The organism is Myroides sp. DW712 (assembly GCF_046557355.1).
Taxonomy (GTDB): Bacteria; Bacteroidota; Bacteroidia; order Flavobacteriales; family Flavobacteriaceae; genus Flavobacterium.
This window is the reverse complement of sequence record NZ_JBKFDO010000007.1, coordinates 115343-173013: the sequence shown is the minus strand read 5'-3', so window position 1 is coordinate 173013 and position 57671 is coordinate 115343. Positions and strand designations below refer to the sequence as shown.

Here is a 57671-nt window from a genome sequence, read left to right as displayed (position 1 = left end):
GGTAAACAAAGATTTAATTAACGATCCAGGTTTAGATCGTTCGATGTTAGGAGATGGTGTGGCTACGATGTTAGCTTCCTTGATTGGTGGTCCACCGAATACAACCTATGGAGAAAATATTGGCGTTTTAGCCATTACCCGTGCCTTTAGTATTTATGTGTTCATTGGGGCAGCTTGTTTTGCTATTTTATTTGGATTTTGTGGTAAAATTACCGCTTTGCTGGCCACAATTCCTTCGCCAGTTATGGGCGGAGTTTCCATTTTGTTATTTGGAATTATCGCGTCGAGTGGCTTGCGTATGTTGGTTGAAAATAAAGTTGATTTTAAAGTAAAACGCAACCTCATTATCTCTTCGGTTATTTTAATCATTGGAATTGGAGGAGCGGCTATCCATATCGGTGATTTAATGTCCATTGAGGGAATGGCTTTAGCTTCCATTATTGGTATTATTTTAAATATTGTATTGCCAGGAAGGAAAGAAATTACCTTTGATGATATGTTTAAAGAATAATATTATCAATTTATTAAATAAAAAAGGTTAAAAGATATTAAAAATAAAATTAATTATTTTTATTTGGCAATATGGGTATAAAGTTTATATATTTATGCTAAATAAATTTAGGTATGTTTAATAAAGGAGAAAGAAAGAAAAAAGGATGGATTGGCAATCTGATTTTTGTCCTTATTCTTTTTGTGCTGTTATTCACTCCATTGGGGACAACGTTTAAGGTTTGGGTGAATCGACTAGTAGCCATGAGTCCCAGTTTAGAGAAGCAAGAAGATGTAGAGCAGGTAAGCTTGAAGGGGTGGACTTTATTAGATGAAGAAGGACGTGTATTTGACATGGCCCAAACCAAGGGAAAAGTGGTGGTACTTAATTTCTGGGCGACCTGGTGTCCCCCTTGTATTGCAGAAAAACCGAGTTTTCAAGCACTGTATGACGATTATAAAAACAGTGTTGTCTTTTTGTTTGTCACTACCGATTCAGCGGATAAGGTAAAAGCTTTTAAAGAAAAACACGGCTATACGTTGCCTACCTATTTTCAACAGGACGGTCCGCCTGCTGCGTTATATTCAACTTCCTTACCCGCTTCTTATGTAATCGACAAAAAAGGAAATATCGTCGTTAAGAAGTTTAGAGCCGCGGATTGGAATAGTGCTAAGTTTAGAGTCACTTTGGATGAGCTCATTCAAGCAAAATAAAAAAAAGTCTTTGGGAAACCAAAGACTTTTTTTATATGTGGATTGCTGTTGTCTTAGAGATGAAAGTAGAAAAATAAAATTGTTCTTTCTGTTATAGTAGTTCGTTAAGAGAAAGAGTTTAGAGCATGCATAGTGTTGAGTATAAATGCGTTATTTGCTTATCTGGTTAATTTTTAGTATATTGGTAGTTATATCATATAAAAAAACAAAAATATGACCTCAAATGAGATTTTGGAGCTAGATACTGCTAGTATTGGCGCATTAGTAGGAAAAAGGTTTACGGTTTCGTACCGAGAAGAGCGCAACGGAAAAATGCAAGCCATTAGGCGAGATGAAAAATTGATTGCGCTGGATTATTCAGACAACCAAAAAGTCAACCACTATATTTTTAGCGATGGGGTACAGCATTTTAAAGTACCACATACACATGTAGTAACCCTGACACAACTGTAAAGTAAATAAAAAAAGGCTCGAATTTTCGAGCCTTTCTTGTTACTTATAGTCCAATACATTTACCTGGTTTTTACTGGTTTTATAGGACTACTTGAGTCGATTACTTCAATAGGTCCAAAAGGATCTCCTGTTCCAATATAGGTTGAATATTCGATATCCAAGATTCTTACATTGGGATAAAAATACTGAAGGCTTCCATATTTACAGATTTGATCGGAAACTTGCTGAACAACAGTATATAAGATTCCTGTAGGTGGTGTGCCATAAATTGTCACAAGTATTTCTACTGTGAATTTTTTGTACTTGGGATTTCTACGATCTGTAATACGATGTCCATTACTGTCACAGGTATAAAATTCATAGGTCCTCCATCCTTCCATATCCGGTCTGGGTTCCCATCTATCTTCTGTTGGTTGTGCAAACGCTCCCCATGACAAGAGAAATGTCAGGGTTAAAATTAAGTTTTTCATAAGTTATAAATTAAAAATTGGTTCCTTTAAGATAAGTGTTATTTGTTGATTTTTATAAAAACCAGCTCATTATTAACTATTTAGGTATTTATACTGTAGGTCTTGTTAAGGTGTTTTATTAAATGGTATCTTTGTGTGAAATCAAGTGAACCTATGATACTTGATCACAAGGGAAGATGACTGAATCTAATAGACACAGAAAGACCAAGCAAACAGTTGTTCGCGTGCAACAAGTCGATAAGGAGATTCCCATCGAATTTTATCGCATTGAAGCTATTGGAGATCTTTTTGAAGTGGAAGGGCATTACCAATACGATTTTTATCAAATCTATTGGTTTACGGAGGTCGTAACGCCCCATCATCAAGAAATTGACTTTATTTCTTATCCTGTAAATCCCCATGAAATTTGGATTATTTACCCTGGGCAAGTCCATCAGTTAGATACGCGTTATAGTAGAGGGTATTGCCTGGCTATTGATAAGCATTACTTTCACAGCGTGTTGTTTAAAGAAGCGAAGCAGCGCTCGTTTACGGGACATCATCAATTGAAATTTGCGGTTACAACGGATCAAATACAACGGTTAGAGTATTTACATTTGCTAATAGAAATCGAATTTAATTCTTTCAAGCGACCTACTGTTTTAGAGCAGTATTTACAACTGTGCATCGTCCATTTACAGGATCTCCCGTTGATCTCCCAGCAGCATGTAGTATTGGATGAGCGCGTGCATAAAATACTACAGCTTATTGAAGAGTACTATAGTACCCAACGAAACAATGAGTTTTATGCGGATCAAGTTTCCCTTTCAGTCAAGCGCATGAATGAAATCGTATTTCAAGCGATTGGCAAGACAGTAAAACAGCAACTACAAGAACGATTGTTGTTAGAAGCTAAGCGATTGGTTGGTTATAGTGAGGATACGATTCAACGAATTGCACATGCGTTAAATTTCTCTGATGTGACCTATTTCAATCGTTTTTTCAAAAAATGCACAGGACAAACCCCAAAAGATTTTCGAACACAGGTGAAAAAAGTCCAAGAATAAGTCTCATTTAGATAAGGTTTGCTTTTTGTAGGCGGAGTATTTTTGTCGCTTCAAGAAAATAAGATGAGCAAGTTAAAGAAACAGCAGTTTATTGTGGTGCTTATATTAGCCCTTTTATCTGCGTTAGAGCCTTTTAGTATTGATTTGTATTTGCCAGGATTTCTGAAAATGGCACAGTACTATCAAACCGATTTGAAAGCTGTTCAGTTTTCCATTTCTACCTTTTTAGCAGGGTTTGCGGTAGGTCAATTGTTTTGGGGAATTATATCCGACAAATATGGTCGAAAATGGCCTACAATTGCCTCGTTATTGCTTTTTATAGCCGCAACAATAGCCTGTATTTATGCTGTTAGTATTGAACAGTTTTGGGTGGCACGCTTCTTTCAAGCCTTTGCGGGTTGTGCGGGTGTGGTGATTGCTAGAGCTATTGTCAATGAATACTTTGAGCAGGAGGACACCATGCGCGTATTCTCCCTCTTAGCTATTATTGCAGGTGTGGCTCCAATTATAGGACCAGTGGCTGGAAATTTCTTAGTCTCTCATTTCAGTTGGCAATCTACCTTTGTGACGCTCTTTGTTCTCGGGGTTCTTTCTTTACTCCTCGTTGTGTTCTTTTTACCCGAAACCAAAGTAAAGACAGCAACTATTCAAAAGCGAAACCTTGTGCAGGATTTTACAAGTGTTTTGCAGGTGAAAACCTTTTTAAAATACACCTTGATTGGGAGTGTAACCTATAGTGTTTTAATGATTTACTTAGCCAATGCGCCCTATTTGATTATGGAGTATGGTCAGTTATCCTCTGCAACCTTTAGCTATATTTTTGCTTTTAATGCGGTAGGATTAATGCTGGGGGCTTGGGTATCGAGTGCCTTTACCCGTTGGTGGTCTATTCGTCAGATTATTTTGTATACTACGATCTTCGGATTGGTAGGAAGCCTTGTTTTCTTAGGGTTTTGTATCACAGAACGGTCCATTGAATGGCTATTAGTGCCCTTGTTTTTTATTGTTTTTACGTTGGGAATTTTATTCCCTGCTACGACAAAATTAGCCCTCGAACCCTTTGTTGAAACGAGTGGTTCGGCTTCCGCTTTACTCGGATCTTTGCAGTTGATGTTAACGTTTATTATCTCGGCTGTTACGAACCTGATTCCTGTTGACCTATTGCTTTTAACAGGATTGGCTTTGTTTGTATGCCACGTCTTGTATTTGGTTTGTTATGGGATAAAAGAAGAGGGGCAATAGCTAGATTTGACCTTACATGAAAGCGCTAAAGTAATTGTTTTTTTCAGGGTTGGTAATATTCGTAGTAGCGTCTACCCATATAGTCATCAGATTGTGTAGGGTAACTATATTTATTATAGATATAGTGATAGTCAATATCATTGACTTTTCTTATATTCTTGTTTCCTCCTACAAATATTTTTAAATAATTATCGGGAAGTGTATATTTACTAGGATTGTTTTTATCGTCTAACCAATTCGTTCCTGTTTCACTGTAACCGTCTTTAAATGTGCTAGTTATTGTGATGATGTTTTTCGCACTATTATAATGATAAGTAACTGTTTGGTTCGGGATGGATTCATTGCCTATATAATGCTCGGTACCAATTAAATCTTTGTCTTTATTATAGGTATAAAGCACTGTATTTATAGTTCCAATTTTTGGATAAATGCTAATTGATTTACTAATTAAATCATTTTCATAAAAAAAATCCTCTTTGAAATACAAAAAAGCGGTCATGTAAAAAGATCTCGATACGACATTTTTACCTTCATAGCTGTAATAGCCATATTCGATATCGGGCATATAGTCGTGTATTTTTGTTAGTTTTTCCAAATATCCATTTGAAGCATAAGCAAAGGTAGTAGTGCTAGTCTGGAGCTTTTCTCCTTGCCCTGTAGTATTGGGTATTAGTTGTTCGTGTATGATTTTCTTTAATTTAAGTTCTGTTTTGTGTAAATCATTCTCTACCTGTTTATTTAGATAATCGTTATCATCGTTAGCGCAAGATAGTAGGAAAAAAAGGATAAAAGCGAACAGAATATACCTTTTGCTTATTGAGAGAATAGGCTTCATTGTAATTGCTAATTTAAGTTAATTTTGTTTTTATAATAATTGCAAAGGTAGATATAATTGATTAATATAAGATTTGTATTATTCAGTGTTATTTTTTTACTGTTTTTTTTGGTAATAATGGGGTATATGTGAATTTATTCCGTTTGTTTTTAATAGTGAATGATGAATATTCTAATTCACGAATTAAATAAATAAAATGTAATTCATCTTCTCAACTAATTTAAAATAATTGTCTATTTTTAGTTAGAATTGTTTCATCTATTTCAAATGAGAAAGTACTATGTTCCCGGTATGATTACGCTGTTGTTTTTGCCCATATTGGGGTATTTCTATATTCAGCAAACAATAGCTAGTTGCGACTATAGGGGAATAGATGTTTTTTTTGAAGATGCTAGTTTTTATGATTGTTTTGGCGGAGGGCCATTTGAAGGTGTTGTATTTGAGGTGCTTGAGTTTACGGGAGATGCTGCAGAAGATCAAGAACTTTTACAGCAAGCACAACATAAAATAGAAACGATTATTTCCCAGCATGATCAAAAAAATGGAGTCGTATTTACTTTCGGAACTGTTCCATACGGAACCTATATAAAAGTTTTAAATCTTGTAGATCCTTACAAGAGAAATGTATTCGTCTATTCAGATAGTATTAAGTTCTCAAATGATAAAAACCTACTTAATCTTCAATTAAGCAAAGAGAATATTCAGGAGATGTTTTTACAGGTAGAATTAGAAAATGGAGAAGTAGTTGAAGAGAAGGTGATAGATAAAGTAACGGATATACTACATCGCATGGGAAACTATATCTACGCAATTGCGGTGTTGTTTATCGTTCTTGCCTTTTGTTGTCTATCCGTTACCGATCGGTTAATAAAAGCAAGAAAACACTAAGGTTAGAATGAAATATAGCAAGTGAAATAAAGGGCTAGGGATTCGATTTATAATGATTAAAATAAAAAAAGCCTTTGGTTTCCCAAAGGCTTTTTTGTGATCCAGTCAGGATTCGAACCTGAGACCTACTGCTTAGAAGGCAGTTGCTCTATCCAGCTGAGCTACTGGACCATTAAATCACGGAGATTTAAAACAAATCAAGAAGAGATTGTATTAAGACTTTCTCATTTTGATGGGGCAAAGATATTCTATTTTTTATAGAAACACCAAGGATAATTGCATAAAAATGAAAATAATCAAATAACTAATTGACCATTAGAAAATTGTATACCTCTCTTTTTAGCGATTATCCTGGGTTTCTCAATTAAAATTAGCGTTCATATTGGCAACAACCATGCAGACTGTTATAGGCCTTGTCTTGGGCCTTGTCTAAAGCCGTATCATGACCAGCGGCTGCAATGATTTTGCTAATCTTTTTTTCATCGGTTTTTGTCTTGTCAAAGTTGAGGTGTAATACTTTGGCATTGACGTCCCAGTTGGCAACAGAAACACCTGTTACGCTTTTTGCTGCTGTTTCAATGCGCTCTTTACACATCACACAATTCCCCTTTACCTGTAGCATGGCATGCCCCTCATCCGCGGCACTAGTGATTGTAGGGGTATCGTTGTTCATCATGCTGGGCTTTCCTTCCAATTGGGCGCTAGAATCCACCGTAAATACGCCTCGGGTTACAAGCTCTTCGCCGTCTTTTAGCCCTGAAGTGACCACGTAATTATCCCCTAATGAAGGGCCTAATACAATTTCTCTCATTTTGAATGCTGGGGTATTTGTATGGGGTTGTTTGACGTAAATAACCGAGCGTTTTCCTGTCCACAAGACAGCTGATTTAGGTATCACCAACTGGTTGTTGTGCTCTCGTACAGGCGCTTGAACCGTTGCTGTGGCATACATCTCGGGTTTTAGCGCTTGATCTTTGTTATCTGCTTCTACGCGAATTTTTGCAGTACGTGACGTAGCATCAATAATCGGATTGATAAAAGATATTTTTCCACGGTACACTTTTCCAGGGATACTCTGAAGGGTGTATTCTAACATATCTCCTTCTTTTAAGAAAGGCAAATCTGCTTCATAGGCCTCAAAAACGGCCCACAGTTTGTTCATATTGGAAATACTATACAGAACCGAACCTTGGTTGATATAATCCCCTTGGTTGACGTTTTTGGCTGTTACGATTCCACTGGTATTGGCTGTAATGCTCACATAAGGAGAGACTTTTCCTGTAGAGAGAATTTTGTTGATTTGCGATTCTGACATCTTCCACAACCTCAATTTCTCTTTGGCTGCGTCGAGGAGCATCGGTTGAAAATCGGTCAATTTCTGTGCTTCTAACAACTCTTGTTGGGCATTGAGTAAATCGGGGGAATAAATCGTAGCAATAAGTTGTCCTTGTTTAACAGATTCTCCCGTAAAATTGATGAATAACTTCTCTATACGACCGTTCACGTGAGAGGTTTGCGATTGTTGTAGGCGTTCATCAACTTGTATGGTTCCGTAGAGTTGCAAGTCTTTTACTGCATCTTGTCGGCCCACCACAGTGGTTTGAATATTCGCTAAGGCTATGGCTTCTTTGGACATTTGAATGGCATCATCGTCAATCGCATCATCGCCACCGCCAGCAGATTTTAGTGGAATTAAATCCATCGCACATAAAGGGCATTTTCCTGGTTTATCCATTTTGATTTGCGGGTGCATGGAACACGTCCATACCGTAGCAGCTTCTTCAGTTGGCGCTTCTTCTCCATTGTGCTCATGAGTGGCTGATCCACCAAAGACCAACCACCCCAAGAGTAATCCAACGAGTAAAATAGCTCCGTATTTTACTGCGTTATTTTGTACTATATCGTTTAATTTACTCATTTTATTTCTATTCTAACTCGTTCGTTGTTGCGGTAATATTTTCAATCGAAGCGACCAACGTATTGTAGTTGGCGATGGCTTCGGCTTTCTTTAGCTGGTAGTCGAGCAATTGACGTTGCACTTGAATGACATTGGTCAAATCACTTTTTCCCGTTACAAATTCCTTGACAATTAGATTGAAGGTCGTTTCAGCCAAGGTGGTTTGTTTTTCTAAAAGGACAAGGGTGCGTTCGGCATCTTCTACCTGATTTTTAAAGCTGTAGTAAGAGGCCAGTAACGTATTGTACGTGTCTTTGTATTTCTCCTCGCTGGATTTCCACCATTTTTTACCTTCTTCTTGTTGAGCCTTGTATTTTTTTCTAAAAATAGGTAGGGATACAGTCACCATAGGCATAATCATATCCTTTCCATTCATATCCCCCATGGCAAGCATAGGATCATTAGTTTTGCCAATAATCATGTATTGAACGCCTAATCCAATCATTGGATAGCTCATTTTCTTATCCATTTCCGATTTGGCACGGTAGGCTAGTCCTTCTTCGGTCAGCATGGCGAGCATGGGATTGTTACTTTCAATCATCGTTTTTGCTTCCTCATCCGTTAAGAAAAAAGGCACTTTTTCTATTTCTTGCGGAATGGTTATGGCCTGATGTATTTCTTGATCAAGCAAGGCGTTGAATTTAACCTTTTCTGCTTTGATTTGGGCTTGTAGACTTTCGACGGTGTTTTCTATTTCGATGGTTTCCAGTCGAATGCGTAAAACGTCAGACATGCCAGAGCCACCACCTGTACTCATTCCACTCATAGCACTACTGCTTGAGGATGTAGATGACGAAGTAGGAGAGGATGGGTTTGTGGAAGCTCCACCCCCCATATTCATGCCTCCCATACCACTGCTGTTGCTATTGGATGGGGTTGCCACGGTAGGTGTAACCAAAGCCATGCTATTCGAAGCTACCGCACCAGAAGGGGCAGAAAATTTCTGTAAAGCCAATTGTTCCAACTGTTCCAATAGCTTTTTATTTTGCTTCGCATTATTTACCTGCTGCTGTAACTTTTGTAACGTATACCATTGCGTATGCACTTGTAATATAACGGCTTCTTGTGCTTCTCTATACTGTTGCAGTTGCATACTCGCCATGTGATTGGCTTCTTTTTTGGCTGATTTTTTCGTTCCAAACCAAGGGAGCATTTGCATTAAGGTGAGGTCTCCAATTTGTCTTCCTCCCACAATATCCATGGGTTTGGTATAGAACCCCATAGAGAGCTCTGGATCTTCAAAGGCTCCTGCCTGTGGTATTTTTTCCAAAAACGCTTCATGCGCTAAGCGCTGTGCTTGTATTCCGGGATTATTTTCAAGGGCCAATTGGGTGTAATACGCCAAAGAATCAACCTTTTGATCCTGGGCCCATAGTGCTGTCGTAGAAATAAATAGTCCTACAACAATAAAAAATAGAGGATGTATCTTATTCATTTTCAACGAATTTTTTAGTTTGATTTTGTTCTTTTTTGATAGCCCATTCTCTCCACCAGCATTGAAATACCGGAACCACAAACATGGTCATGGATTGAATTAGCATCCCTCCGAAGGTGGGAATCGCCATGGGAATCATAATTTCAGCTCCTTTTCCCGTCGAGGTCATGACGGGAAGTAGTGCAATTAAGGCCGTTGCTGTAGTCATCGCAGCTGGGCGTACACGCTTTAATCCTGCATATACAACAGCCTCTCGAATCTCGTGTTTTGTTTTAGGGTCACGTGCTTCAAATGTATCGTGTATATACGTGCCCATTAGTACTCCATCATTGGTCGCCAAACCAAAGAGCGCAATAAATCCAACCCAAACGGCGATACTCAAATTGATGCTGTGCATCTGGAATAAATCTCGCATATTCATGTCGCCAATAGAAAAATTCATGAACCACGGTTGTCCATACAACCACAACAAGATAAACCCACCGGCAAAAGCTACAAATACCCCTGAAAAGTGAATCAAGGATGCCGTAATGGTCTTAAATTGGAAGTACAAAATCAATAAAATGGCTAACAAACTTAGGGGTACAACGATGAGCAAGCGCTGTGCTGCGCGTTCTTGTTGTTCGTAATTCCCAGCGAATGCATAGGTTACTCCTTTAGGTAGTGTTAGTTCACCCGATTCTACTTTTGTTTTTAGCATTTGATTGGCTTCACGTACTACATCAACCTCTGCTTTTCCGCTGATTTTGTCAAAAATGACATAACCGAGTAAAAAGGTATTTTCACTTTGAATCATTTGGGATCCTTTGGCATAACCGATATCAGCTACGTCACGAAGGGGAATTTGAACTCCTGTAGCCGTTGGAATCAATATTGTCCCCAAAGCTTCAGGGCTATCGCGCAATTCTCTTGGATAACGTAAACGAACGGGGAAGCGTTCGCGTCCTTCAACCGTAGTGGTTAATTGCATTCCTCCAACAGCAGCACCTAATACTTCTTGTAGATCCGCAACGGTAATGCCATAGCGCGCCATATTGTTTCGATTCAGGTGAATCTCTACATAAGGTGCCCCAACTGCGCGATCGTAAAACACGGTCGACGGCATAATGGATGGAATGTCTTTTAAGGCTGTTTCTAAGGCTTTTCCTCCTTCTTCAATCGATTCTAAGTCTGGACCTGATACTTTGAGTCCCATGGGTGCGCGCATCCCTGTAGATAACATAACCAAACGCGCTTCAATTGGCTGTAATTTAGGAGCGGAGGTCAAGCCAGGGAGATGGGAAACATTGACTATTTGCTGCCAAATATCGGCTGCATTTTTAATTTCAGGACGCCATTGTCTAAAGAATTTTCCATTTTTATCTGCAATTAAACTATCTCTTGGAATTTGACGGTATCCATGGGCTACGTTATAAGTTGAACCATTGCGCAGTTCAAAATCTCCTGATTTAGTTACTTTAAAGCGCTCGCGATGCCCATTTTCATCTAAGAAATACTCAGGTTTATAATTGATGGTATTTTCAAACATTTGTGTAGGAGCAGGGTCAAGGGCAGAATTTACACGACCCCATTTTCCAACGGTCAGCTCTACTTCTGGAATGTTTTGAATGCGTTTATCTAAGGTTTGAATAAAAGCTAAGTTTTGTTCAATTCCCGTATGCGGCATACTCGTTGGCATCAACAAGAAAGATCCCTCGTTTAGACTCGGCATAAACTCTTCGCCAATCCCTGGGAAGGTTTCGGATGACTTTTGCCAAAAGGCAGTTTCACGAAAGGATTTCCAGCCAATGGTTTCAAATCCTTTAGCAACAAAACCAAAAGAGGTGTTGAAGCCCAACCAAACGAGCATACCAAAAATGACCGTAATAATGGGAATAGCCATGAATTTCCAGCGATTTGCTAACGCCCAACTCAGAATCTGTTCATAGTAAATCACCAATAACCATAAAACGCCTAAAATAGCACCAATAGCTAAGACAACAAAGGCGAAATTTAGACTTGTACTTGCTTGGGTTCCTAAAGGTAACCATTCAACAGCAAGATAGTAAACGGCCACGAATAAGGTGATGCCCACATTGATGTAATTGGCTGTTTTTTCATTCCGCCATTTTGGGGTATATAGGTTGTTGATTCCGACTAATGTTAGGGCAAGGGCTGTAAAAATACCCGTGTAAATCCATAAAGCAATTCCCAATACACACAAGCTATAGTTGGTAATTTTACGCACTTTAGCTTTGTCTATTTTGATGGAATAGATGTAATAGGCCAGCGTAGGTAGGATGATAATTCCCAAGATAAACGCAGAAACTAAGGCAAATGTTTTAGTATAGGCTAAAGGTTTAAAAAGTTTACCTTCCTGAGCTTCCATGGCAAAAACAGGCAAGAAACTGATAATGGTTGTCAGCATAGCGGTTGACAAAGCACCAGAAACTTCGGATACGGCTTTGACAATGAGATTAACAAAGGCTTGTCCACGGCTTTCTACTCCACGTTCTCGCTCTTCTTCCATGTGCCGAATGATACTCTCCACAAAGACGACTCCTACATCTACCATGACGCCAATAGCAATGGCGATTCCTGAGAGTGCAACAATATTGGCCTCAATTCCCATGTATTTCATGATAATAAAGGTGGCCAATACACCAATAGGGAGGATACTGGAAATAATAACCGAAGCGCGGAGGTTGATAACCAAGACAATCACAACGATAATACAAATGAGTATTTCATGCGCTAATGCAGTTTCAAGTGTTCCAATAGTTTCTTTAATCAATCCTGAACGGTCGTAAAAAGGAACGACAGTTACTTTGGAAATCGTGCCATCTGCGAGTGTTTTCTGAGGAAGACCAGCTTCCATAGCCGCGATTTTACTTTTTACATTGTCAATCACTTTCATCGGGTTAGCTCCATAGCGAGCAACTACCACACCACCAACGGCCTCAATCCCTTCTTTATCTAAACCGCCTCGTCGAGTAGCTGGACCTAAATTGACGAAAGCCACGTCTTTGATTTTTACTGGCACATTATTTCGTACCGTTACTACGGCCTCTTCTAAGTCTTGGACGCTTTTAATGTAACCTAAACCGCGGACTAAATATTCAGCTTTATTAATCTCTATCGTTTCTGCACCAATGTCGAGATTGCTCTTTTGGATAGCGGTCATAACATCCATAATAGAGACCTTATAAGCGCGCAGGGCATCAGGTTTTACTTCGACCTGATATTCTTTCACATATCCTCCGATAGACGCAACTTCTGCGACCCCTTCAGCAGCGGCTAAATTGTATTTGGCATAGAAGTCTTGAATGGTGCGCAATTCATCAGGATCCCAACCACCCGTAGGTTCTCCCGTTTGGGGGTTTCGACCTTCTAAGGTGTACCAATACACTTGACCTAAGGCTGTTGCATCAGGCCCTAAGGTTGGGATAGCTCCCTCGGGTAAAGTTCCCGCAGGTAAGGAGTTTAATTTTTCTAAAATACGGGATCGACTCCAATAGAACTCTACATCCTCTTCAAAAATGATGTAGATGAAAGACATACCAAACATCGAACTACTTCGAATGGTTTTTACTCCTGGTACCCCCAATAAAGAAGTCGTTAAAGGATAAGTAATTTGTTCTTGTATGTCTTTGGGAGATCGTCCCATCCATTCTGTAGCTACAATTTGTTGGTTTTCACCAATATCAGGAATGGCATCTACTGGAACGGGGTCACTTGGCAATAGGTTTTGATGCCAAGTAAAAGGGGCGGTAATTAACCCCCATACAATAACGATAATTAGGATTAGCATCGTAATTAATCGATTATGTAAGAAATACTTAATGATTTTATTAAGCATAAGAATGTCTTTAAAGTGTTACTAATACGCTATAGGAAATACCAGGAGAATTGCTAGATGTATAGGAAATCAAGCAATTGACCCCGCTTCTTCGTTTAAGATAAAAAGAGTTTATATAACTAATTTATAGGAATTAGTTATAGCTCTAGTTTAATCGTAAACAAAGCAGTAGTGATATCTCAAAAAAACAGGGAATTCTCTTCGTTAGCACAGGAAAGAAATTTCCATAGAAAAAAGCGAACAAAGAAATAGCGGTATCATATACGATAAATACAAATGTAGGATAGCCGGTCGACGGCTGTAAATTTAAACCCATCACCAGCGGATGGAATAAGATAAGCGGCTGTTGCATCAACGGATTTTAAATCAGTCAAGTAGTTTGAATTAAACCACTTGGATTGAATAACTGCTCTTTTTTCTTTGGCTTTAGGCGTAGCTTCTGTTTGCTCCAGTTGCAAGTCTGCCTGAGCGGTGTGAATACGCGCCATTGGAGAACAGCAAATCATATCCGCCATATTGGTATGGCTATCCATGCCATCCGTAGCACAACAAGGCATTACATCCTCTTCCATTTCCATACACCCCGCCATAGCCGTACGCATGTCCGTACAGTTCCAACTAATGATTGGATTTGCAGTAACCAAAACGGATAACGAGAGTAATAAAATGGATAAAAATTTCTTCATTAATATAAATATTGGGAAAAGAAATGATGTACTTGAGAAACAAAGATAGGAAAAAAAATGTACAGTTAACCGCTAACAGTAAACAGTTTACCAGAATATTTACTTTGCACCTAAAAACAGACCCTATAGGTATAACCGTAATTTTTTGTAGGCGAATCATTCAAAACACCCGAAAAAAACAAAGAACAAAAGCCTTCTTGGGTGAGAGGTCGGGAGGATTAGGTGAGATTTGTATCTTTTTTTCCTTTAGTAAGAGTATTACTTTTACTAACGATGATTTTATTAAGAAAATAAAAAAACGAAAATTCAAGCATGCTTTGCACAAAAGTTGTCTTTTTCTCTAAAAAATATCATAAAAAATCGAATGATGTAGAAAAAAATTTAATTTAAAATACATACAGTTTACGTAATGATAATTAAAAGTTAACGCTAAAAAAACAATATCACTCTCTTTTTGTATATAAAAATAAATATTTTATTCAGTAATTTAACAAGGTTGAATCGTGGTATTGTCATTTTTTTATTTGGAATGTTGAGAAATTCTGATTAAAATAGCATTGAAATTGTATTTATTCTAGAAATGCGATTTTACCAAACAAACAACACGAGCTAACCTTATGAAACTTGAATTATTTGAAGAAGTACAAAGTACATTACAACACTTTGTGCGGCATTTTTCTAAAATTGCCCCCTGTGGGAATCTAAATTCCCTTGCTTTTCAACATTATCACTTTAATAATTTTAAAGCAATGACCTCTACTTTATTTGAAGCCCTGTTGCATATCAATTATGCGCAACTTCAAAAAAGCGAAGATAAGATTAGGTATAACACGCCTTTCTCTCTTACACTGAACGATTCTTTGGAATTAATACGAGAAATGGATTTCGCTAAGATTCAACAAGACAAACGAGAAAAAATACTCCTTGCAGTTCGTCAAGAAATTCAAGATAAATTTAGACAACAACCCGTGAATACTTATAGCAGTATTCATTTCAACTGTTTAGATCGGACGAAACAAATGTGTGCTTTAGTAGGAACGATTCACATTTCAACAAATCAAGAGTATACCATCCACCTTTTCTACTTAAAAATTGAAACACATCTGGAAGATTTACTACTAGATTTTAACTTTTACTTGAAAGACAAAAACAAACATCAAACTATTTACCATAAACTTTTAGAAACAGAACCTGCGGATGATATAAAACTACTTTCTCTCTTACAAGAACACAAGCTTTCATTGGAAGAGTTTCAAAGTAATATGCTGTATTTTTACGGCGATACACTAGCGAATTACCAGCGAAAGGAACGCTTTTTAAAATCACTCGAATTGCTTTTGTTTTCTTCAAATTCCATGGAAGAAATTCAGCAAACTTGTGAAGAAGTACGATCTCCTTATAGCTTGACGCAGTTTTTTAGCAATCCAAGACGTTTAAGAACGAACGCTGTTATTCGATATAATGTTGGTTGACAGTTAACGGTTGAAAATACTAATAAAAAAACAACCTTGTGGTTTCCCGCAAGGTTGTTTTTTATAGTAGGAGTAGTTTTGGTGAACATCATCTCTTTACAAAAGTAAAACGCCAAAAAGCAAATGCCAAACCACAAAATTCACCATATACTATTCCCCATTCAACAAATACAAATACGCATCGGGCAAATGATGAGACATGGTATTATCGGGATTATTGAATTGTTTTTGATAGGCTTCATTTTGCATACCATCTAGCACAATAGGGTTTCCACAGCGATTGTAATTGCTTTCTTGACGGTATTTTGGTTCTTGTAAATCAGGTAATGTTTTTTGGATTTGCTTGAATAAAAAAGGACCAAGTAACTTAGCATAGCGTTTAACACTTTTTTTCGTAGGGGTATTGACACGATTGTAGATCGCACGGGCAAACCAGCGTTTGGGCCAGCTAATTTTCTTAATTCCCTTGTTGATGTTTTCTTGACTGAAAGGACTAACGGGTGTAAAGTCCTGAAAGCGCTGGGTGGTAGGGGGTACTTCAGGCACCCAATCCTGAGTATTAACCACCGAATAGCTCCATTGATTCATCTCTTTTTCATACTGATACGCAAAGTATAGATTTCCTGGTTTTGGAGCAGCTAAGGTGTACGTTTTAAAACGGATGTCTGAAGGGAGAACCTTGTCCTTTTGCCATTGGTTGAGTTGAGCCGTAATCAAATACGCAATCACACCCCCTTGGCTGTGTCCAGAAATAATAATTTCCTTGTGGTTGGCTTGATATAGGCTATCAATTTTAGGCTTAATATCCTGAAGTAAATAGACTGAAGCAATGGCCCATCCAGCATGAACACTCGCTTTGTCATCTGCAGAAAATTGATAGGTTACTGGTTGATCTGGCGTGAGGTACAAGGTTCCATTCGCGGGTACCATAGCTGCATAATAGTTGGCTAACCAGCTAATTCCACGGTTTACAGACCCTCGAATAACGAGTTCTGCAATCTGGTTTTCCTCGTTGAAATAGAGCCCCCATTGATTTGTTAAACCCATTTCAGGTGAACGATATACGTTTTTGTATTGTGTCAACAGGTAGAGGGAGTCACTAGCATACGGTTTCTGAATATCCTGGGCTAAGTGTAAGCTATTTCTGATTTCTTTTCTTTCTACTGTTGGTTTTAAATGTTGGGCAAACGCAGTGAAGCTTAATAAAGCGAAACAAATAAAAACCGTTTTTTTCCAGATCATCTCGTTCAGTTTTTAAATAATGAAACCATAAAAATACAGAAAAAAGCGGTCAGTTGGTTTTATACTCTGGTATAACTGGGGGATACTTGTTTTTTTATGGTGTACAAGGTTTTTAAACATTCTATCATATTCATCAGATTTACTGTTTTTAACTACAAATCTATCATGTAGAAATATTTAACAAGTTGGATAGGAAGTGTTGTGATCGATTAAACGATGAGCCCTAAGTGTTTTTTTTAGGAAAACAAGAATAGAGCTACAACAAGAGTAAAGCATTCAACGTGTTTTTTGCGTATTTGTTTTTTTCTTTACTAAAAGTATCTTAGTTTTAGAGGAACAAAAAAGTATTTTATTCGATTACTAAAGGGGTAAAGTGCTAAAAATCTCTTAAGGAAGGATTCTATCCTTAAAATAAAACAATACATTTGAAAGGATAAAAAAGAAAAGCTTATGAAAAAAATAATGTTATTATGTGCAGTAGTAGTTGGAAGTTTATTCACATTTAGTTGTGAAGGACCTCGTGGATCTCAAGGAATGCCTGGACCAGAAGGACCAGAAGGACCTGCAGGTGGTGGAGCTGAATATGCTAAGATATTTGAATACCATTTGAGTTTTAATCAAAACTTAGATTCAAATATGGCAGATCAAGTCGTAAAACATCCAACAAAAGTATATTTAGGTGATGCTGTGATGATTTATGTTTTGGAAGAAATAGAAAAGAATGGAAATCCTATTTGGTCTCCTTTACCAATGCGTTACTTTGTTGAGAATACAGCAACACAAAAAGATGAAGAATTAGAATATATCTATAATTATGGGTTAGATGATTTTAAGATTATAGCTCGTGCAACTGCCCCTTTAGGCTTGTTTAATGGTACACCAGGTTCAAAAGAGGATTTAGGATATGTTACGGATATGATTTTTAGAGTGGTTTATATTGCAGGAAATGACCCTGTTCAAAAGAATGCCGCAGTAAAAGCTGCAGCGGATGAAAAACCGTTAAGCTATGACGAATTACTTTTGAAGTATAATTTAACCAAGTCTCCAGTAAAGAAAATGTACTAAAGATAGAAAAAACGACAGTGAATTCCACTGTCGTTTTTTTTTATGGAAAGGTGAAAAAGGAAACCGAAACGCAGTGTAGGTTCATCGAACACCCAAAAAAAATCTCACCCAATCTCACCCAATCTCACCCAATCTCACCCAATCCTCACCTAATCCTCACCTAACCCCACCCAACCTCACCCAACCTCACCCAGCCTTGAAAAAAAATCCCCCTATAAAGTGATGAAATAAAAAAAACATCAAAAAAAACAGGGGGTATGTGTTGAATTTTTGTCTTTTTTCTTATTTTTGTTACTTCAAAACAAGGGGTGTCCCTATAAAAAGTGTAATTATGTCAACATTTCGTTTTCGAGCAATTGAAAAAGCAGCCTCAAGAAGTGCTGTGAAGGTAGAAGAACTGGGTAGAAAATCATTAATTTTTGGAGATCATGTCTTTAATGACAAGTCGATGCGCCAATTTTTGACACCTGAAGCCTATCAGGCGGTAAAAAATGCACAGCTGGGCATTAAGATTGACCGTCGATTAGCGGATTACATTGCCTTAGGGATGAAAGAATGGGCCCTTTCTAAAGGTGTAACACATTATACCCACTGGTTCCAACCCTTAACAGGAACAACAGCTGAAAAACACGATGCCTTTTTCGAAACGCAATTTGATGGAGATCCAGTAGAGCAATTCAATGGAGGACAATTGGTACAACAAGAGCCAGATGCGTCGAGCTTTCCAAATGGAGGTATCCGCAACACCTTTGAAGCTAGAGGATATACCGCTTGGGATCCTACTTCACCCGCCTTTATCTTTGGATCAACCTTGTGTATTCCAACGGTATTCATCTCGTACACTGGAGAAGCTTTAGATAATAAAACGCCACTTTTAAAAGCGATTAACGCAATTGATGATGCCGCAACAGAAGTGGCGCGTTATTTTGATAAAAACGTAAAAAAAGTAACCCCAACATTAGGTTGGGAACAAGAGTATTTCCTTGTTGATGCCGCTTTAGCCGCGTCAAGACCCGATATCTTAACGACAGGTAGAACCTTGTTAGGGCATACTGCCGCTAAAGGACAACAATTGGATGACCACTATTTTGGATCAATTCCAACGCGTGTATTAAACTATATGCACGACTTAGAAAATCACTGTATCTTATTGGGAATTCCAGTAAAAACGAGACACAATGAGGTAGCGCCCAATCAGTTTGAGCTAGCGCCTATCTTTGAAGAGATTAACTTAGCAGTGGATCACAACTCTTTGTTGATGGATGTGATGAAAAAAGTAGCAGAAAAACACCACTTCAAAGTGTTATTCCACGAAAAACCATTCAAAGGAGTCAACGGATCAGGAAAACACAACAACTGGTCTTTGGCAACAGATACAGGGGTAAATTTATTAAGCCCAAGTAAAACACCAAAAAGCAATTTGCAATTCTTGACGTTCTTTATCAATACCATTAAGGCGGTAAACGACAACGAAGAATTGTTGCGTTCAGCTATTGCTTCAGCCAGTAACGATCACCGTTTAGGCGCTAACGAAGCCCCTCCTGCAATCGTATCGGTATTTATTGGTCAGCAATTAACCAAAGTGTTGGAAGAGTTGAAAGTGGTAACGGATGGTAAATTATCGCCAGAAGAAAAAACCGACTTAAAATTAAACGTAGTAGGTAAAATTCCAGATGTATTGCTAGATAATACGGATCGAAATAGAACGTCTCCCTTTGCTTTTACAGGGAATAAATGGGAATTTAGAGCGGTAGGTTCAACAGCAAACTGTGCGGGCCCTATGACCGTTTTAAATACGATTGTTGCAAAGCAATTAAAAGAGTTTAAGCTAGAAGTAGATCGCTTGGTAGAACAAGACGGATTGAAAAAAGATGAAGCAATTTTCAACGTATTACGCGAATACATCAAACAAAGTGAACGCATCTTGTTTGAAGGGGATGGATATAGCAAAGAATGGGAAGAAGAAGCAGCCAGACGTGGATTGAGTAACCACAAAACGACACCAGAAGCCTTAAAAGCTAAAGTTTATCCAGCGTCAATTGCTGTATTTGAAGAAATGCAAGTGATGACCAAAGTAGAGGTAGAAGCCCGTTATGAAATCGAATTAGAAGAATACGTAAAACGCATCCAAATTGAAGGACGTGTATTAGGAGATATCGCTAAAAATCACGTGATTCCAACGGCTATTAAGTACCAAAACTTAGTGATTGAAAACGTAAAAGGATTGAAGGAAATCTTTGGTGAGGAAAACTATAAAGAATATGCAGAAGAACAATTGCGTATCTTAAAGAAAATATCTTTCCACCTTGCCCAAGTGAATATAAAAGTAGCAGAAATGGTCGATCAACGTAAGATTGCTAATGCTATAGAAGACGTAGAAGAACAAGCACAAATGTACTGCCATATAGTAAAACCATACTTTGATAGTATCCGTTATCATAGTGATAAATTAGAAATGATGGTGGATAACGAATTGTGGACCTTAACGAAATATAGAGAGTTATTGTTTACTAATTAGTTTATTGGTTATGATGCGTAATGCGTAATGCGTGATGCGTGAATTTTCTGAATAATAAAATTAATGCTATAAAAAAAGCTTGAGTTTTAACTCAAGCTTTTTTGGTATTTGTTATTCGCTATTTGTTTTTTGCACGGCTTGTGATTTGCACGGCTTGTGATTTGCTCTTCGAGCGGTTTGACTCATCACGCATTACGCATCACGTTTATCTTTATACGCCCAGTAAAATACCTGAGGTAAAATAGTAAAGGCTAAGATCATTCCGATGATTAATCCCCCTACAATCATAATGGCTAATGGTTTTTGAATTTCAGAACCCATACCGTTAGATAATGCAGCGGGCAATAGCCCCATTGACCCCATTAAGGCAATCATAATTACAGGGCGAATACGGCTTTTTACCCCATCGCGTATGGCTTCTTCCAAAGACATTCGTTTTCTGAGGTTTTCTTTCATTACCCCAATGAGGACAATCCCATCAATGGTGGATACCCCAAAGAGAATGATAAAACCAATACCAGCTGAAATACCAAACGTTGTACCTGTTACCCAGAGGGAGATAAATCCACCGATAAAGGCAAAAGGCAGTGTTAGCGAGGCGATAGCGGTGTCTTTTACATTGCCAAAGTTAAAATAAAGTAGAATTAAGATGAGAATGAGCGATACAGGTACTACAAGAATTAGCTGCTTTGCTGCGCGTTCTTTACTTTCAAATTCACCCGCCCATTCCATTTTATTGATGGCAGGAAGTTGTACTTCTTTCTCTACTTTTGCTCTTGCTTCAGCGATAGTACTACCTAAATCGCGTCCTTCAATACTAAAACCAATACCGATATAGCGGCTATTTCCTTCGCGATAGATAAATGCAGGTCCCGTATGATAATCAATGGTTGCGATTTCTTTTAGCGCCACTTGTTTACCATCTAGACTTGGAATGAGGATTTCGCCGATTTTCTCTGCAGAATCGCGGTAATCTTTATCAAAGCGCAGTACCACATCGAACATGCGTTCGTTTTCATAAAACGTTGTGGCTGCCTGACCTCCAATAGTCATAGCAATTACCGCCTGTGCATCGGCGGTTGTCACGGCATATTTAGCCATTTTTGAATCGCTCAAAGAGATACGCAATTCGGGCAAACCAATATTTTTAAATATGTTTAAATCCGTAATCCCAGGAACATCTTTAATACTTTTTGCTACCTCTGTTGCATATTTTTCTAAATCAAAGAGGTTGTCGCCAAAAATTTTAATGACTAATGAACTCTTGACTCCTGCAACATATTCCTCTACGTTATCTTGAATCGGTTGACTGAACCCAAAGTTAATTCCTGGATATTTTTCTAGCGCGATTCTCATCTCTTCCAGCAATTCATCTTTTGAAATAGATCGTTTCCATTCATTTTCTGGTTTAAGTTCAGTGTGAAATTCAATGTTGAAGAATCCCGTAGGATCCGTTCCATCATTGGGACGGCCCGTTTGCGTCAAGACAAATTTTACCTCCTCAAAATCGCGTAAAATACCCTTCATTTCCTTGGCTAAACGAACGGATTCATCTAGGTTGATGCTACTTGGTAAAGTAGCGCGAATATAAATGGCTCCTTCGTTTAGTTTCGGTAAGAATTCAGAACCGTAGTAGTGAAAACGAACCCCACAAACCACTAAAATTAAGCCAAATAGTGCAAAGGTTAGTTTTTTGTGGTAGAAACTCCAGTTAAACATCTTGTAGATTGAGTTTTTAAAGAATCTAGAAATAAAATTCTCTCTTTCTTGGATGTTTTTCGTTAGGAGGAGTTTACACATGGCAGGTACATAGGTTAAGCTCAAGATGAGTGATCCTAGTAAAGCATATCCTAAGGTAAATGCCAGTGGAGAAAACATTTTACCTTCCACTTTTTCAAACGAGAAAATAGGCATTAAGGCAACTATTAGAATCAATAAGGCAAAGAAAATATACCCTGCTACGCTACCTGCACTTTTTCGAATCGTACCCAGTTTAGACATTCTGTTGAAACGCTTCATACCGACCATATGGGCTTTCCTTTCTAACCCTACAAAGACGTGTTCCACAATAACCAGCGTTCCCTCTAAGAGCAATCCGAAGTCGAGCGCTCCCATGGAGATTAAGTTTGCAGGTAGCCCTTGTATTTTCAGCATAATGATAGCAAATAGAAACGAGAGTGGAATCACGGTCGCTACGATAAAGGTCGTACGCCAATTGTATAGAAAGATAAATACAATAACGGAAACAAGTAAAACCCCTTCAATTAAGTTCTTTGTTACCGTATGCACTGTAGTATTCACTAAATCTGTACGGTCAATAATCGGAACTATTTTTACATTTTTAGGAAGAATACGATCGTTTAAATCGTCAATTTTTGTTTTGAGATTTGCGATTACGTCACTTGGATTTTCTCCGCGTAACATCACGACAATACCCTGTACCACATCCTCCTCATCTTGGTATCCTACCTGTCCTAATCGCGGTTTGGCATTGATTTCTACCTTGGCTACGTGTTTTACTAGGATAGGGGTGTTGCCTTTGACTTCAATCAGAATGTTTTCAATATCTTCTACATTGTCTAGTAAACCTACTCCGCGAACGACATAAGCTTGATCACCTCGTTGAATCACATCTCCACCAACGTTGATATTGCTCTTTTCTACCGCTTCATAAACGTCTAAAGGAGATAAATCGTAGTTGACTAATTCTGTAGGATTAATTTGAATTTCAAATATTTTTTCTTCCCCTCCAAAGCTTACCACATCGGCAACTCCAGGTACAGAAAGTAATTCTCGTTCGACCACCCAATCCTGAATGGACGTAACTTCCTTAATTGGCAAATCACTTTGGATGATATAGCGAAAAATCTCACCCGTTGCCCCCGAAGGCGGTTCGATTTCAAAATCCGCACCTTCTGGTAGATTGACATTCCCCATGCGGTTGGACGCATATTGCTGGGCATAAAAGTCGTCAATTTCATCGTTGAAGATAACTGTTACCACAGATAAACCAAAGAGGGAAATGGAGCGAACTTCTGCTTTATTCGGAATGGTATTCATCTCTTTCGAGATGGGCAGGGTAATGAATTTTTCTATTTCTTCGGCACTACGCCCTGGCCATTGGGTTATAATACGCGCACGGGTGTTTGTTACATCCGGAAACGCCTCAATAGGGGTGTGTATATAGCTGTAGATTCCGCCAAATAACAATAACAAAACACCAAAAATAACGATGAATGTGTTTTTGAGGGAAAAGGCTACAATATTTTGAACAAATTTTTGCATGTTTTACTTCTCTTTTGGTTTACAAGTGATTGTTTAACTGCTCGTAAATTAATAACTCATTGGTGGTAATCACCGTTTCACCTTCTTTGACCCCTCCTTCAACGTAAGTGTATTCGTTGTTTTTAGCCAATGGTGTGATTTGACGAATTTCTTGGTGGCAATTGTCAACATAGACCACGACGTAGTTTTGGTTGTTGTCAAAAATGATGGCGTTGTTGGGAACTGCTAAGGCTTCGCCTTGGTTGTCGTCAATCAGTAAATGAATTTCAGCAGACATCCCTGGACGTAACTTCATTTCGTGGTTGTTTAGTACAATACGCGCTTTTAGTACGCGTTCTTCTGCGTCAAACACTTGAGAAATAGTTGAAATTTTACCTTCAAACTTATCATCGGGATAGGCTAATGTACTGACTGATACTGCTGCATGTTGTTTGACATAGCGCATAGAGGTTGCATAGACATTGGCTATGATCCATACATCACTCAAATTAGCAATAGTAAATAAAGGCTCATCCGTATCCGTTAGCGTCATGCCAGCCACTATGTTTTTCGTAACAATATATCCATCTTGAGGAGCTAGAATTTGATAAATACCTTCCTTATTTTGGCCGTTAAACATCGATAAATTGCTCTTCGCAGCATATAATTTACTTTCCAATACTTGTACTTCTTCTTCTGCTTCTAGCAATTCTCTTTGAGAAGAAATCCCATCTTCATACATGGAAGTCACAGATTCTAGCTCGCGTTTAGCCACTTTTAATTCCGCCTCTGTTGCACGCAATTCTGTTTTGAATTCATTTAAGTCCGTACTCCTAATTTCTGCGAGTAGTTGTCCTTTCTTGACAAAATCACCAAGTGAGAATTTCGCACCAACTACAATTCCTTCTACTAAGCTGTAGAATGGAATGGTTTTATCCTGGTTGTATCCCACTGTTCCATTCAAGGTCATCGTTCGTTGAATGGGGCGTTTTTTTACGGGAGCAAAGTGTAACCCTTTGCTGATTTCTTCTGAAATACAGTAGGGATCTTTCGTTTCAGGTGCCGCTACTTGTTGATTACAAGCCGATAAAGTTAGGGCAGCTAAAACAGCATAGCCAATCGTATGTTTTGAACGTGTTTTGATGCTTTTCATATTAAATATCTTTTCCAATAGCGAATTGTAAATTTTCTACTTGTTCGTTTAGTTCCTTTTTTGTTTCGAGTAGGATGTTTTTATTGTCGACATACGCCTCTACGAAGTCTAAGTACTCAATCATACTCACATTTTTCTTTTGAAAGTTTTTGACGTAGGCCTCGAGTAGCTGATCCAATTGCTTTTCGTAATCTTTGTCGATTTGATCGTACAACTCTTTGGTTTGTAAATAATTTCTCAGGGCTTCTATGATGTCATTGGCAATTTCATTTTTCTTGCTTGTAGCTTCTAGTTCGGCTAATTGGACGCCAATTTTAGCTTCTTTGATGTTGCCTTTGTTGCGATCAAAAATGGGTAAGTCAAACGACAAACCAAAACCTACAAAGTCGCGCATAATATTTCCGCCACGGTCATAATCAACTCCTAAAGTAATATTAGGTGTGCGTTCTGCTTTTTCAATTTCCACCTGTTTTTTAGCCTGGTTGATGAGGTTGTCGTTTAACACAATATCAGGACGATTTTCCTGTGCGTGAATAATCCAGTCCTCAATTTGCAATTCGCTAACCATTTGTGTAGGAACATCCAGTTCGCTTGTGATATAGATGGAGGTATTTGTTCCAATATTGATAAAGTTCTTCAATTCTTTCAACGCCTCTTCCAAGTCTTTGGAAACATCCACCAGTTCTTTTTTAAATTGCAATTGAGCCGCTTTTAAACGGATGTATTCACTTTGACTAATATTTCCTTGACTCAATTGATTTTTGTACCCTGCAATTAGGTGCGTGGTATTGTCGATTTGTTTTTGATAAATAGCTTGCTGTTGCTGTAAAACCTGAATCGAGGTTAAGGTATTGCGCAAAGCTAGTTTTGTTTCGCGCAAGGCGATTTCAAAATCCGTTTGACGCTCTGCTACCGTTAATTTTTGAAGATCGATGCGTTTGCGTCTTTTGCCCGCCGTTTCAATTTCTTGTTCCAAGTGGAGTGAAATTTGTTGGGAAGTTCCCCAATTACCGAAAATAATCGGTTGTTCCTCTATATCGGTTGTGCGCCAAACATTGACTTCAGAGATTTCAAAGCTAGGGTTAGGCCATAACTTTGCTTGAATCAATTGGGCTTCTGCCTGAGAAATTTCTAGTCTCTTGGCAAGTAAATCTATATTCTGCTCAAGAAATATCCCTTCTACTTCTTGCTTGCTCAATTTTAGCTCCTTCTTCTTATCCTGTGCTTGGGAGATACAAACAGAAAAAACTAAAAATGATAGGGTGAATACACGTGTAAACATATTGCTCATCATTTAAGGTTCAAAATTACATTTCCCATATTATAGGGGCTTTGGAGTCGCATTAATAAGATATTAAAACTAGATTAGAATTCGATTAGAACACTGTGCTAGTCCTTCTTTTGCTGCGCATAAAAAGCATATGTAAACGATATCTTACAATTTTTATTCCAAAATTTGTTTTTTGATATCTAGTTTCTAAATAATTGTAATTAAGTGATGAAATTAACCTAAATTTCAGTATTATGTGTGTTTATTTTTGTTTTTTATCTGGATGGTTTCGATAGGATGAAGGCTAGCTGGGTTTAAGATTAGTTAATAAAAAAAGCTATTCCTTTTTGGGGAATAGCTTTTTTTTATATTGAACTATGGCGATGCTTATTTTTTAATCGCTGGTTTCGCTTTTGCTTTAGCGCTTAAGTGTTTTTTATACTGAATAAACGATAAAATACTCAGTAGGGAAACAAATCCAATAGACCACCAAATGATAGTAGGCGTAATTACCTTATCTCCTGATGCATAGGAGTGTAATCCACTTAAGTAGAAGTTTACTCCGAAATACGTCATCATAATCGCGTAGAAAGCGAGGATGCTAAATACGTTGTATAACCAGGTACCGCGCATTGTTGGAACTAAGCGTGCGTGGATAACAAAAGCATATACCATGATACTGATTAATGCCCAAGTTTCTTTTGGATCCCATCCCCAGTAGCGTCCCCAACTTTCGTTCGCCCATTGTCCTCCTAAGAAGTTACCAATGGTCAGCAGGACTAGACCTACCGTAAGTGCCATTTCGTTGATGTAGGTTAATTCTTTGATGTTGAGGTCCATTTTCTTTTTGTTCTTGCTGTTGGTCAAAATCATCAAGATTAATGCAACAACGCCTAGAATCATTCCCAGTGTAAACGGACCATAACTCGCCACGATAATCGCTACGTGAATAATTAACCAGTACGAATCTAAAACCGGTTGTAAGTTCGAAATGGCAGGGTCCATATAGTTTAGATGGGCCGCCCATAAAATCATTCCCGTAACAAAAGCCGTTGAAGCAATCGTTAATTCTGATTTTTTACCGAAATACAACCCAAATAGGGTAGTGGCCCAAGCTACGTAAATTACTGATTCATAGGCATCACTCCAAGGGGCGTGACCCGATACATACCAACGTACAGCCAAACCTAGGGTATGAAGTACAAATAAGAACAGGGTTAACCAATGGCCAACTTTAATCGCTTTACTTGCAACTTTATTCGGTTTTAAAATCGTCCAGATGATAAAGATGAACGAGAATAGCGCAACTAGCATGTAGTATCTATACAACGTTTTGAAAATATCGTATTGGTTGTATAAAATTTCAAATTTAATTTTGCTATCCGAAGGCATGATATTTTTACCATACGAATGCTGGAATGTATTGATGTGTTCGAGGTATTCTTCTGCTTTGGTATAATCATTCGAACGTTTAGCATCAAATAGAGCAGGAACATACATGCGCGATAGGATATTCTTCGTAAACGTAGAATCCATCCCCGTCATGCCTGATTCATTGAGTTCTAAAGGCGAAATCCATTTATTGTTCTCGTGATTAGGAATAGGGAAGATGGCTAGCATACGTCCTGTAAAAGCAGCATTTAACAAGGCTACTTTACCATCTAAATCCAAGAAATCCGTTTGGAATTTATTTTTTACGCTCGCATGGTTTGCTTCGTCTACGTATTTTACAATTTTGTAGTTTCCTTTTTCGTCAAAAAAGTCAACGAATGACGCGTATTTGGTCCCCTTAGGTAGACCTAATACTTCGGTGATTTTATCGTTTCCTCGTTGTAATTCAATGATAGGAGCGAAGTACCAGAAGTTAGGTGCCCCTTCCATTTGTTGGGCAACCGTATATTGCGTAATCGATAAGAATACTTGATCGGGCGTTAAGCCTTGGTAATTTTCTTTTTTATACACCTTTCTCAATAGTTCAGAAGAGAAGGTATTGATGGGTTTCATACGTCCACCGTAATCTTGAATCACCAACGATCCAAATTTCGCAGCGTGCTCTTTGCTTACCGTATTGGCGTGAATGATTGAGTCAATCACTGCAGGATCAGGTTTTGCTGGTGCGTGCATGTGTTGAGCAGAAGCGCCAACCGTGAATAAAAGAAGAAGAAGTGTTAACATAGTTGCTTTCTTCTCTCTTACTTTGTTTAATTTGCGTTTTAAGTCAGCAAAACGCGAATTCTTATCAAATAAGATCCACACTAAACCTACGTATAAAAAGAAATAGCCGATATACGTAATCCAAGTTCCCCAGAAATCGTGGTTTACCGATAAGATTGTTCCTTTTTCATCTGGGTCAAATTGCGCTTGGAAGAAGCGGTATCCTTGATAATCTAAAATATTGTTCATATAAATACGAGCGTCAAAAGAATTAGCTCCATCTAATACGGTTACTTGACTTTCAAAAGCAGAGTAGCTTTTTTCAGTTCCTGGGTATTTATCCGCGATAAATTTATTTAAGCGAATTTGGAAGGGTGTCGTGTACACTTTACTACCATAGAGTAAGGTGAATTCTAAATCCCCTAGTTCAATGGCTTGAGGTTCACCCATTCGACCTGCTTTTCCTTTCAGTACAACATCTTTCTCTAAACCTTGAGAACGTACGGTTACCACTAAGGCATCTGCTGTCATTAGGTCTTTGAAATTACCATTAGAAACTACGGTCGTTTTTCCTTTCATTGGCAATTCAGGCAGTACAAATTGCGTACCTGCCATGGTATATAAGGAACGGAAGTTTAACGGCGCTTTTTCGTTAGCTGTCACCTGTCCTGTCGACTGATCTGCCATGACCATATAATTTCCTTCAAATGGAGAATCAATAAAGAATTCACCATTTTCTGAAGAAATATTAATTGCACCTTCTGTAGGGGCGTTATAGCCGAATAAAATACCGTGAATACTCGCAGCTTTTCCTTCTTCTAAATAGTGTTCGTGACGTTCACCATCCCCAGACTCTACTAACTTTAAGAAGTTTGTTCCGTTGGGGTCTGCTTCGATAACCTCTTCCGCAGCCATGATAAAGTCTTTGTATTCTACTTCAAATGGAATTCCGTTGAAGTCTTTTTTCATTTTGAAGTGGTTGTCGGTCACTTGTGAGAAGTATTGATCCATTTCGAAGGTACGTCTTCGTGTTTCTCCTTCATATTCCCCATCAGCCATAACCGTTAAGAAGGTTTTGTCTGAAAAAATACTATCCGCTGTTTCCCCTTCACGAATCGGCATCATTCCTTCAAAGCTGATATAGCGTGTGATGAAAGCACCAATCATAATTAAGATAAAGGCGGCGTGAAGCATAAAGGTAGACCATTTTTCTTTGGTAAGTAAACGGTAGCGCTTGATATTTCCGATAAAGTTAATCAGGAAAATGAACATAATTAACTCAAACCATTTGGTATTGTAGATAAGAATCCGAGCGGTTGTCGTATTGTAGCGATCCTCAATGAAAGTTCCCAGGGCAAGGGCTACTGCAAATACAATGAAAAGAACAGCCATTAGTCGGGTTGAGGAAAAAAAAGAAATAATTTTTTTATCCATGAGTTGTTGATACGTTGTTTTTATACTGGAACAAAAATAACCAAAATGCCCAGCAAACCTGTATATTTAACTTATTATTTAGGAATGAAAATAACTTTTTTTATGCGTAAAAAAAATTAAATTTGCACAGATCTTTACCTCATTTGATCGATGATTAAATAATCAACAAGGTTTGGTCGCTATTTAGTGAATTAATAAAAAATTAACCATGCCAAAAATCTCTCAAAAAGGCATTCACATGCCGGAGTCTCCGATTAGAAAATTGGTTCCTTTTGCTGAAAAAGCAAAACAAAAAGGACGTCATGTTTATCACTTAAACATTGGTCAACCGGATATTAAAACACCAGTAGATGCTTTACAAGCGGTAAAAGATGCCGATATCAAAGTATTAGAGTATAGCCACTCTGCCGGTTTTGAAAGTTATCGAATTAAATTAGCCCAGTATTACCAAGCGCATCAAATTGATGTAAATGCCCAAGATATCATCATTACAACAGGTGGATCAGAAGCGTTGCTATTTGCGTTAGGGAGCACCATGGATCCTGGAGATGAAATCATCATTCCAGAACCGTTCTATGCGAACTACAATGGATTCTCTATTTCCAATGGAGTGAACATTGTGCCGGTGATGTCAACGATTGATACCGGATTTGCTTTACCAGCTATCGCAGAGTTTGAAAAGTTAATCACGCCAAAAACAAAAGCAATTTTAATCTGTAATCCAGGAAACCCAACAGGATATTTGTATTCAGAAGAAGAAATGAAGCAATTAGCTGCTTTGGTGGTGAAACACGATTTGTTCTTGATTGCCGATGAAGTATACCGTGAATTTGCATATGACGGATTCAAACACATATCCGTAATGAGCATGCCTGAATTGGCGAATCATGCGATCATGATTGATTCAGTTTCGAAACGCTACAGCATGTGTGGCGCGCGTATTGGTTGTATTGTATCTAAAAACAAAGAAGTGATGGATGCGGCAATGAAATTTGCCCAAGCGCGTTTGTCTCCTCCAACCTTTGAGCAAATCGCTGCTGAAGCTGCTTTGGATACGCCTCAATCGTATTTTGACGAGGTTATTACAGAATATAGAGAACGCCGTGATGTGTTCATTAAAGCGCTACAAGAAATTGACGGTGTGTTTGTAACCGTTCCCAATGGATCATTTTACTGTGTGGCTAAATTCCCAGTAAAAGATGCCGATGCGTTCGCTAAATGGTTGTTAGAAGAATTTGACTTAAACGGAGATACGGTGATGATCGCGCCAGCTGCAGGATTCTATTCGACTCCAGGAGTGGGATTAAACGAAGCCCGTATGGCGTATGTCTTGAAAAAAGCAGATTTAATTCGCTCTGCTGAAGTGTTGAAAGAAGCACTGAAGGTTTACCAAACGATAGAGAAATAAGCGATTGCTTCGCTTGTCATACAAAGAGGATATTCTTACGAGGATATCCTTTTTTTGTTGGTTGCTCTTTGTTGGTTGCTTTTTTGTTGGTTGCTTTTTTGTTGGTTGCTTTTTTGTTGGTTGCTTTTTTGTTGGTTGCTTTTTTGTTGGTTGCTTTTTTGTTGGTTGCTTTTTTGTTGGTTGCTTTTTTGTTGGTTGCTTTTTTGTTGGTTGCTTTTTTGTTGGTTGCTTTTTTGTTGGTTGCTTTTTTGTTGGTTGCTTTTTTGTTGTGACAGTCCTATATAAAGAATGTTTATCTTATAAAAAAAATAAAACAAACCGTGCGAACCGTGCGAATCTCACCTAAAGGTTTTTTTGTACCGAACTGTTCTCATATCGTATGTCATTCCGACAAAGGAGGAATCGCATCGGTTCTTTTTTTTCTAGAATGAGATGAATGGTATGATACAAATAGGATGCGACCCTTCGTTGTCTCAGGACAAGACTGATGTTTATCTTGCAGGCAGTGTTTTTTTACTTTCGGTTTTTGCTGGTTGTTATTGAAGCAATAAAACAAACCTCACCAATCTCACCAAACCCTCACCAAAAAAAACAAAAACACAAAATGAATACTTTTAATACGATATCTATCTGCTAAATGAGTATTGTGTCGAAAAACAAAAATAAATCTTTTAAAAAGCACGTATGAAGGTCATTTTTCGACTACATAGGAGGTGAATGCCTCTTTTTCCTGTTGTTTTTTAAAAAGCCCCCTTGTATTTTGATTGTGCCTTAGGTAGGGTATGGATGGCAATCTGCCCCCTTTTTTATATGTATAAAAAAGAAAGGGGAGGTAGGAGAAGGGAGATAGGAAATAAAAAAATAAACTTCGCAACTCGTAAATCTTCTTTCAAGTAAAGCTTACTCCTTGCGTAGAAGAAAGAATTATATGATTTATATCATGTTTTAATGTTTTTTTTCGTACGTGTAGAAAATGAAACATGCTTGGTCTTTTCTTTTTATTAACTGGTTGATTTGCAGGTCTATAGATTTGATTCATTTTGTTGGTTTGACGTCCGTGCTAATAATTTGAAACTAATAATCTTTATATAATGGCGATTTTTGTTGTAAATAAATGATAGCCTGAGAAGTGTATATATAGAAGGTCATTGATTCTGATTTTAGTAAAATAAAGTGATTAAAGTTGAACAAGTACCAAATAATAAGAAGAAAGGTATATTAATAAAGACGGTATGTTATAGCGATTCTTCGCTCTAAGAACAAGAATATAAAATTAAGATTAATACGACACAAAATATTAAGTTATGAAAAAAAGACTAATACCAATTGCACTTGTTATGGGAGCAATATCAGCAAATGCACAGGTAGGTATTGGAACACCAACACCTAATAAGTCGGCAGAGCTGACGATTCAAGCGGATCGTCGCGGATTGTTGATTCCAAATGTGTCTTTAGCGGATACAAAAGATAGTAAGACCATCGAGTTCGGAAACGTTAATAGTTTATTAGTTTGGAATACCGCTACGGAAAAAGACGTAACTCCGGGATACTACTACTGGTTTGTTGATAAATGGGAACGTTTAACAGCTGATAGCGACATACCTGCTATCGTAGTGAATAACTTTGAAAATATCCTGAATATGGAGGGAGATAAGGTAACCAACCTTATCAAAAATATTGTTAGAAATACGGAAGGTAATGTAATTTATGAAGGGGATAAATTATATTACATCAATGCCGATGGAGACAAGGTTGAAATCAACTTTGGGGATATCGTTGCGGCGAATGAAAGTAAGACTGTTGTGGTTTCTAATACATCAAAAAAACAGCAGTATTACATTTCAGAATCGTATTTACAAGTTAATGACACTCCTACACAAGCAACAATTGACACATGGACGGCAGGTACTGTACCAGCAGGCGTGTACGCGATTGATGTGGTAGGAGGTGTTGTTAACAATTTTGAAGAAGTAGTGAATCACGGGCCAATCAACGTAGATGGACGCAGCTTTCCTACAATTAACGATTACATTACCTACTTGACTGAAAGTACAGGTGGTTTTACAAAAATTGTGTATGATCCAACGACAGGAGACGCTATCTTCCAAGAATGGGATGAGGCAACAAATACGTGGGTGAATGTAAGCAATGCAAAATTCAAAAAAATAGTAACGGATAACGAAAGTAAAACCGTTATTGTATCGAATACATCAAAAAAACAACAGTACTATATTGCGGAAGCTTATGTACAAACGAATGGTTTACCTACACAAGTAACAATTGATGCTTGGACGGTAGGAAATACGCCAGAAGGAGTATATGCGATTGACGTAGTAGGGGGGGTGGTAAACAACTTCCAAGAGTTTGTGAACCATGGGCCAATTACGGTGGATGGACGTACCTATCCAACCGTAAACGATTATATTACCTATTTAACGGAGAGTACGGGTGGATTTACAAAAATCGTGTACGATAGCCAAAATAGAAATGCAAGCTTCCAACAATGGGATGAAGCGACAAGCAGCTGGGTGAATGTAATCAACAGTAAATTCAAAAAAATCATCACCGATAATGAGAGCCAAACGCAAATCATTACCGTAGATGGAAATCAATATTACGTTTCAGAAGCCTATTTAGCTGTAAATGATGGTGTGGTTCCTACAACAGTGAATCCAGCAAATTTACCAGCAGGTATTTATGCCATTGATGTTGTAGGTGGTGTAGTAAACAATTTCGAAGAAATTGTAACGAATGGCCCTATCACAGTTGATGGACGTACGTATCCAACAATCAATGACTATATCACACATTTGACTGAAACAACAGGTGGATTCACGAAGATTGTATACGATCAAACGACTGGGGATGTTATTTTCCAAGAGTGGGATGAATCTACAAACACGTGGGTGAATGTAGACAACAGTAAGTTTGAAACGATCGTTCAAGCGAATGAGAGTAAAACAACAATCATTACGGTTGACGGAAATCAATATTACGTATCAGAAGAATACCTAATTGCAAATAACGGTGTGGCTCCTACAACAGTGAATCCAGCAAATTTACCAGCAGGTATTTATGCTATTGACGTAGTAGGAGGAGTAGTAAACAATTTCGAAGAAATTGTAACGAATGGCCCTATCACAGTTGATGGACGTACGTATCCAACAATCAATGACTATATCACGCATTTGACTGAAACAACAGGTGGATTCACGAAGATTGTATACGATCAAACGACTGGGGATGTTATTTTCCAAGAGTGGGATGAATCTACAAACACGTGGGTGAATGTAGACAACAGTAAGTTTGAAACGATCGTTCAAGCGAATGAGAGTAAAACAACAGTTATTACGGTTGACGGAAATCAATATTACGTATCAGAAGAATACCTAATTGCACATGACGGTGTAGTTCCAACAACAGTAACAGCAACAAATTTACCAGCAGGTATTTATGCGATTGATGTAGTAGGAGGAGTAGTAAACAATTTCGAAGAAATTGTAACGAATGGGCCTATCACAGTTGATGGACGTACGTATCCAACAATCAATGACTATATCACGCATTTGACTGAAACAACAGGTGGATTCACGAAGATTGTATACGATCAAACGACTGGGGATGTTATTTTTCAAGAGTGGGATGAGACAACAAACACGTGGGTGAATGTGGACAATAGTAAGTTCAAAACCATTGTTACGGACAATGAAACAGTAACGAAACTAGTAAAAAATACAAACGGAACATACACCTATTATAACGAAAAAGAAATTGGAGCAGACGGTGAACCTCTAGCAGGAGCAACAGGTGTAACCATTGATCCAGCTTTAGTGATCGTAGAAGATAAATCTAAATCAGAAGGAACATACATTTTCAAAGATTCAGAAGGGAATGAAATCGCAACGATTGATATCAATTCCGATAACATTTTGTATGACAATTCAGACTCAGGCTTAACGTCAACGAATGTAAAAGACGCCTTAGATGAGTTAGCAACTACTATTGCAACAACAAAAGGAGACTTAAGTGTAGCAGGTGGTTTAGAGTTCACAGGAACAACAGACGGAACAGCGAAATTATTAGCGGACGCTGGAATCCAAATCGCTGACGGTGGAGTAGCTACAGATAAAATTGCTGAAGGCGCTGTAACCGCAGATAAATTAACCGCAGGTCAAGGTGAGGCAGGACGTGTTGGTGTAGCAGGAGCAGACGGAACAATCACGTACAAAACGTTAGATGAAGTTGTAAAAGCAAACGAAACAGTAACCGTATTTGTAGAGAATCCAAATGGAACCTACACCTATTACAATGAAGATGAAATTGGAGCAGACGGTCTACCAAAAGCAGGTGCGACAGGTGTAACGATTGATCCAAAAGAAGTTTCAATTGAATTAAATACAACGACAAATGTATATGAGTTTAAAGACTCAAATGGAGCTGTAATCGGTGAAATCGATGCGAATGCGAATGCAATTGCTTTTGACGATTCAACAACGAACTTAAACGTAACAAACGTTCAAGGAGCGATTGAGAAATTGTTAGAGAAAATCACTACAGTTGAAGGAACAACAGGAGACTTAACTGTAGCAGGTGGATTAGAGTTCACGGGAACAACAAATGGAACAGCAAAATTACTAGCGGATGCGGGAATCCAAATCGCTGATAAAGGAGTAACCGCTGCAAAATTAGATGCTGGTAAAGGTGAAGATGGACGTGTAGGTGTTGCTGATGGAGAAGGAAATGTAACGTACCAAATCATTGACACTGTGGTAAAAGCCAATGAGACGGTAACGGTATTAGTGCAAAATGCAGATGGAACATTTACGTACTATAATGAAAATGAAATTGGAGCTGATGGTCAACCAAAAGCAGGAGCTGCTGGGGTAACGATTGATCCAAAAGATGTATCGGTTGTGTTAAACCCAACAACCAATGTATATGAGTTCAAAAATACAAACGGTGATGTAATTGGTGAAATTGATGCCAATGCGAATGCGATTGCTTTTGACGATTCAACAACAAACTTAGATGTAACAAACGTTCAAGAGGCCATTGAGAAGTTGTTGACAAAAATTACAACCGTTGAAGGAACAACAGGAAACTTAACATCGCCTTCCATCTATGTAGACGGAGGAGCAGATGCCTTGTTAAAAGATGCGAAAATTGACTTAAAAGGAGGTTCAGCAGACGGACAAGTATTAGTAACGGTGACAAAAAATGTCGTAGTTGGACAAAATCCTGATGGTTCTGATATTGTAGAGTCTCGTAAAGTAACCGAGTGGCAAGATCCTAAAGAAGTGGTATCCACAACAGTAACAGCGAAGAATGGTATTACGGTAGTAAATGATGCAGACGGGAATAGCGAGTTTAGATTAGGTGGTCCTTTAGATGCAGTAACAGTAATCACAACAAGCACAACCAATACGTTAGCGATTGCAGGAATGGAAAATGTAACCACGTCTCCAGCAGCCAACAACTTAGTAATTGCAGGCGATGATGGTGTATTAAAACAAACCTCACCGAAAAACATGATCGAAGATGTAATCACCCAAGGGGATCTTGAAGCGAAGATGTTAAAAGGGGTTGGAATTACCGTGACAGCTGGTGAAAATGCAGGTACGAATTTGAATACGGAGGTAGCAAGTTCATTATTGAAAGATGTGACGTTAGGTATTGCAGATAAAGCAGTAACTGCTGGGAAGTTAGATGCAGGTACAAGTACAACGGATGCGCCTCGAATTGGAGTAGCGGATCAAAATGGAAATGTTACCTACGAAGATTTACAAACAGTGGTGCAAGCGGAGCAAAAAACGGTGGTATTAGAAGACGGAACCAACACAACCGTTTCGAGCCGTGTGGATGCAGCTAATCCAAACGAAACGATTTGGAAAGTGGATGTCGCTACAGCGGTGAAAACAGTGGCAGTATCAACACCACTAGCAGCAACAGACGCTGTAGTATTGGTGAATGCAGAAGCAGCACCAACAGAAGGTATCGTAATTACGTTACCAGACGCAGACGCAACAAACAAAGGAAAAAAATACACCATTAAAAAACTAGACACGAACGAAGACGGTTATGTAGTTATTGCAGGAAACGTTGCAGGGTTAAACGGTAAAACACTAGAAACAGGTTTACCTTACTCTGGATGGGACTTTGTATCAGATGGTACACAATGGCAAATCGTTAACAAATTTTAATCACCTTACTTAATCAGAAATTTATCATGAAAAAAATTATAGTATCAGCAGTAGTAGCATTTACCGTATTAACTACATCAGACGTATTTGCTCAACAAGGGTTTGGAACAAACACACCGGATCGTTCTGCTGCTGTAGACATCGTGTCGAACAAACGAGGATTATTAATTCCTCGTATTGCTATTCCTAATTTAGATCAAGCAGCTCCTGTAGCAAATCCTGCTAATGCTTTGATGGTGTACAACACTGGAACAGCAGATGCAGCCGCTGGTTTTTACTACTGGGATGCAACCTACAATAATAATGCAGGTAGATGGGTGCGTTTCGTATCATCTAACTCAGGTAGCGCAGTAACGGTTTCAGCTGGAACAAATGTTACAGTGAAACCAACACCAGACGGACACGATATGGATTATAACGTAAGTGTGAAAGGTGGTGATGTAGCAGGACAAGTATTAGTGACAGAAATAGTAAATATTAATGGAGAGACTGTTCAAACAACGAAATGGGTAAATCCACAAGATTTCATCAATGGTTCTGTTGTAGGTGAAAATGGTATTACAACTGATATCAAAACTGTAGATGGTAAAGAGGTTGTAACTGTTGGATTAGGGGGGGATTTAAATACAGCTACTACAATTAAGACAACAGTAGGTGCAGATGGAAAACCAGGAAATACCTTAGCGATTACAGGTTTAGAAAAGTTAGATGGTTCTACAGGAAAAGAATTTGATGCAGCAAACCAGAACATCGTGATCATGGGAGCAGATGGAATCTTAAAAGTAGTAACGCCAAAAGCACTTTTAGAAGAGGTGATTACAGAAGGAGTAAACGGAAAAGCTTTGACTTCTTCTTCGATTTCAGTAGATACAAATGGAGCTACAGCCCTTTTAAAAGACGTAAACATTGAGATTACAGCGGGTGATACTGACGGACTTGTTATGGTTACTAAGGTTGATGCAGCTGGAAATAAAACAACAGAATGGAGATCACCGGCTGCTTTATCTAATACGTTAGAAGCTGGACAAGGAATTTCTATTGATGGTGATAATAAAATTAACTTAGGAGGAAATCCAATAACTACACCAACAGAGTTGAATATTGAGGATGCTAACGCTTCTTTAGCAATCAAAGGATTAACAGATGTAACTGAAACGAATCCAGCATCAAATAATGTAGTAGTAGCAGATCCTACAACTGGTGTTTTAAAACAAACGTCAACAAAAGAATTAGTTGAGGATGTAATCGGAGGTACAGGTACAAACGAGTTAAAAGCGAAAGCTTTAAAAGGAGATGGAATTACGGTAACAACAACGGGTTCAACAACGTTAACAGAAGAAGTAGCAAATTCTTTATTGAAAGATGTAACCTTGGGAATTGCTGATGGAGCAGTTACAACAGCAAAGATTGCAGATGGTGCAGTAAAAAATGGAAAAATTGCTGATGGAGCAGTAAGCCAAGAAAAATTATACGCAGGAACGATTGCAGCTGATGGAACAAAAGCTCCAGCAGAAGAAGGTTCTATTCCCGTAGCTGGACCAGACGGTATTGTTGTTTATGAAAAATTAAATACAGCTATTGGTTCTGCTAGTCTAAAAACGGATGGTAAAATCGTAATTGGAGATAATCAAGCGAGTACTATTTTATCAGAAAACACAGTTTTAGTTGAAACGTTATTAAGCATTAAACAAGGAAGCATCGGAACAACGGAGCTTACGAATAAAGGTGTTACGGCAGAGAAATTAAATGCAGGTGAAACGACAGTTGATACACCGAGAATTGGAGTAGCAGATCAAGAAGGAAACGTAACATATGAAGAACTTTCAGGTGCTAATTTAAACGGTAAAGCGTTAACATCAGGATCTATTTCTGTATTTGGTGGTGAAAAAGCATTATTAGATGCAACTAGAATTGATATTACAGGTGGAACAACAAAAGGAGATGTATTAATTACTTCTGACGAACCAATGAAAGATGCTGCTGGAAATGTAGTAACAGATGCTGCTGGAAATACAGTGTATGTAACGAAATGGGTAACACCAACAGCTTTAGATAATACAGTAACAGCTTCCAATGGTTTAACAGTTGAAGAGGATACCACGAATGTTATTTTAGGAGGAACAATTGATAGAGGAACAACCCTTATTATTGCTGCAGGAACAGAAGAAAATGGGACAGTAACAGGAGCGGGTTCATTAGCAATCAAAGGATTAAATACAGCAGATTCAAAACAAGGAAATAAAACGGTGGTTGTACAAGCAGATGGTCAATTGGCAACCATTGATAAAGGAGTTGGAGATGTAGTAATCAATGGGGGAGATACCGTAAATAACGTAACAATTGGTGGAGATGTTGTAACTAACTATCACCCATCCATGAGTGAAATTGTGATTGAAGTGAACTTAGGTGGAGCGGATACAAATTTAACTTTACCAGCAATAAATGGAACAGAAGGACAAACCATCAGTGTGAAAATCGCAAATACAAACGAAAACCACAACGGATATTTAAATATCAAAGCGGGGAACGATGTGTTAGCCTATGGAGCGATGCCTTACCAAGGATGGATTATCAAATCGAACGGAGCGAAATGGATCGTTGTGGGTCGTAACTAATTAAAAAGAAAAACAAAGATGAAAAAAAGATACATTGGAATTGTAGGACTTGGTTTAGTATTGGCATTAGGTACGCAACAAGTTCACGCACAACAAGGTTTCGGTACAGATAAACCTGCAAAATCGGCAGCCGTAGATATACAATCCTCTAAAAGAGGATTGTTAATCCCACGTGTTGACTTAAAAAGTACAGTAAACGGCACAACGCCGATTAACACACCAGAACAATCGTTAATGGTGTATAACCAAGCAACGACAACAACTGAAGGAGCAAATGATGTAACACCTGGATACTACTACTGGGATACCGATCGTTGGGTTCGTTTTGCACAGCAAGGGGATTTCTCAGAAATCACACTAGCTGGCGATGTGACTGGAAAAGTAGGAGAAACTAAAGTGGTAGCTTTACAAGGAACAGCCATTTCTAATGTTGCACCAACAGCGAATCAAGTGTTAGTTTTTGTACCAGGTGAGGGAACAAACCCAGGACAATGGAAACCTGCTAATTTGCCAACACAACCTTGGAATATACAAGGAGGCAATACAAAAGCAACAGAAAATACACAAAACATCTACCAACAAGGTAAGGTGGGAATCGGATTTACAAAAGATTCTATAGCAACCAAAACCTTAGATGTTAGAGGAGATTTTAAAACGGAAGCTAAATTAGGGAACCGATACAATGGTATGGTGACAAATGAGCCTATAGAATCATTTAGTTCTAGTGTCTTGTACTCATCAAAAAAACCGTTTACTTCCTATGTAGATTTAGCAAGTCAGGCTGAACACAGTTTTTTGATGCTTAGTGATGCAGGAACAATGATTCAAAGACAAGGAAGTAGTAGTAAATCCTTGGTAAGTATTGGTGCACAAAGTGATGATTATATGTTGGCGTTTAGTGGAGAAAAAGCAGGAAAGTCCTCAACGATTCAGATGAACGAAGCGCTAATGTACTTAAAACAAGCGAACACGAAATCAGATAGTCAAATTAGATTAAAAGCCAATGAAGGGATAACGTTTTCTACTCTTTTAGAAGATGACACCCGATCTAGTTATATTTTTCCTACTTCCAACGGAAACGCGAATCAAGTGTTAACGACAAATGGGGTTCAAGCAACAAATAGTACTTCTGCTCAGCTGACATGGAAAAACGTAACAGATTTAATTACGCCAGGTACAGCAGGACAAGTGTTAACTACAACGAAAGACGGAGATAATGATCCAAAAGTAGAGTGGAAAGCACCAGCGGTACACGAAAATATCTATACGCATAATGGTACGTTGACTCAGAATAAACGTACGGTTGATTTTGGAGAGCATACATCAATGTTGTTTAAAAGAGGGACTCAACGCTATGATTTTACTTTTGATTCAACTAGAATTGGCTTAAACATGTGGGGAAGTACAGAATCGTCTATAGGTTTACTTACACAAGAGGGCGGTATGTTAAATGGAATAGAGTCGAAGTTGCAAATGTTTCATCAAAGAACTTTATCACAAATTAATGCTAATTCAGAAGAAGGGTTAAGAATAGCTGCAGGCTTTCATAAAAATATTACATTAGGAACTTTTTATTATAATCCAGGAGAAGTAAAGGAATATTATAATTCTACTTTAGTTGTTAAAGGAGACGGAGGAGTTCAGGTAGTGAACATCAATAAACCTGAATTCAAGGGTAGCGCTTCGGATAAAGTAGTAGTAGCGGATGCAGATGGGGTATTAAAAGCATTAAAAGCAGTGATGCCAAAATTCTTCTATATGCCATCGGTAATGGTGCCAACGGCAGCTAATCAAGCGACACAAAGTGGAGTAACTTTTGATAATACATCTCGTATAGGTACAATTAACTTGTATGCGATCTATGAGAAACAATTTGGAACACCAGTGAAGAGTAGTCCAGGAGCAACCGCTTTACCTGTATTGCCAGCATCTGAATTAGGATTTCATGTAACCTATGCTACGGAAGATGTATTTACTATTCAGAGCATTGATGATCATGGCTTAATGACATATAAAGTCAGTGAAACAGCTAATGTAAATGCAGGAAGCTTTATTAATATTGTGTTTTCTGTTAAAGAATAAAGGAGGATGAAAAATATTTTATATATAGCTTTATTTTTTGCCCTGTGTTTTGGAAGCAAAGCACAGGCGCAGAATAATCTAATAAAAACGGTAAATGAAGAATTGGAATTACTTCAGGGAGAAGCAAGAGAAAAGCTTGATTTTTTACTTTATAGTACTCCACCAAAATTGTTTATTGATGACGATGGAAGTATAGATTATATTTGGAATCAAAATAGAGTTGTTGAAAGTGTAGAGGTGTTTGGAAAGAGCCAATTTGCTCTTTTAACGGATGCAGCATATGCAGCCGATTTTAGAAGTGCAAAAGTGCTAACTCTTCGTTTATATAATAATGAGGTGTTTGAGGTAAGTGAAATTCTTTTCAATTATTTTGAGGTATTGACATATGTCATTATACAATATGAATCTGGAAGTGCTAAACAAACAATTGTTAATCAATTGTCGCGACTAAAACAAGTTGAAAAGTTTAGAAACGTAACCTTTCTGTTAGATAAAATCAATAAGGGAGATGATTATGACGAATAATAAGTTTTTAAAATATTGGATAACTGTTCTAGTTGTTGTATGCTATTTACCACTTTTTGGACAAAGTGTTGTTTCATTTACTCCACGTACCTCTCAAAAAGCACCAGTGCCCTATAAAGGAGTTTCTACCTACAATGTACAAGGAGACTTTGTGATGTTAGGAAATACTAATCTAACCTTAAAGTCCTATAGAGCTGACCGAAATAATAATAGTAATAATATGATTGTTGTTGATGAAGATCAGGACTCTAGTACATATAACTCATCCATGGCTGAATTGAAACTAGGTGCTGCGGAACCAACTTGTTCGGAAATATTATATGCAGGATTGTATTGGACGGGTAGAGCTCAGAATAGCGGTAATAATGCGGACTATATTGTATTTAACAAGAAGAACTATTACAAAAATAAAGTAAAGTTTAAAAAAGAAGGTAATTCATATCATGAAGTTAGTGCAGGAAATGAAGTTGCATACCCAGGATCAGGAAATGCTTATATTTATGTAGGATATGCAGATGTTACAGATTATGTTAGAGCTAATGGAGTAGGAAATTATTGGGTTGCTGATATAGCTCTGTCTGAAGGAAGTAATGGAACTGGTTATTTTGGTGGCTGGGGACTAGTTGTTGTATACAAAAATGCAACAATGAAATGGAAAGATATCACAGTATTTGATGGTTACTCTTATATATCTGCTAATGGTGGTCGACAAGAACTTAACCTGTCTGGATTTAGAGCAGCTCAGAATGGAGCTGTTAATGTAAAAATGGGAATGATGGCTGGAGAAGGAGATGTGAGTACAACTGGAGACTATTTCGAAATTCAGAAGAGAACATCAAATAATTATTTAAAGTTAAGTCACGCTGGAAATACAGCAAATAACTTTTTTAACTCCTCTATTTTTACAGGTGGAAATAATAGAAGTCCAATTTTAGTTAATAATACAGGGATAGATATTAGTATGTTTAACTTACCTAATGAAGGAAATGAGTTAATTAACAACAATCAGACATCTACTAAGTTTAGATACGGAACAAATGGAGATTTATATTCGATTTTTAGTATCGTATTTGCGGTTGATGCCTATGTACCCGAAATTGTTGGAGAAAATAAGGCAACTAATTACGGTGGCGTTAAACCATCGCATAATGGAACAATTGAACCTGGCCAAGAATTTGAATTTGAATTAGATGTTTATAATAAGGGAACAGAAGCTGTAAAGGATACTAAAATCGAAATTCCAGTACCTTACAATTTGCATTATTCAGGTGCTAATGTAGAAGCAAATCTACCAAGAGGAGGTACAGTTACGTGGCGTCCACCAGCAGGAGCGCCGGTAGGAGCAACTGAACAAAATACAGCAGGTGGAACTATTGTCTGGACTATTGGAGATTTACCGTTGGATACAACGAAGGAAAAACTATTAGCTAGATTAAAATATCGCTTTAGAGTATCAGATAATTGTATTTTATTATCGACGAATTATTGTGGTTTAGAAGTCAGAATCAATGGTAAAATTTCGGGAACAGGACTAACTTCCGGAACGAAAGTTTCATCTGATTTAGTGAAAGATTATGGAAGCGGTGTTTGTGCTGGTCCCGTATACGATGACTTTATGTCAACCATTACTTTAACAACAGACTTCTTGCAAAGTTGTAACCCGCCTGTTGAAGATGGAATCATGCAGTTCAAAGAATTTTGTCAACTACCAGGTAATGGTACGCAATATCCTAGAACTAAAATTGAAAGTAAGTATCCATTTGGAACAAAATTCTTTAGTACGATTCCATCATCTTATAGCTCTACTGCAGGAGTAGTAACGAATGATTTTGATGTTAATCCAGATGGCAGTAAGAAAATGTTCTATGTGATGACACCTGGTATGGGAGCTGGTTGTTATGCTAGATTAGAAATTAGTGTAGACAAGGTGGTAACTGAACCAACAGCTAAAAATGTGACTGTATGTTTGGGAGAACCAATCGTTTTAGAAAACGCTTTATCTCAAACAGGAGTGACAAATCAATATGCTCTGGTATATTTCGATGCTAATGGAACGACTCAACTTGAAGGTGAACCAAATCCTACAACAGTTGGCGTACATAACTACTTTGTAGCAGAAGGAAAAGACGGATGTGTTGGACCAAAGAAACCATTTACGATCACAATTAATGCTTTACCAGTTATCAATGGTGAAGTAGCTGATATGGAGATTTGTTCGAATTTTGATGTTACAACAACAGTGCAAACAACGGGTTCAGGATTGAGTTATACTTGGGAGTATTCAACAACAGGTACAACATGGCAAACGTTAACGAACGCTACTTTTTCGAATAAAGTTGTGGTTACGGGTAATACGATTGCAGTGAAACATGCGGATAATCAATTAAACGGTACAAAACTGCGTTTAAAAGTAAGTAACAATACTTGTACAGCGACGTCTAATGTATTTGAAATTAAAGTAAAAGATTGTCCTGCTGTAACAAATCCAATGTTGTTAAATTCTGCTATTCAATAATCTAAACGAAAGAGTATGAAAAAAATAGATAGCAAGCGCGCATTTTTCCTAAGTATTTTAGGAGTTAGTGTAGCCGCCGTAGCGCAAGAAACTCCAGCCTCTTTTGTCAACCAGGGCGAATTGTCTGTGGGAAAAGAGGGCATTATTTCTACGTTGTATAGCTTTGATAATCAAGAGTCAGCTGCCGTAGTAAATGAGGGTACCGTATATTTTTACCGCGACTTCAACAACGACGGCTATTATTCTTTTGACAAAGAGAGAAAAAACAGCAGTAGAAGTACGGCTATTTTTGCTCCCTATGCCGGTGAAAGCGGACAGCAGTTGTTAAGTGGGAAATCCCCCTCTGAGTTTTACAACGTTCAGTTGAATAACGATACGCCTAAGGTTGCTTTTGACTTAAAAAACAACATGGACGTTCACGGAACCATGGATTTTTTAAACGGAATCATTAAAGTGGATCCCACGGTTCCTGATGGAGAAAAGATTTCCATTGGAATGTTGAGCTTTCAACAAGGCTCAAAAGTAGCCAATGTAGATGACGCTTCCCATGCCGAAGGACAAGTAGAGAAAATCGGTAATGAACCTTTCCAATATCCAAAAGGAGATCAACAAAAATACCGCTATGCACGTATTTCTGCTCCAGAAGTTAAAACCGATGCTTTTGTAGGCGAATACCGTACAGAAGATAAACAATTCTTCGTCGCACGTCCTGCAACAGTGGGCGTCATCAAAGAACTGAATCGCAATGAATATTGGTTGATTGATCGCGCAGGTAAAACGGAAAGTGAAGTACTTTTAACCTTGAGTTGGGATGAACGCACTACACCAGTTGAATTGTTGAATGACCCAGAAAACGAATTGCACATTGCCCGTTGGGATGCCAAACAACAACTTTGGGTAGATGAAGGGGGCGTAGTTGATATGTCAGCCAAAGAAATTACAACGGTAGCTGCTTTAAAAGGCTACGGTTTCTTTACCTTGGCAACCGTGAAAAAAGACTGGCTTCTGGATGGTGATGTAGTCATTTACAACTTAGTTACACCAGATGGAGATGGGAAAAATGATTACTTTATCATAGATAATATCAACAAATATCCAAACAATACCGTAGAAATCTACAACCGTTGGGGAGTAAAAGTATATGAAACCCGAGGATATGACCCAACAGGAGACGGAAGTTCGAATGTGTTTAGAGGCTATTCAGAAGGACGTGTAACCATAGATAAGAACAAGAAATTACCAAGCGGAACCTATTACTATGTTGTAACCTACGAATTCAAGGACCAAAATGGTAGTCGCATGATTAAGAAAGCTGCAAATTTACATTTGGAGTCTAATTAAATCAATACTAGATGAAATTTAGAAACACAATACAGACGATTGTTCTTGGCGGTATAGGCTTGTTCAGCATGACACAAGCCTATGCACAACAAGATCCACAATATACCCAATACATGTATAACCACGCCAATATTAACCCCGCTTATGCAGGGAGTAGAGAAGGGTTGAACATCTTTGGTTTATATCGCACCCAATGGGTCGGATTAGAAGGGGCTCCAAAAACAGCAACCTTATCCGTAAATACACCTTTAGGGGACTCCGGTTTAGGGTTAGGAGTGAACTTTGTTAATGACCACTTAGGGGTTATGGATGACAATACCTTATCGGTAGATTTATCCTATGCCGTAGATTTGAACTACCATTATAAATTGGCGTTCGGATTGAAAGGATCTGCTAATTTACTCGATGTAAATTACAGTAAGTTACATATTTACAACCCAACAGATCCCGTAGCTGAAGAGGATATCAAGAACAAATTTACCCCCAATGTTGGAGCAGGAATGTTCTTGTACTCGGATAAGGCTTATGTTGGATTATCAGTACCAAACTTGTTGACGCGTTCGCGTTACAACGACAACGATGTGAATACGCTGCGTCAAAAGATGCACGTGTACCTCACAGGAGGATATGTATTTGATCTCAATCGCGACATTAAGTTTAAACCCGCTACGATGATTAAGATGGAGCAAGGCTCGCCACTACAAGTGGATCTATCGGCAAACTTCATGTTTGTGGATAAATTTACAGCGGGTATCGCCTATCGTTGGGATGCTTCTGTGAGTGGACTCGTTGGTTTCCAAGTGTCAGAAAATATCTTTGTCGGGTATAGTTATGATGCCGAAACTACCAAATTGGCTCGTTATAACTCCGGTTCACACGAAATCTTTATGCGATTTACCTTGTTTAATAGCTATAAGCGTATTACAGCGCCAAGGTTCTTCTAATGGATACAACTATGATAAAACAGATTGTAAAACTGGGAATTCTGAGTGTAGCCTTGAGCTTGAACTTCTCGGGATATAGCCAGATAAAAAAAGAAAAACAAGCGGATAAGAATTTTGATCGCTTAGCGTATATCGATGCGATTAAAGTCTATGAACGCATTGCAGATAAAGGGTATGTAAATACCTCGATCTTGCAAAACTTAGCGGATGCCTACTATTTTAACGGCAAATTAGTTGAGGCGAATAAGTGGTATGGCGAATTGTTTGAAGGAGCTTATGAAGATAAAGACCTTTCCAATCTATCTTCTGAATACTACTACCGCTATGCACAAACCTTAAAAGCCACCCAAGCATACGAGAAGTCTCAACAAATGATGGATCAATTTGCGGCTTTGGAGCAAGAAGATTCGCGAACAGCCTTGTACAACAAAAACCGCGAGTACCTCGAGCATATCGAAAACCGCTCAGATTACTACGATATCAAGTTGTTAGATCTGAATACGGAATTTTCAGACTATGGCGGAACGCTTTTGGATAACCAATTCATCTTTACTTCTGCTCGTGCAACAGACCACCAAAGTGGGAGTAAAATTCACGCGTGGACCAATGAGAGTTATACCAGCTTGTATAGCTCCACAGTAGATGAAAACGGCTTTGGAGAACCTGTGCTTTTTGCACCCGAAATTGAATCGAAAGTAAATGATGCAACAGCTGTCTTTACCCAAGATGGGCATACGATGTACTTTACGCGCAACAATTCTAAAGCAAGCGGAAAGAGTAAACAAAACAAGGACAAAACGTCTTTGTTAAAATTATACAAGGCAGTAAAGCAAGCGGATGGGAAGTGGGGACTAGTAGAGGAATTGCCGTTTAACTCGGATAATTTCAATACAGCCCATCCTGCTTTAACGCCTGATGATAAATGGTTGTACTTCGTTTCTGATCGAAAAGAAACCCTAGGACAATCGGATTTATTTCGCGTAGCTCTTTATGAAAATGGAGGATACGGACCAGTAGAAAATCTAGGAAAATCAATCAATACAGCCGGAAGAGAAAGTTTTCCTTTTATCTCGACTGATTATCAATTGTACTTCTCTTCTGATGGTCATCCAGGACTAGGAGGAATGGACGTATTTGTTGCTAAACTATATCCCAATGGAAGCTTTGGCCCTGTTGTGAATATGGGAACGCCAATCAATAGTAGCCTAGATGATTTTGGATTCTATATGGATACCAAACTAAACAAAGGGTTTGTAAGTTCAAACCGCGAAAATGGCAAAGGTTCGGATGATATCTATTTCCTAGCGGAAAAACCGTGTAAACAAACGATTGAAGGAATCGTATACGACAAAGATACCAATGAAGTGTTAGCTGATGCTTTAGTCGTTATCTCTGATGCGTTATATCAAAAATCAGATACGGTTTATACTAATAACAAAGGATTTTATAGCACCGCTTTGTTAGATTGTGGACATAAGTACCGCATCAAAGCAGAGAAAAAGCTATATAATACCGTAGAAGTTGCCTTTAATGTCAATCGCGAACCAGGAGTGAAAACCGTAAATATCGGATTAGAAAAAACGGAAAAACCACTTGAAGTTAACGATGATTTATTCAAGAAGTTAAAACTTCAACCAATTTATTTTAACTTTGATAAATCAAACATCCGTAGAGATGCTTCGATTGAGTTGATGAAAGTGGTAGAGGTTATGAAAGAATACCCAACCATGCAAATCGATGTTCGTTCACATACAGATAGTAGAGGAAATGACGACTACAACATGGGATTATCTGATCGCCGTGTGAAATCAACCATCAAGTGGATGATCGAACAAGGAATCGATCCAAGTCGTTTAACGGGTCGCGGATATGGAGAAAGCCAATTGCTAAACAAATGTAGTAATGGGGTACCATGTACAGCAGAAGAACATCAGTTAAACAGACGTAGTGAGTTTATTATTATTAGTATGTAATACGAAGAAAAAACAAACAACAAAGCAATTTTTTTTCGATGATCCTGCTGTAGGATTTAAAACAAGCAGCACTAAGCCCACAAGAGCGCCCGAGAAATCGGGCGCTCTTACTTTTTATTAGTAGTACATAAACGAAGTCATACTCAAGGACCCCCCAACATAAGCATCGTTAAAGAATAACAATTCATCTTGAGGATCTCGTAAGCCCAAGTTGTATAGCATCGGAATATAATGTTCTAAGGTTGGTAGAGCGAGGGAAATATGAGGATGTAATTTTTCATAGTCGATCAAACGCTTGTCCTCTTGATTTGTAATCGCTTGCTGTAGCATGGCATTAATCTCAATTGCCCAATCAAAACCGTAGTTGTGTTCCATTTGGTCCCATTCGAGTAATCGCAGGTTGTGAATCATATTACCGCTACCAATAATTAACACGCCTTTTTTGCGTAATTCACGCAATTGTCTTGCCAATTGATAGTGGTAATCCAAAGGCTTGTAGTAATCAATACTTAGTTGTAGAACTGGAATAGTAGCCTGAGGAAACATATGCTTTGTAATAGACCAAGTGCCATGATCTAAACCCCAATCGTGATCCAAATGCAAATCAAAAGGCTGCACCAATTGCTGGGTTTCAACAGCCAAGGCTGGAGCACCAGGAGCCGGATAGGATACGTCAAACAAAGGCTGAGGAAAGCCTCTAAAATCGTGTATCGTCTCTGGAAAGCCCATAGCAGTAATAGCGCTACCCTTCGTCAACCAATGGGCCGATATAACCAAAATAGCTTTGGGTGTCGGTAAGGATTGCCCTAAGTGATGCCAATTTTGCGAAAATACAGTATCTGTAATGGCATTCATCGGCGAACCATGTCCTATAAATAAGGTAGGCATCAGCTGTTCACTATAGGATAAAGTCTGTGAAAAGCGATAGAGATCTTGTAGCGATTGCATAGATGTAGATTTTAATCCCCTAAAGTTCAACAATATTTTTTTTATTTTTTCTTAATTGGTAAACGTTTAACTAGATTAACAAATGAAATAAAATCAAGAATTGACCCCAATAATCCGTCCCGTTTTTTTAAAATAGAATCTTAAAATTAGTATAAAGTAAGGGTGTTTTTTAGCTTCTGATAGCAATATAGGAACTAAAAAAAGTTGATTTATACTGGTTTTATGTAGTAGTTATTTCAATGTTATAAGTATTGAATTCGGGGAGTGCGACTGCCTTTGTTTTCTTAATTTTTTTAAGAAAACCACGCCTTACTTTTGAAAGAATCAACTAAATAACTAGACTATGAATTCAAAAGTAAAGTACCTCTATCTCTGTTTGTGTTGTTTATTTATCCCCTTTGCACACGCGCAAGTAAAAGAACTCGCTGGAAAGGTTACAGAAGAGGGAATGCCCTTACCTGGGGTGACAATATTAATTCAAGGAACCCAACAGGGAACCCAAACGGATTTAGAGGGAAACTATACCCTAAATGTAAAAAAAGGAGATGAAGTGGTGTTCTCTTTCATCGGAATGAAAGAGGTTCGCTATACTGTGAGTAATTCAAGCATTTTTAACGTGCAAATGACAACACAGGAAGAAATGCTTGAAACGGTTGTCGTAACGGCCTTAGGGATCAAAAGAGACAAGAAAAAATTAGGGTATTCCTCTCAAGAAGTAAAAGGAGAACAGATTGCTGGTGCAGGTCAAAGTAATGCGGTCAATGCACTCTCCGGTAATGTCTCTGGTTTACAAGTTACTGCTCCTTCAAGTATGGGAGGCTCCACGCGTATTGTCCTGCGCGGAATAAAATCAGTGGTCGGAAATAATCAACCGCTTATTGTCGTGGATGGAGTTCCTTTAGACAATACCAATCTTGCGGATATTGATATGCAACGCGGGGCAAGTGGGCGCGATTATGGTGATGGATCGGCGGATATTAACCCTGATGATATCGAATCCATTACCGTCTTAAAAGGTGGGCCAGCTTCTGCACTTTATGGCAATAGAGGGGGAAATGGTGTGATTATTTATACTACTAAATCTGCTAAAAATGGACGTACAGAAATTGAATTGAATTCGGGAATTGCGTTTGAATCCATTAACATCATGCCTAAACTGCAAACCAAATATGGGGGAGGTTCTACTGAAACGTTCAAAAGACAGGAAATTAATGGTAAAGTGTACAATATTCCAGAATATACTCTAGACGAAAGCTGGGGGCCTAAATTCGACGGAACCCTCTACCTACCGTGGAATGCCTTTGACCGCGAATTTGAACAAGATTATATGAAGGAAATTCCCTGGGAAAAATCCAAACATGATGTCAAGTCCTTTTTTAATACGGGGGTTACTTACAACCAATCGGTGTCCATTGCCAAGTCTTTTAAAGAAAGCAATATTCGAATGGCTTTTAGCAATAACGCTACGGAAGGAATTATCCCTACCTCTAAACTGCAACGCAATAATTTTACAGTGAATGCAGCAACCAAATTAAGCGAGAATCTAAAAGCAGAATCCAATGTTAATTACGTTTATACCAAAGGATTTAATCGCCCAGTAATTGGTTATGGCGATAATTCGGTGGTAGAGCGATTCTATCAGTGGGGACAACGTCAAATTGACTTCGAAAAACTAAAGGACTATAAGCTAGCCAATGGCAACCAGCGCTCTTGGAATCGGACGTCTTGGGATAACGGAATGCCTGCTTATTCAGATAATCCGTATTGGGTGATTCACGAAAATACTGCTCAAGATGTGCGTACGCGATTGTATGGAAACGCCAAATTAACCTATAATTTTACGGATCAACTCTATGCAGTCGGAACGGTCTATGGAGATTTATACAGCTTGACCATCGATGAACAAATAGCGGTAGGCTCTCAAGTAACTTCTGCATATTCCCAGGCGAAACGAAACATCTCGGAATACAACTACGAAGGACGACTACACTATGATGACCAATTCGGAACTTTTGGATTAAACGCTTTTGTCGGGGTGAATCGAAGTGAAAAACGCAATGACTTCCTCTATGGATCAACGGTGGGAGGACTGAATCTTCCAAATCTATACAACTTGAGCAACAGTAAAGCTACCGCTCGATCGTCTAATGATTGGACGCATACGCGTACTAACTCCGTATTTGGATCCGTTAGCTTGAGTTATCAAGAATACCTCTTTCTAGAAGGAACCGTGCGTACGGATTGGTTCTCTACGGTGAAAAAATCAGTGACGTACCCCTCGTTAACAGGGTCCTTTATTTTTTCGAATGTATTGCCTGAATTCGATTGGTTGGACTATGGGAAAATTCGCCTCGGTTGGGCACAAGTAGGAAATGATACGGAAGCCTACCGTACCAAAGATTACTACAAAATCAATGGTCCTTTCTTGGATCAACCAACCTATGCCCTCGAAAATACAGCCAACAATCCAAACCTAAAGCCTGAACGGATGACCACCAAGGAAATTGGGTTAGAAGCTGCTTTTCTACATAATCGCATCGGATTTGAACTGTCTTACTACGAAATTGAAACCAAAGACCTTATTACTCGCGTGCAATATGATGCCGCAACAGGATTCGCCTACCGTTGGATGAATGCAGGTGATATGAGAAATAAAGGAATCGAAGCAACGGTCAATCTAACGCCTATTCAAATGGATGATTTTTCTTGGCAAATCACCTGGAACTTCGCCAAAAACAAAAATACCCTCATCCGTTTAGCGGAAGGAGTGGAGTCGGTGGAAATTGCACGAGCACCATTTCGCGTTACACTACAAGGAAAAATAGGGGAGGCTTATGGACAAATCTACGGTACGGACTATGTATACGATGATCAAGGACATAGAATTATAGGAGAGGATGGTTTATATCTCGCTTCAGAGGTCAAAGCATTGGGCTCTTATTTGCCCAACTACAACATGGGAATTCGAAATAGTTTTCGCTATAAAAATCTCAATATTGGCCTGTTAATCGATATTCAAAACGGAGGGAAATACTTCTCGACCACACATTTGTACGGCATGTATTCGGGAATGTTGGAAGAAACAGCAACCCATACGATTCGCGAAACAGGACTCATCTTGGATGGGGTAAAAGAAGATGGAACGAAAAACGATCAAGTTGTCACGGCCATCGATTGGGCTAAAGCACATAATACAACAGTAGATGCTCAAAATGTATTTGATGCAGATTATATCAAATTGAGAGAAATTACCTTGGGATACGATCTACCAACGAAATGGTTAGGCCCTTTTAAGGGAATCACCCTCTCACTCTTTGCTCGTAATCTCTTTACCTGGAACCTGGACTGGAAGGGAATGGATCCGGAAATGGCATCCTATGCGAGTGATAATGTGCAAGCCATTGAAGGGGCATCTTTGCCCTCTACACGTACGTATGGGATGAATGTTAAATTTAAATTGTAAGCAAACACATGAAAAAATACAGCTATCTTTTTATCGTCATTCTTATCTTTTGTACCAGTTGTGATAAAGATTTAGAAGCGATTAACATCAATCCAAATCAACCCACAGAAGTGACAACAAATGGATTGTTTAACAATACCAATAAGGAATTGATGACTCGTACGAGAAGGGGAATGCCCTCTGGACGTATGGCCTTGCCTTGGATTCAATACTCTGCCCAACGAAACTATACAGCCGAAGATCGCTACCAGTTTAGAAATGAAGTGAATAACAGCCTTTATACGGATATCTTTTTAGCAGTAAAAGGCTACAAGCAAATTATTGATATCGTCACAGACCCCAGCAAAAAAGAAAAAGTAGTCACCTACGGTGATCCAGCAAATCAATTGGCCGCAGCGCGTATCATGATTGCCTATGCTCAATTGCAATTGGTTGATATGTATGGGGATGTACCCTATTATTCTTATGGAACTAAAGATCCCGATTTCCAAGCGATGACCTTGGGAACAGAACAAGAAATAACAACACCTAAATTTGCTCCCCAAGAGAAAATTTATACGGATTTATTGAATGAATTAAAAGAAGCCGCCGAATCCATCAACATGGAGGCCACGAATATCTTTAGCGAGGGAGATTTCTTATTTGGCTCTCCCTTAAAATTGAAAAAATTTGCTAATTCACTCCGCTTGCGAATTGCAAATCGCGTTAAAAATGTGCTTCCCATTGCGCAGACGCATATCACAGAATTAGTAGCTAATACTGCGGAATTAATGGAGTCTAATGCGGATAATGTCGGGCAAAAGTTCCAAAATGACCCCGTAAAACCGGCTCCTTTTTACCTAGATGCTTTTGTGGGGAAAAGAAATGATTTTTCTCCAACCAATACGTTTGTTGAATTGCTTAAAGGAGAAACTAAAACAGCACAAGCCAACCCTTTTGCAACAATTGTTGATCCTCGATTGTTTAAAATGGTTGCACCAATTAGTCAACAGGTGACTAATGACAAAGGGGAAACCTCAGAAGTAACACTCGCATTTTATTATGACAGCAGTAGAGCTACTGAACCTTGTATTGAAAAGAATGACTATGTAACACGAACTGCTGATTTCTATACGGGAATGCCAATCGGCTTGATGGATTCGTATACAGGAAGCCAAGCAGAATTTGCCTCTCAATTTAGCGGAACGATATATAAAGCGGATCAAACGGAAATACTAATGGAATATGCCGAAGTGGCTTTTATTCTAGCCGAATTAGGGAATAATCCACAAGAAAATTACACCAAAGGAATTCAAGCTTCCATGCAAAAATGGGAGGTCTCCGAGGCAAATATTACAGACTATCTCGCAAAGATGAATGTGGTGAACCTAGAAACAATCCTCACCCAAAAATACATCGCCCTATTCTTACAACCCTATGAGGCTTGGGCAGAATACAGAAGAACTAAATACCCTAAAACCCTGCTGTTGCCTGGACAAACACACGAACTAATTGCACCCGGGCCTCAGCAACAAACGGAATATACTTTCAATGCAGCCAATGGCTTGACCGATTTACCAGAACGAATAACCTATCCAACCGACCTTAATCTCGTCAATAAAGTCAACAAAGACGCAGCAGCAACAAGAATGGGAGGGGATGTAATGAGCACCAAACTAATTTGGGCAGAATAATATTTTTAGGTTAGTTAATAAAGGGATACGCTTTTTTTAGCGTGTCCTTTTTGGTTAATCGAAACACCAAAAGCCAAACCCCAAACCCTGAAACCCCAAAAAAAAACGTAATATTGTAAATAAAAAAATGAACTATACTTGTGAGAATTGTGGACAAGAACACGCGAATTGGCCTGCATTAGCGTATCCAACTCCGTTAAGCTATGCTCAATTAACAGCGGAAGAAAAAGAAGAAGCGGAAGTAACAAGCGATTTTTGTCTGATTACAAACCCAGAATACACCTACTATTTTATACGCGTGGTTATGATTCAAACCGTAGTTGATGCTTGTCAAGATTTAGATTATGGCGTTTGGGTATCATTGAGCGAAAAAAGCTTTAAGGAATACTACGAAAACTACGAGAATAAAGCCTTTAAAACGACTTATTTTGGGTGGTTGAATAACCATATCGGACCTTATTCCTTGGATACCTGTATAGAAATCGGTACCAATGTGGAAGTAGATAATGAAAGAGGTCGTCCGTATATTTACTTGCATCAAAAAGAAAATAACGAACTCGTTCGTGATTTTTACAGTGGAATTACTACAGAAGAGGCAACAAAGCGAATAAAACAGGCTTTAGGCGAATAGAAAAACGACACGCCCTCTAGAGAACGAAAAATTAAAGTTAGAAAAGTGTTTGTTCTTAAAACGATAAACGAATAATGCGATCCAATTGATTTTTATCGATAGCAGTTGGAGCAGTCTGATACAATTCTAATTTTAAAAGCGATACGATAGCAAAGAAATCTGTAGCTAAAACTTGATAGTATAGCTCAAAATCCTGTTCCTTCTTGTTTTCAATCTGCTTTATTTTTTTGCTTTCTTCCATTAAATTACCCACACAAACCAAGATTCGATCAAAGGTTTCCGTGGACGTGTGCATTTGTAAAAAACCAAATTCAAACAGCAAATCTTGTAAGCTGTTGACTTCTCTTTCTAACGTTTTATCATGACTTAAGTGGAGGGTTAACTCCTCTTTCTGTAAAATGGTATTCAATTGGGTTAGGAAATGAAAGAAGATTTCCTGCTTCTTTTCAAAAACCATTAAATTTCGCTCTCTGGATTCCTCACTCTTTGTTTGTCCTTGTAACAGTAAAACAGTAATAATAGCTGTAATGACCACACCTAACAAGGTTCCGAAAAATTGAGCAGGCAGTGAACTGAGTTCAAAAATTTCAAAAGTAACAGCCGTAATGAGGAATATAATGGTTAAAACAAGGACAGCACCGCGCGAAAAATTGGGTTTTAGTTTCATTGTCAAAGGGTTGAATCCGTAATAATTTAGTCAAATGTTAAGGGATTAAAATACAACTTTTTTTTCATGTAAAATCTTTTTTTTAAGAATACTGCAGGATAAGTAGATTGAATTTTATTATTCGTATTAAAACCAACTTATTTTTATACTTCATATAATAAGCTTTGTTTTTTTGCGTTTAATAGGGGTATTTAGCCTAAAAACATGAAGTATTAAAAAAATATTAAAATATAGACTATAAACTTGATTTGATTAAAAAAAGAAGTATGTTTATACAGAGTAAGATTTAAAATATACAGGTATGAAAACAAGAATAATGTTGAACTATGCAACAACTATTTTAGAAAGTGTTAGTTTTGACTCGAAATTGTTTTATAAAGAGTTACAAAAAGCATTAAATCATTTAGTTCCTTACGATGTTGAACAATTGGGGAAATGGGTAAGTAGCTTTGTACAAGAAAAACCGGAATTAAGCGATTCACTGCATTTATTAAACGTATAAGTAAGAAAGCTATCTCTTTTTTGAGGTAGCTTTTTTTATGTCAAGGATTCGGTGTATACCAGGATGTTTACGCCCATTCTCTTCTTTTCTCTATCTTTGAGCGTAAAATAGAAGAGCAGATGAACCAACAATATGATAAAAATACCCCAGTAAAGAAACGGTTTTCTCTTCAAAAGGAAGTGAAACGAATGAGGTTAGACCAAAAAAGAAAGGTAAACAATTGATGAAGTTATATGTAAAAAATATGGTTTGCCATCGTTGTATTTTAGCCGTAGAGCAAATTTTACATGAGGCAAATTATACGCCAGTTCACATGCAGTTGGGAGAAGTAGAAGTGAAAGAACAATTAGGAAATCAAGCAATTGAACAAATTCGCCAAAAACTAGAAGAACTAGGTTTTGAATTACTCCCTGATAAGGAACAACAAGGGGTAACTCAAATTAAAGAAGTACTTCAGGATTTGTTGAAAGCAGATTCTTTGGTTTTAGACTTGCCGTTGTCTTCCTACTTAGCCAATCAATTGCATAAAGATTACGTATCCTTGAGTCAACAGTTTGCT

At 38.2% G+C, this 57671-nt stretch carries 36 protein-coding genes and 1 tRNA gene (2 of these 37 running past the window's edge); 23 read left to right on the top strand and 14 right to left on the bottom strand.

The features are described from left to right. The 3 genes from ACLJX0_RS07770 to ACLJX0_RS07760 form a co-directional block, all read left to right on the top strand. On the top strand, positions 1-511 hold the 3' portion of the coding sequence (locus tag ACLJX0_RS07770; protein WP_410879618.1) for a solute carrier family 23 protein. It extends 806 nt beyond the left edge of the window; the window shows 511 of its 1317 coding nt (coding positions 807-1317); the start codon falls outside the window, past its left edge; it ends in the stop codon at positions 509-511. 113 nt (positions 512-624) lie between these two features. After that, a complete protein-coding gene (locus ACLJX0_RS07765) occupies positions 625-1203 on the top strand; it encodes a TlpA family protein disulfide reductase (RefSeq protein WP_410879617.1) in 579 nt (192 codons plus the stop codon). A 213-nt stretch (positions 1204-1416) separates the two neighbouring features. Continuing rightward, on the top strand, positions 1417-1656 hold the full coding sequence (locus ACLJX0_RS07760; RefSeq protein ID WP_410879616.1) for a hypothetical protein: 240 nt from the start codon (positions 1417-1419) through the stop codon (positions 1654-1656). 59 nt (positions 1657-1715) lie between these two features. On the opposite strand, the gene ACLJX0_RS07755 is transcribed toward ACLJX0_RS07760, so the two are convergent. Beyond that, positions 1716-2126, bottom strand: coding sequence for a hypothetical protein (locus ACLJX0_RS07755; protein ID WP_410879615.1), 411 nt, complete (start codon positions 2124-2126; stop codon positions 1716-1718). A gap of 176 nt (positions 2127-2302) precedes the next feature. Here ACLJX0_RS07755 and ACLJX0_RS07750 point away from each other — a divergent pair, with 176 nt between their 5' ends. Together ACLJX0_RS07750 and ACLJX0_RS07745 are read left to right on the top strand one after the other, a co-directional pair. Continuing rightward, on the top strand, positions 2303-3172 hold the full coding sequence (locus ACLJX0_RS07750; protein WP_410879614.1) for a helix-turn-helix domain-containing protein: 870 nt from the start codon (positions 2303-2305) through the stop codon (positions 3170-3172). A gap of 63 nt (positions 3173-3235) precedes the next feature. Further along, positions 3236-4414: a multidrug effflux MFS transporter gene (locus ACLJX0_RS07745; protein ID WP_410879613.1), complete on the top strand. Its 1179-nt coding sequence runs from the start codon at positions 3236-3238 to the stop codon at positions 4412-4414. Between the two features lie 43 nt (positions 4415-4457). Here the strand turns inward: ACLJX0_RS07745 and ACLJX0_RS07740 are convergent, their stop codons facing one another. After that, positions 4458-5249 (bottom strand): hypothetical protein, encoded by a 792-nt coding sequence (locus tag ACLJX0_RS07740; protein WP_410879612.1) that lies wholly within the window; start codon positions 5247-5249, stop codon positions 4458-4460. A gap of 267 nt (positions 5250-5516) precedes the next feature. Between ACLJX0_RS07740 and ACLJX0_RS07735 the strand changes: the two genes are divergently transcribed. After that, complete coding sequence (locus ACLJX0_RS07735) at positions 5517-6137, top strand: hypothetical protein (protein WP_410879611.1); 621 nt, start codon at positions 5517-5519, stop codon at positions 6135-6137. A gap of 97 nt (positions 6138-6234) precedes the next feature. Here the strand turns inward: ACLJX0_RS07735 and ACLJX0_RS07730 are convergent. From ACLJX0_RS07730 to ACLJX0_RS07710, 5 genes are all read right to left on the bottom strand, one after another. After that, positions 6235-6308 (bottom strand) — tRNA-Arg (locus ACLJX0_RS07730). Between the two features lie 199 nt (positions 6309-6507). Further along, positions 6508-8055 carry an efflux RND transporter periplasmic adaptor subunit gene (locus ACLJX0_RS07725; protein WP_410879610.1) on the bottom strand — a complete coding sequence of 516 codons (1548 nt, stop codon included), beginning with the start codon at positions 8053-8055 and terminating at the stop codon, positions 6508-6510. A gap of 7 nt (positions 8056-8062) precedes the next feature. Further along, positions 8063-9529, bottom strand: a complete 1467-nt coding sequence (locus ACLJX0_RS07720; RefSeq protein ID WP_410879609.1) for a TolC family protein — start codon at positions 9527-9529, stop codon at positions 8063-8065. Next, positions 9522-13367, bottom strand: coding sequence for an efflux RND transporter permease subunit (locus ACLJX0_RS07715; protein ID WP_410879608.1), 3846 nt, complete (start codon positions 13365-13367; stop codon positions 9522-9524). Before ACLJX0_RS07715 ends, ACLJX0_RS07720 begins: the two co-directional genes overlap by 8 nt. Positions 13368-13624: 257 nt before the next feature. Then, entirely contained in the window at positions 13625-14053 is a 429-nt protein-coding gene (locus tag ACLJX0_RS07710; RefSeq protein ID WP_410879607.1) for a hypothetical protein, read from the bottom strand. A gap of 617 nt (positions 14054-14670) precedes the next feature. Between ACLJX0_RS07710 and ACLJX0_RS07705 the strand changes: the two genes are divergently transcribed. Continuing rightward, positions 14671-15525 carry a hypothetical protein gene (locus ACLJX0_RS07705; protein ID WP_410879606.1) on the top strand — a complete coding sequence of 285 codons (855 nt, stop codon included), beginning with the start codon at positions 14671-14673 and terminating at the stop codon, positions 15523-15525. A gap of 150 nt (positions 15526-15675) precedes the next feature. Here the strand turns inward: ACLJX0_RS07705 and ACLJX0_RS07700 are convergent, their stop codons facing one another. Beyond that, a complete protein-coding gene (locus tag ACLJX0_RS07700) occupies positions 15676-16767 on the bottom strand; it encodes a lipase family protein (RefSeq protein WP_410879605.1) in 1092 nt (363 codons plus the stop codon). Between the two features lie 450 nt (positions 16768-17217). Between ACLJX0_RS07700 and ACLJX0_RS07695 the strand changes: the two genes are divergently transcribed. After that, on the top strand, positions 17218-17832 hold the full coding sequence (locus tag ACLJX0_RS07695) for a hypothetical protein (protein WP_410879604.1): 615 nt from the start codon (positions 17218-17220) through the stop codon (positions 17830-17832). A 331-nt stretch (positions 17833-18163) separates the two neighbouring features. Next, on the top strand, positions 18164-20350 hold the full coding sequence (locus ACLJX0_RS07690; protein ID WP_410879603.1) for a glutamine synthetase III: 2187 nt from the start codon (positions 18164-18166) through the stop codon (positions 20348-20350). 192 nt (positions 20351-20542) lie between these two features. Here the strand turns inward: ACLJX0_RS07690 and ACLJX0_RS07685 are convergent, their stop codons facing one another. From ACLJX0_RS07685 to ccsA, 4 genes are all read right to left on the bottom strand, one after another. Further along, the gene (locus ACLJX0_RS07685) at positions 20543-23635 is read right to left on the bottom strand and encodes an efflux RND transporter permease subunit (RefSeq protein WP_410879602.1); all 3093 of its coding nucleotides are present in this window, start codon (positions 23633-23635) and stop codon (positions 20543-20545) included. 19 nt (positions 23636-23654) lie between these two features. After that, positions 23655-24767, bottom strand: a complete 1113-nt coding sequence (locus tag ACLJX0_RS07680) for an efflux RND transporter periplasmic adaptor subunit (RefSeq protein ID WP_410879601.1) — start codon at positions 24765-24767, stop codon at positions 23655-23657. 1 nt (position 24768) lies between these two features. Beyond that, on the bottom strand, positions 24769-26049 hold the full coding sequence (locus ACLJX0_RS07675) for a TolC family protein (protein ID WP_410879600.1): 1281 nt from the start codon (positions 26047-26049) through the stop codon (positions 24769-24771). Between the two features lie 375 nt (positions 26050-26424). Continuing rightward, entirely contained in the window at positions 26425-29625 is a 3201-nt protein-coding gene (gene ccsA / locus ACLJX0_RS07670) for a cytochrome c biogenesis protein CcsA (protein WP_410879599.1), read from the bottom strand. A gap of 208 nt (positions 29626-29833) precedes the next feature. Between ccsA and ACLJX0_RS07665 the strand changes: the two genes are divergently transcribed. The 9 genes from ACLJX0_RS07665 (at position 29834) to ACLJX0_RS07625 (ending at position 49228) form a co-directional block, all read left to right on the top strand. Beyond that, positions 29834-31033, top strand: a complete 1200-nt coding sequence (locus ACLJX0_RS07665) for a pyridoxal phosphate-dependent aminotransferase (RefSeq protein ID WP_410879598.1) — start codon at positions 29834-29836, stop codon at positions 31031-31033. Between the two features lie 1304 nt (positions 31034-32337). Beyond that, the gene (locus ACLJX0_RS07660) at positions 32338-37233 is read left to right on the top strand and encodes a hypothetical protein (RefSeq protein ID WP_410879597.1); all 4896 of its coding nucleotides are present in this window, start codon (positions 32338-32340) and stop codon (positions 37231-37233) included. A 26-nt stretch (positions 37234-37259) separates the two neighbouring features. Further along, positions 37260-39848: a hypothetical protein gene (locus ACLJX0_RS07655; RefSeq protein WP_410879596.1), complete on the top strand. Its 2589-nt coding sequence runs from the start codon at positions 37260-37262 to the stop codon at positions 39846-39848. An 18-nt stretch (positions 39849-39866) separates the two neighbouring features. Beyond that, a complete protein-coding gene (locus ACLJX0_RS07650; protein WP_410879595.1) occupies positions 39867-41930 on the top strand; it encodes a hypothetical protein in 2064 nt (687 codons plus the stop codon). 6 nt (positions 41931-41936) lie between these two features. Beyond that, positions 41937-42455 (top strand): hypothetical protein, encoded by a 519-nt coding sequence (locus ACLJX0_RS07645; RefSeq protein ID WP_410879594.1) that lies wholly within the window; start codon positions 41937-41939, stop codon positions 42453-42455. After that, positions 42445-44970, top strand: a complete 2526-nt coding sequence (locus ACLJX0_RS07640; RefSeq protein ID WP_410879593.1) for a hypothetical protein — start codon at positions 42445-42447, stop codon at positions 44968-44970. Before ACLJX0_RS07645 ends, ACLJX0_RS07640 begins: the two co-directional genes overlap by 11 nt. A gap of 15 nt (positions 44971-44985) precedes the next feature. Then, positions 44986-46311 carry a gliding motility-associated C-terminal domain-containing protein gene (locus ACLJX0_RS07635; RefSeq protein ID WP_410879592.1) on the top strand — a complete coding sequence of 442 codons (1326 nt, stop codon included), beginning with the start codon at positions 44986-44988 and terminating at the stop codon, positions 46309-46311. A gap of 11 nt (positions 46312-46322) precedes the next feature. Beyond that, positions 46323-47255, top strand: a complete 933-nt coding sequence (locus ACLJX0_RS07630; RefSeq protein WP_410879591.1) for a type IX secretion system membrane protein PorP/SprF — start codon at positions 46323-46325, stop codon at positions 47253-47255. 11 nt (positions 47256-47266) lie between these two features. Further along, positions 47267-49228, top strand: coding sequence for an OmpA family protein (locus ACLJX0_RS07625; RefSeq protein ID WP_410879590.1), 1962 nt, complete (start codon positions 47267-47269; stop codon positions 49226-49228). A gap of 117 nt (positions 49229-49345) precedes the next feature. Here ACLJX0_RS07625 and ygiD read toward each other — a convergent pair whose 3' ends face one another. Then, positions 49346-50176, bottom strand: coding sequence for a 4,5-DOPA dioxygenase extradiol (ygiD, locus tag ACLJX0_RS07620; RefSeq protein ID WP_410879589.1), 831 nt, complete (start codon positions 50174-50176; stop codon positions 49346-49348). Positions 50177-50519: 343 nt separating this feature from the next. On the opposite strand from ygiD, the gene ACLJX0_RS07615 reads away from it, so the two are divergent. From ACLJX0_RS07615 to ACLJX0_RS07605, 3 genes are all read left to right on the top strand, one after another. After that, complete coding sequence (locus ACLJX0_RS07615; protein ID WP_410879588.1) at positions 50520-53639, top strand: SusC/RagA family TonB-linked outer membrane protein; 3120 nt, start codon at positions 50520-50522, stop codon at positions 53637-53639. 8 nt (positions 53640-53647) lie between these two features. Then, positions 53648-55312, top strand: coding sequence for a SusD/RagB family nutrient-binding outer membrane lipoprotein (locus tag ACLJX0_RS07610; RefSeq protein WP_410879587.1), 1665 nt, complete (start codon positions 53648-53650; stop codon positions 55310-55312). A gap of 127 nt (positions 55313-55439) precedes the next feature. Then, on the top strand, positions 55440-55943 hold the full coding sequence (locus ACLJX0_RS07605; protein ID WP_410879586.1) for a DUF2199 domain-containing protein: 504 nt from the start codon (positions 55440-55442) through the stop codon (positions 55941-55943). 55 nt (positions 55944-55998) lie between these two features. Here ACLJX0_RS07605 and ACLJX0_RS07600 read toward each other — a convergent pair whose 3' ends face one another. Further along, a complete protein-coding gene (locus ACLJX0_RS07600; RefSeq protein ID WP_410879585.1) occupies positions 55999-56610 on the bottom strand; it encodes a hypothetical protein in 612 nt (203 codons plus the stop codon). Between the two features lie 301 nt (positions 56611-56911). Between ACLJX0_RS07600 and ACLJX0_RS07595 the strand changes: the two genes are divergently transcribed. After that, the gene (locus tag ACLJX0_RS07595) at positions 56912-57112 is read left to right on the top strand and encodes a hypothetical protein (protein WP_410879584.1); all 201 of its coding nucleotides are present in this window, start codon (positions 56912-56914) and stop codon (positions 57110-57112) included. A 223-nt stretch (positions 57113-57335) separates the two neighbouring features. Then, positions 57336-57671, top strand: partial view of a helix-turn-helix domain-containing protein gene (locus tag ACLJX0_RS07590; RefSeq protein ID WP_410879583.1) — the 5' portion only. 204 nt of this gene lie beyond the right edge of the window; the window shows 336 of its 540 coding nt (coding positions 1-336); its start codon is at positions 57336-57338; its stop codon lies beyond the right edge, outside the window.

Bases quoted from the DNA above. Each gene is read 5' to 3' on its own strand.
- ACLJX0_RS07630 (WP_410879591.1), top strand. From the start codon at position 46,323: ATGAAATTTAGAAACACAATACAGACGATTGTTCTTGGCGGTATAGGC.
- ACLJX0_RS07635 (WP_410879592.1), top strand. From the start codon at position 44,986: ATGAAAAAAATAGATAGCAAGCGCGCATTTTTCCTAAGTATTTTAGGA.
- ACLJX0_RS07625 (WP_410879590.1), top strand. From the start codon at position 47,267: ATGATAAAACAGATTGTAAAACTGGGAATTCTGAGTGTAGCCTTGAGC.
- ACLJX0_RS07605 (WP_410879586.1), top strand. From the start codon at position 55,440: ATGAACTATACTTGTGAGAATTGTGGACAAGAACACGCGAATTGGCCT.
- ACLJX0_RS07740 (WP_410879612.1), bottom strand. From the start codon at position 5,249: ATGAAGCCTATTCTCTCAATAAGCAAAAGGTATATTCTGTTCGCTTTT.
- ACLJX0_RS07690 (WP_410879603.1), top strand. From the start codon at position 18,164: ATGTCAACATTTCGTTTTCGAGCAATTGAAAAAGCAGCCTCAAGAAGT.
- ygiD (WP_410879589.1), bottom strand. From the start codon at position 50,176: ATGCAATCGCTACAAGATCTCTATCGCTTTTCACAGACTTTATCCTAT.
- ACLJX0_RS07685 (WP_410879602.1), bottom strand. From the start codon at position 23,635: ATGCAAAAATTTGTTCAAAATATTGTAGCCTTTTCCCTCAAAAACACA.
- ACLJX0_RS07700 (WP_410879605.1), bottom strand. From the start codon at position 16,767: ATGATCTGGAAAAAAACGGTTTTTATTTGTTTCGCTTTATTAAGCTTC.
- ACLJX0_RS07615 (WP_410879588.1), top strand. From the start codon at position 50,520: ATGAATTCAAAAGTAAAGTACCTCTATCTCTGTTTGTGTTGTTTATTT.
- ACLJX0_RS07760 (WP_410879616.1), top strand. From the start codon at position 1,417: ATGACCTCAAATGAGATTTTGGAGCTAGATACTGCTAGTATTGGCGCA.
- ccsA (WP_410879599.1), bottom strand. From the start codon at position 29,625: ATGGATAAAAAAATTATTTCTTTTTTTTCCTCAACCCGACTAATGGCT.
- ACLJX0_RS07665 (WP_410879598.1), top strand. From the start codon at position 29,834: ATGCCAAAAATCTCTCAAAAAGGCATTCACATGCCGGAGTCTCCGATT.
- ACLJX0_RS07655 (WP_410879596.1), top strand. From the start codon at position 37,260: ATGAAAAAAATTATAGTATCAGCAGTAGTAGCATTTACCGTATTAACT.
- ACLJX0_RS07640 (WP_410879593.1), top strand. From the start codon at position 42,445: ATGACGAATAATAAGTTTTTAAAATATTGGATAACTGTTCTAGTTGTT.
- ACLJX0_RS07750 (WP_410879614.1), top strand. From the start codon at position 2,303: ATGACTGAATCTAATAGACACAGAAAGACCAAGCAAACAGTTGTTCGC.
- ACLJX0_RS07735 (WP_410879611.1), top strand. From the start codon at position 5,517: ATGAGAAAGTACTATGTTCCCGGTATGATTACGCTGTTGTTTTTGCCC.
- ACLJX0_RS07755 (WP_410879615.1), bottom strand. From the start codon at position 2,126: ATGAAAAACTTAATTTTAACCCTGACATTTCTCTTGTCATGGGGAGCG.
- ACLJX0_RS07705 (WP_410879606.1), top strand. From the start codon at position 14,671: ATGAAACTTGAATTATTTGAAGAAGTACAAAGTACATTACAACACTTT.
- ACLJX0_RS07610 (WP_410879587.1), top strand. From the start codon at position 53,648: ATGAAAAAATACAGCTATCTTTTTATCGTCATTCTTATCTTTTGTACC.
- ACLJX0_RS07600 (WP_410879585.1), bottom strand. From the start codon at position 56,610: ATGAAACTAAAACCCAATTTTTCGCGCGGTGCTGTCCTTGTTTTAACC.
- ACLJX0_RS07675 (WP_410879600.1), bottom strand. From the start codon at position 26,049: ATGTTTACACGTGTATTCACCCTATCATTTTTAGTTTTTTCTGTTTGT.
- ACLJX0_RS07695 (WP_410879604.1), top strand. From the start codon at position 17,218: ATGAAAAAAATAATGTTATTATGTGCAGTAGTAGTTGGAAGTTTATTC.
- ACLJX0_RS07680 (WP_410879601.1), bottom strand. From the start codon at position 24,767: ATGAAAAGCATCAAAACACGTTCAAAACATACGATTGGCTATGCTGTT.
- ACLJX0_RS07595 (WP_410879584.1), top strand. From the start codon at position 56,912: ATGAAAACAAGAATAATGTTGAACTATGCAACAACTATTTTAGAAAGT.
- ACLJX0_RS07745 (WP_410879613.1), top strand. From the start codon at position 3,236: ATGAGCAAGTTAAAGAAACAGCAGTTTATTGTGGTGCTTATATTAGCC.
- ACLJX0_RS07720 (WP_410879609.1), bottom strand. From the start codon at position 9,529: ATGAATAAGATACATCCTCTATTTTTTATTGTTGTAGGACTATTTATT.
- ACLJX0_RS07650 (WP_410879595.1), top strand. From the start codon at position 39,867: ATGAAAAAAAGATACATTGGAATTGTAGGACTTGGTTTAGTATTGGCA.
- ACLJX0_RS07725 (WP_410879610.1), bottom strand. From the start codon at position 8,055: ATGAGTAAATTAAACGATATAGTACAAAATAACGCAGTAAAATACGGA.
- ACLJX0_RS07645 (WP_410879594.1), top strand. From the start codon at position 41,937: ATGAAAAATATTTTATATATAGCTTTATTTTTTGCCCTGTGTTTTGGA.
- ACLJX0_RS07715 (WP_410879608.1), bottom strand. From the start codon at position 13,367: ATGCTTAATAAAATCATTAAGTATTTCTTACATAATCGATTAATTACG.
- ACLJX0_RS07710 (WP_410879607.1), bottom strand. From the start codon at position 14,053: ATGAAGAAATTTTTATCCATTTTATTACTCTCGTTATCCGTTTTGGTT.
- ACLJX0_RS07765 (WP_410879617.1), top strand. From the start codon at position 625: ATGTTTAATAAAGGAGAAAGAAAGAAAAAAGGATGGATTGGCAATCTG.
- ACLJX0_RS07660 (WP_410879597.1), top strand. From the start codon at position 32,338: ATGAAAAAAAGACTAATACCAATTGCACTTGTTATGGGAGCAATATCA.